The organism is Pseudomonas sp. 300, from assembly GCF_055803035.1.
This window is the reverse complement of the sequence record NZ_JAVLRV010000002.1, coordinates 1178688-1231054: the sequence shown is the minus strand read 5'-3', so window position 1 is coordinate 1231054 and position 52367 is coordinate 1178688. Positions and strand designations below refer to the sequence as shown.

Annotated in this window: 64 protein-coding genes and 2 pseudogenes (2 of these 66 cut by a window edge); 34 read left to right on the top strand and 32 right to left on the bottom strand. The window is 59.2% G+C overall.

From position 1 onward, the window contains the following. The 5 genes in view from Q7W83_RS12215 to Q7W83_RS12195 are tightly spaced (at most 30 nt apart) and all read left to right on the top strand, a layout consistent with a single transcriptional unit that may run on beyond the window. Nucleotides 1-789, top strand: the 3' portion of a protein-coding gene (locus Q7W83_RS12215) for a branched-chain amino acid ABC transporter permease (protein WP_150632879.1). The gene continues 93 nt to the left of window position 1, outside the view; the window shows 789 of its 882 coding nt (coding positions 94-882); its start codon lies off the left edge, out of view; the stop codon is at nt 787-789. 4 nt (nt 790-793) lie between these two features. Next, a complete protein-coding gene (locus Q7W83_RS12210; protein ID WP_150632878.1) occupies nt 794-1843 on the top strand; it encodes a branched-chain amino acid ABC transporter permease in 1050 nt (349 codons plus the stop codon). Nucleotides 1844-1873: 30 nt separating this feature from the next. Beyond that, nucleotides 1874-3214 carry an ABC transporter substrate-binding protein gene (locus tag Q7W83_RS12205; RefSeq protein WP_458377539.1) on the top strand — a complete coding sequence of 447 codons (1341 nt, stop codon included), beginning with the start codon at nt 1874-1876 and terminating at the stop codon, nt 3212-3214. 3 nt (nt 3215-3217) lie between these two features. Further along, nucleotides 3218-3985: an ABC transporter ATP-binding protein gene (locus Q7W83_RS12200; protein ID WP_473656133.1), complete on the top strand. Its 768-nt coding sequence runs from the start codon at nt 3218-3220 to the stop codon at nt 3983-3985. 14 nt (nt 3986-3999) lie between these two features. Beyond that, the gene (locus Q7W83_RS12195) at nt 4000-5427 is read left to right on the top strand and encodes an FAD/NAD(P)-binding protein (protein ID WP_150632875.1); all 1428 of its coding nucleotides are present in this window, start codon (nt 4000-4002) and stop codon (nt 5425-5427) included. A gap of 93 nt (nt 5428-5520) precedes the next feature. On the opposite strand, the gene Q7W83_RS12190 is transcribed toward Q7W83_RS12195, so the two are convergent. From Q7W83_RS12190 to Q7W83_RS12175, 4 genes are all read right to left on the bottom strand, one after another. Then, nucleotides 5521-5745 (bottom strand): hypothetical protein, encoded by a 225-nt coding sequence (locus Q7W83_RS12190; RefSeq protein ID WP_150632874.1) that lies wholly within the window; start codon nt 5743-5745, stop codon nt 5521-5523. 110 nt (nt 5746-5855) lie between these two features. Continuing rightward, nucleotides 5856-6590: a substrate-binding periplasmic protein gene (locus Q7W83_RS12185; protein ID WP_473656132.1), complete on the bottom strand. Its 735-nt coding sequence runs from the start codon at nt 6588-6590 to the stop codon at nt 5856-5858. A gap of 178 nt (nt 6591-6768) precedes the next feature. Continuing rightward, nucleotides 6769-7116 carry a hypothetical protein gene (locus Q7W83_RS12180; protein ID WP_150632872.1) on the bottom strand — a complete coding sequence of 116 codons (348 nt, stop codon included), beginning with the start codon at nt 7114-7116 and terminating at the stop codon, nt 6769-6771. 199 nt (nt 7117-7315) lie between these two features. Then, nucleotides 7316-8056, bottom strand: a complete 741-nt coding sequence (locus Q7W83_RS12175) for a response regulator (RefSeq protein ID WP_150632871.1) — start codon at nt 8054-8056, stop codon at nt 7316-7318. 226 nt (nt 8057-8282) lie between these two features. Here Q7W83_RS12175 and Q7W83_RS12170 point away from each other — a divergent pair, with 226 nt between their 5' ends. Then, nucleotides 8283-8543, top strand: coding sequence for a DUF2790 domain-containing protein (locus tag Q7W83_RS12170; RefSeq protein WP_150636162.1), 261 nt, complete (start codon nt 8283-8285; stop codon nt 8541-8543). Between the two features lie 113 nt (nt 8544-8656). Beyond that, complete coding sequence (locus Q7W83_RS12165; RefSeq protein WP_150632869.1) at nt 8657-9721, top strand: alpha/beta fold hydrolase; 1065 nt, start codon at nt 8657-8659, stop codon at nt 9719-9721. Nucleotides 9722-9888: 167 nt separating this feature from the next. On the opposite strand, the gene ppnN is transcribed toward Q7W83_RS12165, so the two are convergent. Continuing rightward, nucleotides 9889-11262: a nucleotide 5'-monophosphate nucleosidase PpnN gene (gene ppnN, locus Q7W83_RS12160; RefSeq protein WP_150632868.1), complete on the bottom strand. Its 1374-nt coding sequence runs from the start codon at nt 11260-11262 to the stop codon at nt 9889-9891. Between the two features lie 212 nt (nt 11263-11474). Between ppnN and Q7W83_RS12155 the strand changes: the two genes are divergently transcribed. Both Q7W83_RS12155 and Q7W83_RS12150 read left to right on the top strand, forming a co-directional pair. Beyond that, nucleotides 11475-12002 carry a DUF3087 domain-containing protein gene (locus Q7W83_RS12155; RefSeq protein ID WP_150632867.1) on the top strand — a complete coding sequence of 176 codons (528 nt, stop codon included), beginning with the start codon at nt 11475-11477 and terminating at the stop codon, nt 12000-12002. Between the two features lie 78 nt (nt 12003-12080). After that, nucleotides 12081-13658, top strand: coding sequence for a sensor domain-containing diguanylate cyclase (locus tag Q7W83_RS12150; protein ID WP_150632866.1), 1578 nt, complete (start codon nt 12081-12083; stop codon nt 13656-13658). 2 nt (nt 13659-13660) lie between these two features. Here the strand turns inward: Q7W83_RS12150 and Q7W83_RS12145 are convergent, their stop codons facing one another. The 3 genes from Q7W83_RS12145 to dapA form a co-directional block, all read right to left on the bottom strand. Continuing rightward, a complete protein-coding gene (locus Q7W83_RS12145; RefSeq protein ID WP_150636170.1) occupies nt 13661-14578 on the bottom strand; it encodes a LysR family transcriptional regulator in 918 nt (305 codons plus the stop codon). 115 nt (nt 14579-14693) lie between these two features. Then, on the bottom strand, nt 14694-15095 hold the full coding sequence (locus Q7W83_RS12140) for a DUF2784 domain-containing protein (protein ID WP_150636172.1): 402 nt from the start codon (nt 15093-15095) through the stop codon (nt 14694-14696). Nucleotides 15096-15155: 60 nt separating this feature from the next. Continuing rightward, complete coding sequence (gene dapA, locus Q7W83_RS12135; protein WP_150636174.1) at nt 15156-16031, bottom strand: 4-hydroxy-tetrahydrodipicolinate synthase; 876 nt, start codon at nt 16029-16031, stop codon at nt 15156-15158. 379 nt (nt 16032-16410) lie between these two features. On the opposite strand from dapA, the gene Q7W83_RS12130 reads away from it, so the two are divergent. From Q7W83_RS12130 to Q7W83_RS12120, 3 genes are all read left to right on the top strand, one after another. Further along, on the top strand, nt 16411-17109 hold the full coding sequence (locus Q7W83_RS12130) for an AzlC family ABC transporter permease (RefSeq protein WP_473656131.1): 699 nt from the start codon (nt 16411-16413) through the stop codon (nt 17107-17109). Continuing rightward, on the top strand, nt 17109-17420 hold the full coding sequence (locus Q7W83_RS12125; RefSeq protein ID WP_462010208.1) for an AzlD domain-containing protein: 312 nt from the start codon (nt 17109-17111) through the stop codon (nt 17418-17420). The genes Q7W83_RS12130 and Q7W83_RS12125 overlap by 1 nt, the downstream gene beginning before the upstream one ends. A 65-nt stretch (nt 17421-17485) precedes the next feature. After that, nucleotides 17486-17635 carry a hypothetical protein gene (locus Q7W83_RS12120; protein ID WP_191623718.1) on the top strand — a complete coding sequence of 50 codons (150 nt, stop codon included), beginning with the start codon at nt 17486-17488 and terminating at the stop codon, nt 17633-17635. Nucleotides 17636-17703: 68 nt separating this feature from the next. Here the strand turns inward: Q7W83_RS12120 and Q7W83_RS12115 are convergent, their stop codons facing one another. The 4 genes and pseudogenes from Q7W83_RS12115 to Q7W83_RS12100 form a co-directional block, all read right to left on the bottom strand. Beyond that, complete coding sequence (locus Q7W83_RS12115) at nt 17704-17931, bottom strand: DUF6555 family protein (protein WP_150632860.1); 228 nt, start codon at nt 17929-17931, stop codon at nt 17704-17706. Between the two features lie 191 nt (nt 17932-18122). After that, a complete protein-coding gene (locus tag Q7W83_RS12110) occupies nt 18123-18395 on the bottom strand; it encodes a hypothetical protein (protein WP_150632859.1) in 273 nt (90 codons plus the stop codon). Nucleotides 18396-18667: 272 nt separating this feature from the next. Further along, on the bottom strand, nt 18668-19348 hold the full coding sequence (locus Q7W83_RS12105; protein WP_150636176.1) for an SOS response-associated peptidase: 681 nt from the start codon (nt 19346-19348) through the stop codon (nt 18668-18670). Nucleotides 19349-19428: 80 nt separating this feature from the next. Beyond that, nucleotides 19429-19893: pseudogene (locus Q7W83_RS12100) on the bottom strand (ABC transporter ATP-binding protein); the annotation flags it as partial. Nucleotides 19894-20174: 281 nt separating this feature from the next. Between Q7W83_RS12100 and Q7W83_RS12095 the strand changes: the two are divergent. The 3 genes from Q7W83_RS12095 (at nt 20175) to Q7W83_RS12085 (ending at nt 22489) form a co-directional block, all read left to right on the top strand. Further along, nucleotides 20175-21065: an ABC transporter substrate-binding protein gene (locus Q7W83_RS12095; protein ID WP_473657616.1), complete on the top strand. Its 891-nt coding sequence runs from the start codon at nt 20175-20177 to the stop codon at nt 21063-21065. A 98-nt stretch (nt 21066-21163) separates the two neighbouring features. Further along, on the top strand, nt 21164-22063 hold the full coding sequence (locus Q7W83_RS12090; RefSeq protein WP_150632856.1) for a polysaccharide deacetylase family protein: 900 nt from the start codon (nt 21164-21166) through the stop codon (nt 22061-22063). A 183-nt stretch (nt 22064-22246) separates the two neighbouring features. Continuing rightward, on the top strand, nt 22247-22489 hold the full coding sequence (locus Q7W83_RS12085; protein ID WP_150632855.1) for a DUF1652 domain-containing protein: 243 nt from the start codon (nt 22247-22249) through the stop codon (nt 22487-22489). Between the two features lie 59 nt (nt 22490-22548). Here the strand turns inward: Q7W83_RS12085 and Q7W83_RS12080 are convergent, their stop codons facing one another. Next, complete coding sequence (locus Q7W83_RS12080; protein ID WP_150632854.1) at nt 22549-23445, bottom strand: LysR family transcriptional regulator; 897 nt, start codon at nt 23443-23445, stop codon at nt 22549-22551. A gap of 124 nt (nt 23446-23569) precedes the next feature. On the opposite strand from Q7W83_RS12080, the gene Q7W83_RS12075 reads away from it, so the two are divergent. The 4 genes from Q7W83_RS12075 to Q7W83_RS12060 all read left to right on the top strand — a co-directional run bounded on the left by Q7W83_RS12075 (nt 23570) and on the right by Q7W83_RS12060 (nt 27153). After that, nucleotides 23570-24718 carry a muconate cycloisomerase family protein gene (locus Q7W83_RS12075; RefSeq protein ID WP_150636186.1) on the top strand — a complete coding sequence of 383 codons (1149 nt, stop codon included), beginning with the start codon at nt 23570-23572 and terminating at the stop codon, nt 24716-24718. 10 nt (nt 24719-24728) lie between these two features. After that, nucleotides 24729-25019, top strand: a complete 291-nt coding sequence (gene catC / locus Q7W83_RS12070; protein ID WP_008029082.1) for a muconolactone Delta-isomerase — start codon at nt 24729-24731, stop codon at nt 25017-25019. Between the two features lie 54 nt (nt 25020-25073). Continuing rightward, a complete protein-coding gene (gene catA / locus Q7W83_RS12065) occupies nt 25074-26003 on the top strand; it encodes a catechol 1,2-dioxygenase (protein ID WP_150632852.1) in 930 nt (309 codons plus the stop codon). Between the two features lie 190 nt (nt 26004-26193). Further along, a complete protein-coding gene (locus Q7W83_RS12060; protein WP_150632851.1) occupies nt 26194-27153 on the top strand; it encodes an AraC family transcriptional regulator in 960 nt (319 codons plus the stop codon). Between the two features lie 88 nt (nt 27154-27241). On the opposite strand, the gene Q7W83_RS12055 is transcribed toward Q7W83_RS12060, so the two are convergent. From Q7W83_RS12055 to Q7W83_RS12045, 3 genes are read right to left on the bottom strand one after another with little or no spacing between them, the layout of a single operon-like run. Beyond that, nucleotides 27242-27628 carry a hypothetical protein gene (locus tag Q7W83_RS12055; RefSeq protein WP_150632850.1) on the bottom strand — a complete coding sequence of 129 codons (387 nt, stop codon included), beginning with the start codon at nt 27626-27628 and terminating at the stop codon, nt 27242-27244. After that, entirely contained in the window at nt 27625-29097 is a 1473-nt protein-coding gene (locus Q7W83_RS12050) for a hypothetical protein (RefSeq protein WP_150632849.1), read from the bottom strand. Before Q7W83_RS12050 ends, Q7W83_RS12055 begins: the two co-directional genes overlap by 4 nt. Beyond that, entirely contained in the window at nt 29094-29579 is a 486-nt protein-coding gene (locus Q7W83_RS12045) for an Hcp family type VI secretion system effector (protein ID WP_150632848.1), read from the bottom strand. Before Q7W83_RS12045 ends, Q7W83_RS12050 begins: the two co-directional genes overlap by 4 nt. A gap of 181 nt (nt 29580-29760) precedes the next feature. Between Q7W83_RS12045 and benA the strand changes: the two genes are divergently transcribed. From benA to Q7W83_RS12025, 4 genes are all read left to right on the top strand, one after another. Then, nucleotides 29761-31125 (top strand): benzoate 1,2-dioxygenase large subunit, encoded by a 1365-nt coding sequence (benA, locus tag Q7W83_RS12040; protein ID WP_150632847.1) that lies wholly within the window; start codon nt 29761-29763, stop codon nt 31123-31125. Beyond that, nucleotides 31122-31610, top strand: coding sequence for a benzoate 1,2-dioxygenase small subunit (gene benB, locus Q7W83_RS12035; RefSeq protein WP_150632846.1), 489 nt, complete (start codon nt 31122-31124; stop codon nt 31608-31610). Before benA ends, benB begins: the two co-directional genes overlap by 4 nt. Nucleotides 31611-31620: 10 nt before the next feature. Further along, the gene (gene benC / locus Q7W83_RS12030; protein ID WP_150653250.1) at nt 31621-32634 is read left to right on the top strand and encodes a benzoate 1,2-dioxygenase electron transfer component BenC; all 1014 of its coding nucleotides are present in this window, start codon (nt 31621-31623) and stop codon (nt 32632-32634) included. Nucleotides 32635-32714: 80 nt separating this feature from the next. Continuing rightward, nucleotides 32715-33488, top strand: coding sequence for a 1,6-dihydroxycyclohexa-2,4-diene-1-carboxylate dehydrogenase (locus Q7W83_RS12025; RefSeq protein ID WP_150632844.1), 774 nt, complete (start codon nt 32715-32717; stop codon nt 33486-33488). A 12-nt stretch (nt 33489-33500) separates the two neighbouring features. Here the strand turns inward: Q7W83_RS12025 and Q7W83_RS12020 are convergent, their stop codons facing one another. Beyond that, nucleotides 33501-33863 (bottom strand): NUDIX hydrolase, encoded by a 363-nt coding sequence (locus Q7W83_RS12020; protein ID WP_150632843.1) that lies wholly within the window; start codon nt 33861-33863, stop codon nt 33501-33503. Nucleotides 33864-34086: 223 nt separating this feature from the next. On the opposite strand from Q7W83_RS12020, the gene Q7W83_RS12015 reads away from it, so the two are divergent. Beyond that, nucleotides 34087-34290 (top strand): DUF2188 domain-containing protein, encoded by a 204-nt coding sequence (locus tag Q7W83_RS12015; RefSeq protein WP_150632842.1) that lies wholly within the window; start codon nt 34087-34089, stop codon nt 34288-34290. A 36-nt stretch (nt 34291-34326) separates the two neighbouring features. Here Q7W83_RS12015 and osmE read toward each other — a convergent pair whose 3' ends face one another. Continuing rightward, the gene (osmE, locus tag Q7W83_RS12010; protein ID WP_150632841.1) at nt 34327-34683 is read right to left on the bottom strand and encodes an osmotically-inducible lipoprotein OsmE; all 357 of its coding nucleotides are present in this window, start codon (nt 34681-34683) and stop codon (nt 34327-34329) included. Between the two features lie 14 nt (nt 34684-34697). After that, entirely contained in the window at nt 34698-34937 is a 240-nt protein-coding gene (locus tag Q7W83_RS12005) for a hypothetical protein (RefSeq protein ID WP_008029106.1), read from the bottom strand. 171 nt (nt 34938-35108) lie between these two features. On the opposite strand from Q7W83_RS12005, the gene Q7W83_RS12000 reads away from it, so the two are divergent. The 5 genes from Q7W83_RS12000 to Q7W83_RS11980 all read left to right on the top strand — a co-directional run bounded on the left by Q7W83_RS12000 (nt 35109) and on the right by Q7W83_RS11980 (nt 39268). Next, the gene (locus Q7W83_RS12000) at nt 35109-35327 is read left to right on the top strand and encodes a hypothetical protein (protein WP_150636206.1); all 219 of its coding nucleotides are present in this window, start codon (nt 35109-35111) and stop codon (nt 35325-35327) included. Between the two features lie 70 nt (nt 35328-35397). Then, nucleotides 35398-35733: a hypothetical protein gene (locus Q7W83_RS11995; protein WP_150632839.1), complete on the top strand. Its 336-nt coding sequence runs from the start codon at nt 35398-35400 to the stop codon at nt 35731-35733. A 295-nt stretch (nt 35734-36028) separates the two neighbouring features. Then, nucleotides 36029-37318, top strand: coding sequence for an NAD(P)/FAD-dependent oxidoreductase (locus tag Q7W83_RS11990; protein ID WP_473656130.1), 1290 nt, complete (start codon nt 36029-36031; stop codon nt 37316-37318). Nucleotides 37319-37344: 26 nt separating this feature from the next. Beyond that, nucleotides 37345-37899 carry a helix-turn-helix domain-containing protein gene (locus tag Q7W83_RS11985; RefSeq protein ID WP_150632837.1) on the top strand — a complete coding sequence of 185 codons (555 nt, stop codon included), beginning with the start codon at nt 37345-37347 and terminating at the stop codon, nt 37897-37899. Nucleotides 37900-37921: 22 nt separating this feature from the next. Next, nucleotides 37922-39268, top strand: a complete 1347-nt coding sequence (locus Q7W83_RS11980; RefSeq protein WP_473657614.1) for a glutamine synthetase family protein — start codon at nt 37922-37924, stop codon at nt 39266-39268. Between the two features lie 429 nt (nt 39269-39697). Here Q7W83_RS11980 and Q7W83_RS11975 read toward each other — a convergent pair whose 3' ends face one another. From Q7W83_RS11975 to Q7W83_RS11960, 4 genes are read right to left on the bottom strand one after another with little or no spacing between them, the layout of a single operon-like run. Beyond that, entirely contained in the window at nt 39698-40396 is a 699-nt protein-coding gene (locus Q7W83_RS11975; RefSeq protein ID WP_473656129.1) for a dienelactone hydrolase family protein, read from the bottom strand. Between the two features lie 37 nt (nt 40397-40433). Continuing rightward, entirely contained in the window at nt 40434-40772 is a 339-nt protein-coding gene (locus tag Q7W83_RS11970; RefSeq protein WP_473656128.1) for a hypothetical protein, read from the bottom strand. Nucleotides 40773-40810: 38 nt separating this feature from the next. Next, nucleotides 40811-41326 carry an HvfX family Cu-binding RiPP maturation protein gene (locus Q7W83_RS11965; RefSeq protein ID WP_150632834.1) on the bottom strand — a complete coding sequence of 172 codons (516 nt, stop codon included), beginning with the start codon at nt 41324-41326 and terminating at the stop codon, nt 40811-40813. Between the two features lie 53 nt (nt 41327-41379). Beyond that, nucleotides 41380-41583, bottom strand: coding sequence for an HvfA family oxazolone/thioamide-modified RiPP metallophore (locus Q7W83_RS11960; RefSeq protein WP_150632833.1), 204 nt, complete (start codon nt 41581-41583; stop codon nt 41380-41382). Nucleotides 41584-41871: 288 nt separating this feature from the next. On the opposite strand from Q7W83_RS11960, the gene glsB reads away from it, so the two are divergent. From glsB to Q7W83_RS11945, 3 genes are all read left to right on the top strand, one after another. Further along, nucleotides 41872-42780 (top strand): glutaminase B, encoded by a 909-nt coding sequence (glsB, locus tag Q7W83_RS11955; protein ID WP_150636210.1) that lies wholly within the window; start codon nt 41872-41874, stop codon nt 42778-42780. A gap of 166 nt (nt 42781-42946) precedes the next feature. Further along, a complete protein-coding gene (locus tag Q7W83_RS11950; protein ID WP_150632831.1) occupies nt 42947-44449 on the top strand; it encodes an aldehyde dehydrogenase family protein in 1503 nt (500 codons plus the stop codon). 73 nt (nt 44450-44522) lie between these two features. Next, nucleotides 44523-44873: a BON domain-containing protein gene (locus tag Q7W83_RS11945; protein WP_150632830.1), complete on the top strand. Its 351-nt coding sequence runs from the start codon at nt 44523-44525 to the stop codon at nt 44871-44873. A gap of 119 nt (nt 44874-44992) precedes the next feature. On the opposite strand, the gene Q7W83_RS11940 is transcribed toward Q7W83_RS11945, so the two are convergent. From Q7W83_RS11940 to cynS, 3 genes are all read right to left on the bottom strand, one after another. Further along, the gene (locus Q7W83_RS11940; protein ID WP_473656127.1) at nt 44993-45652 is read right to left on the bottom strand and encodes a carbonic anhydrase; all 660 of its coding nucleotides are present in this window, start codon (nt 45650-45652) and stop codon (nt 44993-44995) included. 27 nt (nt 45653-45679) lie between these two features. After that, nucleotides 45680-45916, bottom strand: coding sequence for a DUF2790 domain-containing protein (locus tag Q7W83_RS11935; RefSeq protein WP_150632828.1), 237 nt, complete (start codon nt 45914-45916; stop codon nt 45680-45682). An 86-nt stretch (nt 45917-46002) separates the two neighbouring features. Continuing rightward, on the bottom strand, nt 46003-46470 hold the full coding sequence (gene cynS / locus Q7W83_RS11930) for a cyanase (protein WP_473656126.1): 468 nt from the start codon (nt 46468-46470) through the stop codon (nt 46003-46005). Nucleotides 46471-46591: 121 nt separating this feature from the next. Here cynS and cynR point away from each other — a divergent pair, with 121 nt between their 5' ends. Then, a complete protein-coding gene (gene cynR, locus Q7W83_RS11925; RefSeq protein ID WP_458377529.1) occupies nt 46592-47491 on the top strand; it encodes a transcriptional regulator CynR in 900 nt (299 codons plus the stop codon). On the opposite strand, the gene Q7W83_RS11920 is transcribed toward cynR, so the two are convergent. From Q7W83_RS11920 to Q7W83_RS11895, 6 genes are all read right to left on the bottom strand, one after another. After that, nucleotides 47477-47779, bottom strand: coding sequence for a hypothetical protein (locus Q7W83_RS11920; protein WP_473656125.1), 303 nt, complete (start codon nt 47777-47779; stop codon nt 47477-47479). The genes cynR and Q7W83_RS11920 overlap by 15 nt on opposite strands. Nucleotides 47780-47900: 121 nt before the next feature. Next, complete coding sequence (locus Q7W83_RS11915; protein ID WP_150632824.1) at nt 47901-48230, bottom strand: hypothetical protein; 330 nt, start codon at nt 48228-48230, stop codon at nt 47901-47903. Nucleotides 48231-48452: 222 nt separating this feature from the next. Next, nucleotides 48453-48605 carry a hypothetical protein gene (locus Q7W83_RS11910; protein ID WP_191623717.1) on the bottom strand — a complete coding sequence of 51 codons (153 nt, stop codon included), beginning with the start codon at nt 48603-48605 and terminating at the stop codon, nt 48453-48455. 145 nt (nt 48606-48750) lie between these two features. Continuing rightward, entirely contained in the window at nt 48751-49254 is a 504-nt protein-coding gene (locus Q7W83_RS11905; RefSeq protein ID WP_473656124.1) for a GNAT family N-acetyltransferase, read from the bottom strand. A gap of 31 nt (nt 49255-49285) precedes the next feature. Then, complete coding sequence (locus tag Q7W83_RS11900) at nt 49286-49915, bottom strand: glutathione S-transferase family protein (protein WP_150632821.1); 630 nt, start codon at nt 49913-49915, stop codon at nt 49286-49288. Nucleotides 49916-49993: 78 nt separating this feature from the next. After that, nucleotides 49994-51943: a DNA topoisomerase III gene (locus Q7W83_RS11895; protein WP_473656123.1), complete on the bottom strand. Its 1950-nt coding sequence runs from the start codon at nt 51941-51943 to the stop codon at nt 49994-49996. A 169-nt stretch (nt 51944-52112) separates the two neighbouring features. On the opposite strand from Q7W83_RS11895, the pseudogene Q7W83_RS11890 reads away from it, so the two are divergent. Continuing rightward, a pseudogene (locus Q7W83_RS11890) lies at nt 52113-52367 on the top strand (SDR family NAD(P)-dependent oxidoreductase); its annotated part runs 172 nt beyond the window's last position; the annotation flags it as partial.

Genomic DNA, 52367 nt, shown 5'->3' with positions numbered 1-52367 from the left:
AGCGGCGTGTTCAATTTTGCCCAGGGCGCGATGCTGTTGTTCGCCGCGCTGACCTTCGTCAGCCTGCACGATCAGGGCGTGCCGTTCGCTTTGGCGCTGTTGCTGACCGTAGTAGTGATGATCATCGGCGCGTTGCTGATCGAACGGCTGGTGCTGCGGCCACTGGTCAATCGCTCGCAGATCACCCTGTTCATGGCCACGCTTGGGCTGTCCTTCATCATCGAAGGCCTGGCTCAAGGCTTGATGGGCTCGCAAGTGCGGGCGTTGGACCTGGGCATCGACGATGTGCCGATTTTCATTGGCGCGATGATGGTCAGCCAGTTCGACCTGATTGCTGCCGCTGTCGCCATCGTCCTGGTGACGGTGTTGGCGTTGTTGTTCAACAAGACCCGCATCGGCGTGTCGTTGCGTGCGGTGGCGGATGACACCACTGCCGCGTTGTCGATCGGCATCAACCTCAACCGCATCTGGCAGATCGTCTGGGCCGTGGCCGGGGTTGTCGGGCTGGTGGCGGGATTGCTCTGGGGCGCGCGCCAAGGGGTGCAGTTTTCGCTGTCGCTGGTGGTGCTCAAAGCCTTGCCGGTGCTGATCATTGGCGGCTTCACTTCGATTGGCGGGGCGATTGTCGGCGGGCTGATTGTCGGCGCGGCGGAGAACCTCGCCGAGGTCTACATCGGTCCGTTGATTGGCGGCGGCATCACGCCGTGGTTCGCCTACGTCCTGGCCTTGGCCTTTCTGTACATCCGTCCCGCCGGCCTGTTCGGCGAGCGCGCCATCGAGCGAGTCTGAACCCATGTCGATATCCCTTACCCACGAAACCGCGCCGTCGGTGTTGATCCAGCGCCGCGTTCCGTTCGGACTGCTCGCCTTGTTGTTGATCGCCTTCGTGGTCGTGCCGCTGACCGGCAACGACTATTGGCTGAACGCGATTCTGATCCCGTTTCTGGTGCTGTCACTGGCCGGCCTCGGCCTGAATTTGCTCACCGGCTACACCGGCCAGACCTCGGTCGGTGCGGCCGGGTTCATGGCGGTCGGTGCATTTGCCACCTATGGGTTTTTGTTGCGTTTGCCTGAGCTGGGCTTGCCCGTCGCGCTGCTCGGCGGCGGATTGATCAGTGCGGTGGTGGGCTTCGTCTTCGGCCTGCCGAGTTCGCGGATCAAGGGCTTTTACCTGATGGTCACCACGCTGGCAGCGCAGTTTTTCCTGGAGTGGCTGTTCGTCAAATTTCCCTGGTTCTATAACTACGGATCGTCCGGGACCATTTCTGCGCCGAAACTGGCGCTGTTCGGCCATGACCTGAACACGCCGCTCGGTCGCTATCTGCTGACCCTGAGCACCGTGCTGTTGCTGACCTGGGTGGCGGTGAACCTGGTAAAAAGCCAGATCGGTCGCAACTGGATGGCGATCCGCGACATGGACACCGCCGCCGCCGTGATCGGCATTCCGGTGGTGCGCTACAAACACCTGGCGTTCGCCGTCAGCTCGTTCTACCTCGGCATCGCCGGGGCGCTGTGGGCCTTTGCCTATCTGGGCACCGCCAGCGCCAGCAGCTTCGATATCAATCGGTCGTTCCAGATCCTGTTCATCATCATTATCGGCGGCATGGGCAGCATCGCCGGCAACTTTGTCGGCGCGGCGTTTATCAGCCTGTTGCCGATCCTGCTCAGCCACGCCGGACAAGCCTTGTTCGGTGGTTCAGTGGATGCCGGGCAACTGCAGAACCTGCAAAAAATCATCTTCGGCGCGCTGATCATCCTGTTCCTGATCAAGGAACCGGAAGGTCTGATCCGCCTGCTGGGCAACCTTCGTGAACGGCTGAGTCACTGGCCGCTGCGCTTCTGAATCCTTTCCATTATTAGATAGAGAGACAACATGCGTGCATCCTTGAAACGTTCGTTGGTCGGCGCCGCTTTGACGCTGGCCGTTTTCAGCAGTGCAGTGCCGGTGGTTCAAGCCTCGCCGGACCAGCAATTCTTCCCGTTGGCCACCTATCGCGTCGGCGCCTATGCCTCCAGCGGCGTACAGGTATGGGCCGGGATGCTCGATTACCTCAACTACATCAACGATGTGGAAGGCGGAATCAACGGCGTCAAACTGGTCTGGCAGGAATGCGAAACCGAGTGGACGGCGGAGAAGGGCATCGAGTGCTACGAGCGCTTCAAGAAAGGGCTGGATGGCGCGCCGGTGGCGATCTATTCACCCAACGGTGCGCCGGCGGCCTATGCGCTGAGCGAGCGCGCGGAAGTCGACAAGATCCCATTGATCACCCTGGGCTACGGGCGCACCGAAGCCACAGACGGCACGGTGTTTCCGTACAACTTCCCGGTGATGCTGACCTTCTACAGCGAGGCATCGAGCCTGATCAATTACATCGCCCAGCGCGAGGGCGGTTTCGACAAACTCAAGGGCAAAAAGATTGCCACGGTCTACCACGACTCCGCTTATGGCCGGGAAACCCTCGGGCCGCTGAAGTTACTGGCAGAAAAGTACGGCTTTGAGAACATTCAGATTCCAGTGGCCGATCCGGGTAACGAGCAATCGGCGCAGTGGCGGCAGATTCGCCAGGTCAACCCGGACTGGGTGTTCCTGCGTACCTGGGGTGTGTCGACGCCGGTCGCAGTGAAAACCGCCGCGCGTTTCGGCTTCCCGGTGGACCACATCGTCGGCGACATCTGGGCCAGTTCCAGCGAAGACGTGTTGCCTGCCGGCGCGGCTGCCAAAGGCTATCTGGCACTGACGCCATACCCGGCCGGCAGTGATTTCGAGATCCACAAACGCCTCAAGCAATTCATCCTCGACAAGGGCAAAAGCGACCTCAAGGACCTGAAAAACTTCGGCAGCGTCTACTACAACTCCGGGCTGGTGAACGCTGCGGTGATGGTGGAAGCGATCCGCACCGCCCAAGGCAAATTCGGCAAACGTCCGTTGAATGGCGAAGAAGGCCGCTGGGGCCTGGAACACCTGAACATCGACGATGCGCGGCTCAAGGACATGGGCTATTTCGGCCTGATGCAGAATCTCAAGTTGTCGTGCAAGGACCACGAGGGTGGCGGTTCGGCACGGGTTCAGCAGTGGGACGGCGCGAACTGGACGCTGATCAGCGACTGGATCGCCGCCGACCGCGCTTTGCTGCGACCCTTGATTGATGAAAAATCCGCGGCGTTCGCCAAGGAAAAAGGCCTGACGCCACGCACCTGCACCGGGGATGAATAAACCATGAGCCAAGCCGCCAGCGACATAGCCGCCAACGATCTGTTGCGGGTCAACGACATCGAGGTGATCTACGACGGCGCGATTCTGGCCGTGGCCGGGGTTTCGCTGACGGTGCCCAAGGGCGGCATCGTCGCGTTGCTCGGTGCCAACGGCGCGGGTAAAAGCACCACGCTCAAGGCGATTTCCGGATTGGTGCGGGCCGAGCGGGCGGAGGTCAGTCGCGGCACAATCGAGTTTCTCGGTCGCGATACGGCGGGTGTCGATCCCAGTCTGCGGGTGCGTCAGGGGATGGTGCATGTGCTGGAAGGTCGGCACGTATTCGCGCAACTGACGGTCGAGGACAACCTGCGCAGTGGCGGTTTTGTACGGGGGTTGAGCCGCCAGGACATGGTCCGGGACCTGGAGCGGGTTTACGCCTGGTTCCCGCGTCTGAAAACCAAGCGCAAGACCCAGGCCGGGCTGACGTCCGGTGGCGAGCAGCAGATGGTCGCCATCGGTCGGGCGCTGATGACGCGTCCTACTTTGGTACTGCTTGATGAACCTTCCATGGGTTTGGCGCCTATTATCGTTCAGGAGATTTTCGAGATCGTCGCCCAGCTCAATCGCGACGAGCAGGTGAGCTTCCTGATCGCCGAGCAAAACATTATTGTGGCGCTCAAATACGCCTCGACGGCTTACGTGCTCGACACCGGCCGTGTGGTGTTGTCCGGCAGCAGCGAGGCGCTGTTGGCGCGGGGCGATCTGCATGACTTTTATTTAGGTAAACACTGAGCAGTGAGAGCGCCATGACTGAAACCCAAAGCGGACAGGCGACCGACGCCATCCGCCACGCGGACATCCTGATCGTCGGCGGCGGCCTCAGCGGTGCGATGCTGGCGGCGCAGTTGTTGCGCTTGCCCGGCAAGCGCTCGTTGCTGGTAATCGAACCCCGAGCGGAACTCGGTCGGGGCGAGGCGTACAGCGCGGTCGAGCTGGGCCATACGCTGAATGGCAACGCGGCGCGTATGAGTGTCGACCCGGACAACGCGGATGACCTGACTCAGTGGCTGACCGAGTACATCGCCGCCGGTGGCTGGCCGGAGTCCGATGAGCAGCATGTACCGGTCAGCGAACTATTTCCGCCCCGGGGGATTTTCGGGTTGTACGTGCAGCAACGGTTGGCCGAAGCGCAAGCGCTGGGCGCGTTGAACGGCTCGACCGTCGAGCATGTGCGGGCCGAGGTGGTTGACCTGGAAACGTTGAGCGATTCGGTGCGGCTGAGCTTGAGTGACGGGAAGCGATTGCAGGGCGCTTATGCGGTCCTGGCCACGGGAATGTTCCCCGCTGCACGCACGCCGCAGACCGAGTCCAGCGGCTTGAACGCCGCAGCGCTCGATCCTTGGGATGTGGCAGCCATGCGTCAGCTCGACCCGCAATCGACGGTGCTGATCATCGGTTCTGGCCTGACCATGGTCGATGCTGTGGTGTCGCTGGAACAGGCCGGGCATCGTGGGCCCATCGAAGTATTTTCACGGCATGGGCTGCTGCCGCATGTGCGGCGGCAACCACCGGCCTGGGCGGATTTTCTGGCCGAGGATCACAGCATTCGTACGCCGCGACAGTTGGTGCGTGAGTTGCGCCGGCATTGTCGAGATGCCATTGCGCAGGGCATCGACTGGCAGGCGCCGCTGGACACAGTGCGGGCGCACATCGGCCGGTTGTGGAATCAGGCGACGGACGTGCAGCGTCGGCAGTTTGTGCGGCATGTGCGGCCGTGGTGGGAAAGTCATCATCACCGGTCGCCGCCGTTGAGTGCGCAGTTGGTGGAGCGGCTTCACGGGGAAGGGCGGTTGCGGATTCAGGCGGCTTCGTTCAAAGGGCTGGAGCCGGCTTCGGGCGGTGTCAGTATCCGCATTCGTCGACGGGGTGAAGCGCAAACGGTTGTCGTCAGTGGCGCAGCGTTGATCAATTCCAGTGGCATCGAGTACGACTGGCGACGTGTGGCGCGACCGCTGCCGCAGCAGCTGTTGGCCCGTGGACTGGTGCGGCCCGGGCCGTTGGCGTTGGGGATTGCGGCGGCGGTCGATGGCGCGGTGCAGGGGAGTGATGGGCAGGTGGCCCGTCGACTGTTTGCCATGGGACCGCCGTTGCGGGGGATGTGGTGGGAGAGTACGGCGGTGACGGATGTGGCGAGTCAGGCCAAGGCTTTGGCTGTTCGCTTGGCTGGGTTCTAGATTGGGGGCATACGCTCCCATCAAAAACCAGGAAACCCCGGAAAGATCAAATCCTCCCGGGGTTCCCTGTTCACAGCCACACAAACCAGCCAATCAATAACGCTGATACTTCGAACCAAACTCAGGACGGTTATCAGCCACGTAGAGTTTGCTCGCCTGAGTGTCTTTACGATCAACGCCAACCGTATTCACATTCAACGTAGCCGGCTGACTGACTTTCGCCGCCGCCACCACGGGCAACGTGGCATGCGGGGCAGCCATGGCGGATGTAGCGCCAAGAACCGAAAGGGCGAAACCAAGACCGATGATGCTTTTCATGAGGTTGCTCCAGAACTGTGGGAAGAAGATGTGGCCACTGTAGTGCTGGAGTCTGGCGATGAAAAAACACCCTGAGGCATAGTCGTTATCGAGAACGTTGATCCACGCCGTCAGCGTGGTGTGCGGTCCACCAGCCAGCGCTGCTTGAGCTGTTCCAGGCGACCATCCAGGCGCATCGCGTCCAGCGCCTGTTGCCAGCGTGCGATCTGACTCGGATCGGTCAACGGCGAAAAGGCGATGTAGGTGGCTTCCTTCATCAGCGGTATCTGGTAGTGCAACTGCTCGGGTGGCAAGCCTTCTTCGCGGGCCATGGTGGCGACGGAAAGGGTGTCGGCCACGACGAATTCCGCGCGCCCCAGGCGGGCCAGACGCATCATTTGTTCGGGCGTTTCCACACCGTACAGACTGCTCACATCCTGTTTCTGCAAGTAGCTGTAGACCAGCCATTTTCGCGGAACGACAATGCGCCCCTGATGACTGGCCTCCATTAGACTGCGCACCGGTTGCCGAGTGTTTTCAGTGGAATACAGAGCGATTTCCACCTCCATCAGCGGACCGACCCACTGGTACTGGCGATCACGTTCGGCGGTGCGCAACACCGTGAACACCCCGGTGGCGGGTTCGGTGCTGGCCACGTGCAAGGCGCGCGGCAGCGGGACTTGTTGAAAATGCACCTGGTCGCCAGCCATGTCAGCCAGCGCCTGCACGACATCCACACCAAAACCCACCAGCTGATCACCCTGCCGGAAGTGCAGGGGTGGATGGTTGTCTGTCAGCATGTTCAGGTCTGCCGCGACCGCAGTGAGCGTCAATAGCGACAGCAGACAAACGGCAATACGTTTCATGAATCTTCCTTGATCGAATGAGCCGCAAAGCTTAGTACGAGCACACGGTCACTGTCCCGAGGAATTGAGCGGGCTTTTGCGTCAGACCTGAGGATTTATGGGTATCACCGGGCGCTGTTGGCCACACAGCAAAAAGCCCGGGGAACCGGGCTTTTGGGTGTTTCAGGAGACCGCTGGATCAATACCGTTGATATTTCGAACCGAACTCTGCGCGGTTATCCGCCACGATCACGCCGCCGCGTACTGCATTGTCCGGGCTGATCAGGGCGACACGTTCACGCAGTTCCTGCAGGCGATCGGCGCCACCTTCGGCGACACGTTCGCGCAGCTCTTGCAAACGCTCTGCACCGCCTTCAGCCACACGATTCTGTTGCAGCCGATCCGAACCACCTTCCACCAGCAACTGCTGGATCTGGCCGGCAGACACTGCGCTCACGGTGCTGGCCGAGGCCAGATTCGACAGGCCGAGGCCACCTATCAGTGCCAGGCCGAGTGCCAGGGACGAAACTTTCGAGAAGTTGAACATGGTGATTCTCCGTGCGTTTAGTTTGAGTGAGTCGGTAGCGGTTGCTATCCGGTGATCACAGTTAAACGTCCGGGTGTATCGCTGATGTGTGTTTGAACACAGCGAATTCGCTGCCTGCGTATCTGTCGCGGGTTCTTATACAGACGGATACAAAACCTTTCGCAGGTGAAGGGCGCACGTGGTCATCGCCAGGCACATTTCATGATTCCGCGCCGAGCATTTCCACCGGGTAGGAGAACACATAGCCTTCGCTACGCACGGTCTTGATGTAGGTCGACTCGCGCGAGTCATCCATCAGGCGTTGGCGCAAACGGCTCACCAGCAAATCGATTGAGCGATCGAACAGGTCGGCGTCGCGACCCTGGGTCAGGTTGAGCAACTGGTCGCGGCTGAGTACCCGTTGCGGGTGATCGAGGAACACGCGCAACAAACGGTATTCGGCACCACTGAGGGCGACCATCGTGCCGTCTTCGTCGAGCAGATGGCGGGCGGTCGTGTCGAGGCGCCAGCGGCCAAAGCCCAGCAGTCGGCCCGTTTCGGTGATCAGCAGGTTGGGCGGCAGCATTCGCGTACGGCGCAATACCGCGTTGATCCGTGCCAGCAACTCGCGGGCGGCGAAGGGTTTGGTCAGGTAGTCGTCGGCGCCCATTTCAAGGCCGAGGATTCGATCGGTTTCGTCATCGCGTGCGGTGAGCATCAGGATCGGCGTGGCTTTATGTTTGCCCGAGCGCAATTCGCGGCACAGCAGCAGGCCGTCATCGCCGGGCATCATGATGTCCAGCACGATCAGGTCCACCTGATTGGCTTCGAGAAAGCTGCGCATCTGCCGACCGTCGGCAACCACCGTGGTGCGCAGGCCGTTCTTCTTCAGGTAATTGCCGACCAGCTCGCGAATCTCCCGGTCGTCGTCGACGATCAGGATGTGGTTTACATGTTCCATTGCCCAACCCTCTTTTTATTCGCACGTTGCGCATTCTAGGCAGCCACGGTGCAACTGCCCATAGGCTTTGTATCTCAGTGTATCTGCCGCCCTGTCTGACACCTTACGCCTTAATACCCGTGGTTCTACGACACATGGCAGATACCTCGGGCCGGTTAAATGGGTTCCATCGAGACAACACAACTGCCTCGCAACCATTGCCCATTGCAACCCTGAGGAAATCACCATGAACTGGAACAAATTGATTGCCGCCAGCTTCTTCGCGGTCCTGAACGTTGCGGCATTTTCGGCCCATGCCGATGTTCAAGTCCCGGCGCAGAGCACGGCGTACGGCACCCATCTGGATATCAAGAAAGTCGTGTCCATCGTCGACAACGGCGGCGCCTGCGGCATTGTCGATGCCCGGCTGACCTACCTCGATTCCAGTGGCATGCAGAAAGTCGCCGGTTACAAAAAATTCGCAGAGTGCGCCAATCAGGGCGGCTGATCTTTCCACTACGCTCATCGTTGTCGATGTCGAGCGCTCAGTCTGCTCAGCGAGCCGCGATGGCTGATTCATTTCGTCCAAACACCAGATCAATGACCAGCAGGAAAATCATCATGAAGATCAATGTGTTGAGTAGTCCATCCGCCTCGCGTCGTCGCCGTTTCCTTGGCCCTTCGGTCCTCGCGTTCGCGCTGATGCAGCTCGGTGCTCTCGGGGCTGCGAATGCGCAAGCCGCGACCGCGGAGCCGGTGGTGGCCGCTGCCGCGACCCTCAAAGCCGACACGTTCGGCCCGCTCAAGCATGTCAATGCCGGGTTGCTGAGTGTGGCTTATGCCGAAGTCGGCCCCGCCGATGGGCCGGTGGTGATTCTCCTGCACGGCTGGCCTTACGACATTCACAGCTACAGCGAAGTCGCGCCGCTGTTGGCGGCCAAGGGCTACCGGGTGCTGATCCCTTACGCACGCGGCTATGGCGACACGCATTTCCTGTCCGACAAGACTGTTCGCAACGGCCAGCCTGCGGCGTTGGCCAGTGACGTCATCGATTTCATGGATGCGCTGAAGATCAAGAAGGCGGTGCTGGGCGGCTACGACTGGGGTGCGCGCTCGGCGGACATCGTTGCCGCGCTTTGGCCGGAGCGGGTCGAGGCACTGGTCGCCGTCAGCGGCTACCTGATCGGCAATCAGGCCGCGGGCAAGAACCCTTTGCCGCCCAAGGCCGAGTTGCAATGGTGGTATCAGTTTTACTTCGCAACCGAGCGTGGCCAGGCCGGCTACGAAAAAAATCGCCACGACTTCGCCAAGTTGATCTGGGAGCTGGCATCGCCGAAATGGCGCTTTGACGACGCGACGTTCGACCGCAGCGCGGCGGCGCTGGACAACCCGGATCACGTTGCCATCACGATTTTCAACTATCGCTGGCGGTTGGGCATGGTTCAGGGCGAACCTCAATACGAAGCGCTGGAGCAGCGGCTGGCCAAGGCACCGGTCATTACGGTGCCGACCATCACCATGGAAGGCGACGCCAACGGGGCGCCACATCCGGCCGCCGAGGATTACGCCAAGCGCTTCACCGGCAAATACGAATACCGACTCATCAGCGGCGGCATCGGCCACAACTTGCCGCAGGAAGACCCGCAGGCCTTTGCCAAGGCTGTGATCGATGCGGATCACCTCTGAGAGCGACGCAGGGCTCTAGAGCCTCATCACCGGCAAGTCGGCTCTTACGGGAATGGCAGGTGTCCTTAGACCTTCACACAACGCCGAACCTGTAGAAGCTGGCTTGCCAGCGATGGCGCCCGGATGAGCAATGCACGGCTCGCGACTTGACCTCTTCTGAGGTCTTGTTACGCAACCACCCGATAACACGGCACATACGCCGCGCCGCCCGGCAGTTTCATCCGGTGCTGGGCCACGAAAGCCTTGAGCAACTGATCCAGCGGCTGCATCACCGCCGCATCGCCGCGGATCTGGTACGGCCCGTGTTCTTCGATCAGCCGGATGCCGTTGTCCTTGACGTTGCCGGCGACGATGCCGGAGAACGCGCGACGCAGGTTGGCCGCCAGTTCATGGGCCGGCAGGCTGCGGCTCAGTTTCAGGTTGGCCATGTTTTCGTGGGTCGGGTCGAACGGGCGCTGGAAGCCTTCGTCGATTTTCAGCAGCCAGTTGAAATGGAACGCGTCATTGCGCTCGCGGCGGAACTGTTTCACTGCTTTCAGGCCGGCAGTCATCTGCCGCGCGACTTCAGCCGGGTCGTCGATGATGATTTCGTAGTGCTGTTTCGCCGCTTCACCCAGGGTGGCGCCGACGAACGCATCCAGTTGTTCCAGATACGGCGCCGCGTGTTTCGGCCCGGTGAGGATGACGGGGAAGGGCAGGCCCTTGTTGTCCGGGTGCATCAGGATGCCGAGCAGGTACAGGAATTCTTCGGCCGTGCCCGCGCCGCCGGGGAAAATGATGATCCCGTGACCGACGCGTACGAACGCTTCCAGACGTTTTTCGATGTCCGGCAGGATCACCAGCTCATTGACGATCGGGTTCGGCGCTTCGGCGGCGATGATGCCGGGTTCGGTCAGGCCGAGGTAACGACCGCCGTGGATGCGCTGCTTGGCATGGGCGATGGTCGCGCCTTTCATCGGGCCTTTCATCACGCCAGGACCGCAACCGGTGCAGATGTCGAGGCTGCGCAGGCCCAGTTCGTGGCCGACTTTCTTGGTGTATTTGTATTCTTCGGTGTTGATCGAATGGCCACCCCAGCACACCACGATCTTCGGCTCGACGCCGGGACGCAGGGTGCGGGCGTTGCGCAGCAGGTGGAACACGTAGTCGCTGATGCCCTGGGAAGTGCTCAGGTCGATGCGCTGGGCGTCGAGTTCGTTTTCGGTGTAGACGATGTCGCGCAGGGCGCTGAACAGCATTTCCCGGGTGCTGGCGATCATTTCGCCATCAACGAAGGCGTCGGCCGGGGCGTTCAGCAATTCCAGGCGCACGCCGCGATCCTGCTGGTGGATGCGGATTTCGAAGTCCTTGTAGGCTTCGAGGATGGTCTTGGCGTTATCGACATGGGCGCCGGTATTGAGGATGGCCAGGGCGCACTGGCGGAAGAGGGTGTAGGTGCTGCCGGATCCGGCTTCGCTCAGTTGTTGCACTTCACGTTGAGAGAGGGTTTCCAGGCTGCCTTTCGGGCTGACCGAAGCGTTGATTACTTGACGTTGGGACATTCAATGATCCTTAAAACGATGTCACCCGCCGGGGACGCATGACATCCGAATAGTATGTATCCATAAAAGAAGATGGCACGAACTGCGCAGTATCGCCATGTTCCCCTTTGACGATGAAAAGATGAAAAGGAGCCCCAGCATAGCTAAATCCCCCGCAGAGGCGATAATGCCTCGCAGTCTTTTTGCCCACCCCTCCGAGGAAACCCGTCGCGATGTTCGAAATCCAGCCGCAGAATCCCGAAATCTATCGAAGCCAGACGCGCCGCAGCACGATCATCATCGCCCTGATTTTCCTCGCCCTGGCGATGGTTTTGTCCACTGCGGCAGTGGCGATGTTCGGCGAACCGGGGGGTGACAATCTACGCTTCAACGTGGGCGGCGTGTTTGTCGCGGTGCTGTTGATGGCGGCGCTGATGCGCGGCACGTTCTGGACCCAGGCGTGGATGGCGCCGGCGGTCTACGGCTGGCAGCTCAAACGCAGCCTGATGAGCATCACCAACGTCATGCACCAGGTGACGGCGGCGGTGGATGCGGGGGATCCGAGCGCCATGAAGCTGCTGCGCTTCTATCACCTGGGGTTGAGCCAGATGCACCAACTGGACGGCAACTCCAGTGATCACAGCCAATTGATACGTGAAATGGACCTGCACAAGGCACGAATGGAAGCGCTGGGCATCGAGACCGAACAGACACAATTGAACCCGGCGTGGCTTGACGCTGTGAAACAGACGCCACGCTAACCGGTGTGGGGTTAAGGCACATTGATAATTAAAAGGCGAACGGGATCAGTCGCCATTCAGCAGGAGTCAGGGAGCGTCATGGGTAACCCGTCCGTCAAAGACCGAATTGAACAATTGCGCCACAGCGTGCCTTTGATCACCGAACAGGCCGGAGCCACGCTCAAGGTGCGCTCCGCGGTGGTGCTGCTCGTTGCGGTGTGCCTGTCCATGATTGTCATCGTGATCTGGGAAGCGTGGAATTCGCGCCAGTACAATCTGCATGACAAGGAAGTGGCGATGTCCAACCTTGCGCAGACCCTGGCCTCGCAAGCGCAGGCGACGATCAAGCAAGCCGATACGCTGCTGTTTACGCTGGTGGAACGCCTCGAAACCGAGGGCTTCAATCCGGCCGGGTTGCCACACCTGGAGCGCTTGCTCAGCGCCCAGCGCAGAGAGTTGAGCCAGTTGCACGGCCTGTTCGTGTATGACGAAACGGGGCGCTGGATTGCCAATTCCAACGGCGCCGCACTGACTGATGCCAACAATGCCGACCGGGAGTATTTCATCTTCCATCGTGATCATCCCGACCGTGGGCCTCACATCGGCCCGTCGATCAAAAGCCGTTCCAGCGGCGAATGGATCATGACGGTGTCGCGCCGGATCAATCATGCTGATGGAAGTTTTGCCGGTGTGGCGCTGGCGACGATTTACCTTAATCATTTTCTGTCCCTGTATGACAGCATCGACATGGGCCGAAACGGCGTGATCAACCTGATCGCCAACGACGCCACCATCATCGTTCGCCGGCCGTTCAACGAAGCGGAAATCAGCACCAGCCTCATTAACAGCCCGCTGTTCAAACAGTTGTTGCCCACGGCGGATTTTGGGACGGCAATGATCAAATCCATGATGGATGGCGTGGTGCGGGTGGTAGGGTATCGCCGGGTCGAGGGGTATCCGCTGGTCGTTTTCGCTGCGCTCGACAAGGACGAAGTCCTGGCTAGCTGGCGGAAAGAGTCCATGCTCAGTGCAGGTGTCGTCGCCCTGTTGCTGGGTTTTCTCGGCGTACTGGGTTATCGCCTGATCAATCTGATGAAGCAGCAGAACCGCGCTCAGAGCCAGTTGCTGGACGCTCAGGACAAACTGCTCGAGGTCAATCGCGGCCTGGAACTGCTGGCCCTGGAAGACGCGCTGACGGGGCTGTCCAACCGCCGTCAGTTTGATCTGTTCATCCACTCGGAAATGGGCCGCGCCCGGCGCAGCCAGAGCAGCCTCGCGCTGCTGCTGATCGATGTCGATCACTTCAAACCGTTCAACGACCACTACGGCCATGTGGCCGGCGATGAGTGTTTGCGCAAGATCAGCGCGATCATCACCGAAAATATCAATCGCCCCGGGGATCTGGCGGCGCGCTACGGCGGTGAAGAGTTTGCGGTGGTGCTGCCAGGCACTGACTATGTGGGGGCGTTCCTGGTCGCGGAAAAGATCCGTCGCGCCGTGTCGCAGGCCGGTATTTGCCACAGCGAAAGCGCGGAAGGCATGGTGACGGTCAGTATCGGCGTCGCCGCCTACGATCCGGCATCACAGGCCCAGCCGGACGACCTGGTTGGCGCTGCGGACAAGGCGCTTTACGTGGCCAAGGCCAGCGGCCGGAACATGAGCGTCATTGCCAACTGAATTCAAGCAAACCCACCACTGCCCTGCACCAGTTTGGTCGCCAGATACGATTGCTTGAGTTTTTCCAGCCACCAGCCCAGGGCGCGACCGTCATGGTCGCCGCGCCAGCCGGCATACAGGATGTTCGGCTCGCGTGGATCGGCCATTTGCTTTGCCACCAGTGTGCCGTTTTTCAGTAACGAACCGACCCGGTGTTTTGGCAGCCACCCTACGCCCAAGCCGTCGCACTGGGCGAGTATTTTGGCGCGCATGGTCGGTACGGCGAGCACCGGTTGTCCGCCGGTGACGCCATAAGTGCTGCCCTCGGTGGCTCTGGACGAGTCGGCCACGACAATCGCCCGGTGCTGCGTCACCGTTGCCCGTGAGATCGGTTCCCTGGCCCTGGCCAGCGGGTGGCTGGGCGAGACCGCAAACACCCATTCCATTTCCCCCAGTTGCATCCAGCGCAAGGAAGGGATGGCCGGCGGTTCGTTGGTGGCGCCGATGATCAGGTCCGCCCGGCCTTCACGCAGGGCTTCCCAGACACCTTTGAGCACTTCCTGAGTGATGCGCAGCGGTACGCCGGATTCAAGCGCATCGAACTCATGAATCACCGGAATCAAGGTGTCGAACTCCAGCAGTTCGTCGGTGACGATCCACAGCCGACTCTCCCAGCCATTGGCCACTTGCTGCACCCGTTGGGTCAGGCGCGAAACGTCCTGCATCAGCCGCGCCGCCTCGTTTACCAACAATTCCCCGGCCGGGGTGAGCTGCAAGCGGTAGCGACGGCGATCGAAGAGCAAGGCATCGAAACGCTCTTCCAGTTGCCGCGCTGCATACGACACGGTCGATGGCGCCTTGCCCAAATGCACCGCCGCCCGCGACAGGCTGCCGGTTTCCCGAATGGCCTCCAGCAACGCCAGGTCTTCAATCGACAACATGTTCTGAATCCTCGAGCGAACGGCCTGGAAACAAATGTCCGGAACGACGAGAACCTTACAGGAACTGGCTTGCCGGCGATGAGTCCCTTGGACATTGCATTGAATTCAAGACCGCTTACAGGGATCGTGTGGAGTTTGAAAGGGTGGAAGTCCGGCGTGACTTGCGCTGCCGGAACACCCGCACGTAGACCAACATGTTGATCAGCAACACCACGCCGCCGAGCCCCAACTGGATACTCGGGGTCAACCCGGCCGGGTAAATCACCGGCCACACATAATGTTCGATGAAACCACCGCCATAGCCGACTTGCCCGGCCGCGTTGCGCATGAGGTTTTCCCACTGTGTCAGCGGGCAGGTCAGGTGGAACACCTCGACCGCAACCCCCCACGCGGCGGCCGGCAGGTGCCACCAGGCCAGGTGGCGCCATTTGAGCACCAGCAACCCGCCGAACAGCACGAACAGAATGAACAACAGGTGAAACAGCACCAGCCCATCGGCGGCAATTCGGTAAAGCATGTCGACTCCCTGACGCGTGATGCGAATCGCTCCATGTTACTCGGGCGGGGCGTCGTCACTCTATCGATTGTTGCTGCCAAGCCCGGCGAGCACGGCCTTCAAACGCAGCACCATGGCCTCGCTGCTGCGTTGCATCGGCGCGCGCAGTTCGTCGCCGATCAAGCCTTCGAGGGCCAGTGCGGTTTTCACCGGGGCTGGATTGGGTTCGATGAACAGGCTGTGAATCAACGGCAGCAACCGGAAAAACGTGGTCCGGCCTTCCGCCAACCGCTGGTCGCGGATCTGTTGATACAGCGCCACGAACAACTCTGGATGCACATGGGCCGAGGCGGCAATCGCCCCTTTGGCGCCGAGGCACAGGGCGCTGAAAATCTGATTGTCTTCGCCGCACAACACGTCGACCTTGCCGCTGTTCAGCAGCGCCAGGGTGTTGGCTTGATTGCCGCCGCAATCCTTGATCGCGACGATTCGCTCGTGGGCGACAATGTTGAGCAACGTTGCCTGTTCGAAGGCGATGCCGGTGCGATACGGGATGTCGTACAGAATGATCGGCACCGTGGACGCATCGGCAACCGTTTTGAAAAACGCTTCAAGGCCTGCTTGGGACGGGCGGATATAATACGGCGGCGGCACCAGCAACCCGGCCAGTGGCCGCTTGAGGATTTCGCTCTGCCATTGCAGCAGTTCCGTCAGGTTATTACCGGCCAGCCCCATGACCACCCGATCTGCAGGCACTGACTCCAGCACGGCATCCAACACTGCCAATTGTTCATGTTTACTCAGCGCCGCCGCTTCAGCGGTAGTGCCGCACACCACCAGGCCATCGACGCCTTTTTCCAGCAGATGGCTGACGAGCCGGCGCAACCCGACGAAATCGATTGCTCCGTGTTGAAACGGCGTCACGAGCGGAACCCAGATACCTTGAAACGATGACATGCACTTACTCCTGAAAGTTGACCGATTTAGTCACCGTCAGCAGCGTAGAAGGAAGTAAGCAGGGGGAGGGTGCCCGTCGCGCTCAATGTCCTGTCAGCTCATCTGACGGGACAGCGCGCCCCGGTCACATGAGCGACTGTTTCTTCGATTTGAGGGCGTGCGCAACGCAACCTTGCGCCTTGGCAATCAAGCCAATGACGTCAATGTTGAGGTTGAAGGTTGCGGACATGTTTGCTTACACCCTAAATGAGGCGCTCAGTTTTAAAAGTCGGCGGGCCTTTTGTCAATCACGAAAAACGGCACAAGTGCGCAAGATTGTTCAAGCCATCGGGCGCGACTGCTGGCACAGTCAGGCGTCTTTTCCTGTTCGTAGAGCGTTATGACTCACTCACTCATGCCGCGCAGTGCCTTTCTTCGCGGCGCCGCGGCAATCATGCCATTGTCCCTGGCGACCGCGCCGTGGGGATTGCTGGCCGGCTCCATGGCCATCGAAGCCAACCTCACGCCGCTGCAAGGCCAGGGATTGTCGAGCATCGTATTTGCCGGGGCGGCGCAACTGGTGGCCATCGGCATGCTCAAGGGCGGTGCCGGGATCTTTTCGATTCTGCTGACCACGTTACTGCTGACGTCGCAGCATTTGCTCTATGGCATGAGCCTGCGCTCGGTGATTTCGCCGCTGCCAGGTCGCTGGCGTGCAGGGTTGGGCTTTTTGCTCACCGACGAGCTGTTTGCCCTGACCAGCCAGCATGACAAACAGCAGTTCAACCGCTGGTACGCACTGGGCGTCGGCCTGACGTTTTACATCGCCTGGAACCTCTTTACCCTTGCCGGCATTGTGCTCGGCAGCAGCATTCCGGGGCTGGAACATCTGGGCCTGGATTTCTCCATCGCCGCAACCTTCATTGCCCTGATCACCCCGGTGGTGCGCAACGTACCGACGGTGGTCTGTGTGGCGGTTTCGCTGTTTTGCTCGGTGTTGTTCAGCTACTGGCAATGGGGCTCGGCACTGGTGCTGTCGGGGCTGGCGGGCATGACCGCGGGCTTCATCTGCAACAAATTCTACGGTGGGCGCACATGATGGTCTGGGCAGTGATTGTCGGTATGGGGGTTCTGGTGTTCCTCAACCGTTATGTATTTCTCGAGCCACGGCTGCCACTGCGCCTGAGCAGCAATGCCCGGCAATTCCTTGGTTTTGCAGTGCCGGGCATGTTGACCGCGATCTGCGGCCCGATCGTGTTCATGCCGGACAAGCAACTGAACCTGCAATGGGACAACCCGTACCTGATCAGCTCGCTGGTGGCGGTGGGGCTGGTGCTGTACACCCGCAACACCCTGCTCAGTATGTTGTTGAGCATGGGGTTTTTCTTTTTGCTGCGCTGGTGGCTCTGAGCCGGGGCCCCGAAACTGTTCTACGCTTAAAGTTGATGACTGATCCCTTAGGAAGAGAGGTGAGCATGGCCACTGAACAAAAGCGTCCTGATCCGGATGAAGAAGACATGGATGAACCGACGGAAGAAGAGATCGAGCAACAGAAGCGTTCGACGCCTGACTGGAAGCACCCCGACGATGGGAAGGAACTGTCAGATCTGGATAAAAAATTTTAGTCGGAGCCCTGATAGAACTGCGCATACAACAAGCCCCGCAATGAGCGGGGCTATTTTTTGCCAGTCAATCAGATCGACACGTTCCAGCGAACCTGGGTAATGCCCAGTTGCTGTGCTTTGAGCCGTGCCGCTTCCAGGGTGGCGTGTTCGGCGATCTTACGGCCGGATTTCGGGTAAGCATGCGCGGACGCCGAATGAATCGCTTCGACATCGGTAAAATGTACGGCCAGTTTGAAAAAGTGTTGTCGCACGCCGTCGAACAAGTAATGCACTGCATAAGGAACGAGTTCGCTCATGTATTTCTCGTGAAGCCAGCCAAGTCATTTGGCTTAGTCGTAGAACAGGACATTCAGAGAGATCTGCGGTGCGAGTTCGTGCAGAAATGACAAGGCTGAAAAAGGATGAGGCTCAGCGAGCCTCAGCTGATCAGAGTCGTTCGACGACGGGTTCGTTCAGTTCTTATGCCAAACGGGTTCCCTGCGTCGTTTCAAACGTCGTCCAGTTGCAATACATCTGGGTGCAACGCCCGATAACCGAGGGTTTTGTCGATCCATGCGTTCACTTCGTTGACCATGACCGGCGGCTTGCCCGGATAGTGTTTGAGCGTTAAACGCAAGGTGCCGTCTATCCCCGGAACTGATCGCAGGTTACGGGTCTTTATGTACTGCTCGATAAAACAGTCCAGCCGATAGTGTTCTGTCGTCGAAAGATAAACGCACTCCAGACCAACGACTTGATTGATTGTAAAATCGTCGCGCATTTAATTCTCTGTAAGGCTTGTAGTAGTAGGGATTTCCTTATTTGTTGACTATTTGGTCAACTGGGCGATACCAATGGAAATGCGGCGCGCATGCTATCCGTAGTGATTGTAAATGTATGTACGACGATAGAGATGTCGGACAAGCGGTTGACACTGCCAAGCACCCCCTATCAACAAGTGTTTCTTGAGTGAAACAGTCTGTGTAACGTTTGAGTTATGGGTTTGCATTAATGACTATCATTAACGCTCGCGCTGCTGTCGGTATTGATAGTTCACGCACTCTCATCAATCAACGACGCGTCTTGATTCCTCACGTTACCTACCGCTCTGCTGACTTTGTACCACTCGAACGCTTCGCTGCTTTCCCCCTGAAACAAGGCCATTTGTTCGGCGCGCTCCATGGGGGTGGCGGGGTCGAGCCATTCCCGCGCCAGTTCCGGCGATAACACCACCGGCCGCCGGTCATGAATGTCGAGCATGCCGCCGGCGCTGTCCGCGGTGATAATCACGAAGCCGTCGCCGTCTCTTGCTGCCTCGCTGTCTGTGGGGAACCGGCCAATCGCCGCACAGAAAATCGGTGCGCGGTCCTGCCGACGGATGAGCCAAGGCTGTCTCGTTGCGTCTGGGGCATCGACCCATTCGAACCAGTTATCGATCGGCACAATCGCACGGTGCGGCCAGATGGCGCGGAAGAACGGGCCGTGTGCGACTTTTTCCACGCGTGCATTGATCGGCGCCGCCCGGTCCTTCGCCCAGTGCGGCCGCCATCCCCAGCGCACCTTGTCGGCCCGGAGCCCATTGCTTTCCCGATGAAACAACGCGAGTTGATTCGTCGGCGCGGCGTTGTATCGAGCCAAGGGTTCATCGCCAACATGGTTGATCAGTGCGTCGGGAATACTCAGCACCGCCACGAAGTCATGAATGCCCCGGTATTGCGAGAGTCTTCCGCACATCGACTGAATCCTCTGGCTGAAGCCTTCAGCTTAGACGCTTCGCCTGTAGGAGCCGCCCCCTACGGATCGTTTGGGGTGATTCAAATGACATGCGCCCGTTGCAACTCGTTCAACGACAAGGCCTTCAGTTGTGCCGCCAGTTCCTGGCGAATGCTGCTGGGGCGATTGTCCATGACCAGGACGCAATTGCTGAGGTACAGCGCTTCATCGACATCATGGGTCACCAGCAGCAGGGCGATGGCGTGACGCTCGGCCAGTTGCAGCAACAGGTCCTGCAGTTTCATCCGGGTGAACGCGTCCACCGCGCTAAAAGGTTCGTCGAGCAACAGCACGTCGGGTCGCGAGTAGAGGCCGCAAGCGATGGCGACCCGCTGCGCCATGCCGCCGGAGAGCGCCTTGGGCAAGGCTTGGGCGAACCCGGTGAGGCCGACTTCATCGATCAGTTGTGCGACCCAGGCCTTGTCGTAGCGGTTGTCGGCGCTGAAACCGATGTATTGCTCGACGGTCAGCCAGGGCATCAATCGAGGCTCCTGAAACACGAACGCCGGGAATATCGCAGGCTCTGTGCCATGTCGTGGAGATCACGTGTTTTAAAGGTTTCCATGCCAAAGACGTTGCAGATGGGTGTTGCAGTGAAAACAGTCTGTCGACTCACTGTTGTTGGCTGAACAGTGTTGGCGGACAGTCATGAGCTTATGCGTAAATCGAATTTAAAAAGCATCTTGTAAGAGCGTTATGGTCTATGACATTCACTCTCAAGGAGCCCCCGATGAACCTGTCCGAATTTGTTCGCAGTTTGCTGACCAGCGCTGTGTTTGCTGCACCAATGGCCTACGCCGCCGAGCCCGTTGTCCTGCACGTCGGTGATCAGAACTACTACAACGTGCGTGCCTCGGTGGAGGCTTCAGGTGTGCTGGAGGGGGCGCCGTATACCGTCGACTGGAAGCATTTCCAGGCCGCCGCGCCATTGGCCGAAGCGCTGAACACCGGTGCACTGGACCTGGGCTTTCTCGGCGATTCAGGCTTCCTGTTCCTCGCCGCCAAACAGGCACCGGTAAAACTGATCGGCGTCTCGCGGCAGAACCCGGAAACCATTGCGTTGCTGGTGCCCAAGGATTCACCGGTCAAAACCATCTCCGATCTCAAGGGTAAGAAAGTCGCGTACTGGCCTGGCGCCTGGAGTCAGCAACTGACCCTGCGCGCTCTGGAAAAAGCCGACCTGCCGGAAGACTACGTCGACTTCATCAAACTGATGCCGATTGATGCCGCCGCCGCGCTGCCTCAGGGCAGCATCGATGCGTTTCCGGTGTGGGAACCGTACATTTCCCAACAGATTCTGTTCTCTGGTGCGCGACCGATTCTCACCGCCAAGAACCTCATGCCAGGCCTCAGTGCCATCGCTGCCTCGACACCGTCGATCGACAGCAAGCGCGAAGCCATCGCCGACTTCCTGGTCCGCCTGAAAAAGGCGCGGGCCTGGGTCGACAACCACAGCGACGAATATGCCGATCTGTGGGCGAAGAAGGCCAATCTCGATCAAAACGTTTCGCGTCACTGGTTGCGCCAGGCCCACATGACCGTGGGGCCGGTGGATGCACAGGCCGCGAAAGACCTGCAAAGCACGGCGGATTTCCTGTTCAAGGTCAAGGCGCTGCCGGCTGAATTGGCGACCGCACCGATTATCGACACCTCGTTCCAGCAGGCTTTTAACCAGTAACCGACGACGCCGTGCAGCGTCGGAACCAAACACTGTGTACCTTATCCAACCTGCGCCCGCAGCCATGTGCGGGCGCAACGGTCTGGCCAAGGCAAATCATGAAACAGTTGTTCAAGGTTCTCTGTGCAATGGCCGTCGCTCTCGGGCTGGCGGGTTGCATTGCTTCTCCAATCGAAATGACGCCGCAGACCGAACAGCGTCTGCGCGCGCAACCTCCGATCCGCTTCCTGCTGACTTTTGACGATGGGCCCAGTGCGTCGAGTTTCTGGAATCCGACGATGACGATTCTCGACAGCCTCGCCATCAATCCGGTGCAACCGAACCTCAAAGCGGTGTTCTTTGTGCAGACCGGCGCGCCACGGGCGGGCGACAGCGAGATCGGCCGCGAGGTCATGCGCCGTGAGCACGCGGACGGGCAGATTCTGGGTTTCCACACCGGCACCCACTGGCACACCAATCACCGCTCACTGAGCCCGGAAGAGCTGGAGCAGTCGCTGACCAAAGGCAGTGCCGATATCGCCACGATCACCGGTGCGCCACCGACCCTCGTACGTCCACCCTTCTGGAACTACGACAAACGGGTCTTCGCCGCTTATCAAAAACACGGCATGCATGTGCTGCTGACCGACCTGAGCGCCAACGACGGCAAGATTTGGGGCTTCAACGCCAGCCCCCGCCGCCGGGCCAACATGCTGCGCCAGTTATCGGAAGTCCGCGAGCGTATTGCCTTGGGGGAGCTGCCGACGGTGGATGGGGTGATTCCGGTGGTTGTGACCTTCCACGATCTCAATCGCTACACCGCCCGGCATGCCCGGGAGTACCTGCAAATTCTGCTCGACAGTGCGCAGGCCACTGGCGTGAAAACGGCGCAGAAGCCGTTTTACGATGATCAGGCCGAACTGCAGAGGGCGGCGATGGCGCGCACTGTTCGCGACAGTTCGCAACCGGTGACATTACCGGGGATCTGGAACTGGATATGGGGAGCGGATGCGAAGTGATTAAAAACACCCGGCTCGCGGGCGCTTGGCCCGCCAGTGGAGTGATGACAAAAAGCATCAGTGTGTGATCTCTGAATTGGGACACAGATAACACTTCCCCTCATGTTCGCTGGCGCAGAACCGCAAAAGCGTAGCTATCCTCAATGGGTCGAATCCGATCAACCGTCACGGAAGCGCCCATTCATGGTTTCAGTTCCAGAACTTTGCCGCATTATGGAATCCGGTTTCCAGCCGCTTTCCTGCGCCTGCACGGTGAACCCGGACGGGTCGCTAAGGATCAAGGTTTTCGAGCGCTCCACCGGCAGGATTGATCTGCTGATCACCGGCGTGTCACCCGCGCAACTGACCAGCGTCCGTGCCATCTCCAACCTGATCGGCGAATTGCGTACCGAAATGCGCGCCGGTCGCCGGGCGTTTGCCGGCTGACGAATAACCGCAAAATCCAGCAGGAATCGGCTTGCTGGCGATGGCGATCTCGCGCACGCCTACACAGAGGTCAGCGGTTGCGGCAGTAATTCATCAATCATCTGCAAACAATGATTCAACCCTGGCGAGACATCGCCCACTCGCCTGCTGAGAATAATCGGCGAGGTCGCATTATCTTCCAGCAGTGCCGTGAAACCGATGTCGTCGCGGTGCAGTAATTGCACCGAGGCCGGTACCAGGGTGACCCCGATTCCTGCACCTACCAGGCCAATCGCCGTTTGCAGCTCGTTGGTCCATTGCGCCACATGGATGCTCACTCCATAGGATTCGAACAACGCGATCACATGATCGGCGTAGCTCGGGCGCGGGTTGCCGGGATACAACACAAAAGGCTCGTTCGCCAGTTCGCGAAGGCTGATCGGCCCGCCCAGCAAGGGGTGACCAGCGGGCAGGGCGGCGACCAGCCGGTCTTCGGTCAACACCGTCTGAATGATGGCCGGGTCGTCGATGCGGATGCGGCCAAAACCGATATCGATCCGTCCGGCCTTGAGCGCCTGCACCTGTTGCAGCGTGGTCATTTCCGAGAGCCCCAGCTCAAGCTCCAGAGGTTCGCCGCTGCGCAAACGGCGAATCAGTTCCGGGAGCACACCGTAAAGGGTCGACGGCGCAAAACCGATGCCCAACCAGGTTTTTTCACCCAGCCCGATGCGTCGCGTGTTGTCGCAGACCTTGCCCAGTTGCTCGAGCAGGGCCGTGCTGTGCTCATGGAAAAACCGCCCGGCATCGGTCAGCTTGAGCGGCCGCCCGCGTTCCAGCAACAGCACCCCGAGTTCATCTTCAAGTTGCTGAATCTGTCGGCTCAGCGGCGGTTGGGCGATGTGCAGCAATTCGGCGGCGCGGGTGAAGTTGAGGTGTTGAGCCAACACCTGAAAATACCGCAGGTGACGCAGTTCCATGAGGCCTCCGCAAAGCAGTTTGCATACCTTAAAGGTATGAAGTCAGACCAATTCTATATTGGCTTCCCGAAAAAAGCCGTACCAGAATCAGTTCCAGAACTTTAAGAACCTGACGGGTATCGCCATGCTTGCAACTGCCATTGAATCGATCGAGACGATCATCGTCGATCTGCCGACCATCCGCCCGCACAAGCTGGCGATGCACACTATGCAGAACCAGACGCTGGTGATCATTCGCGTTCGCTGCGCCGATGGCATTGAAGGCATTGGCGAATCCACCACCATCGGTGGCCTGGCGTATGGCAATGAAAGCCCGGACAGCATCAAGACCAACATCGACAGACACTTCGCGCCGCTGCTGCTCGGTCAGGACAGCGCCAACGTCAACGCTGCAATGTTGCGCCTGGAGCGCAGTATCCGCGGCAACACCTTCGCCAAGTCAGGTATCGAAACCGCGTTGCTCGATGCCCAGGGCAAACGCCTTGGCCTGCCGGTCAGCGAACTGCTCGGCGGCCGGGTTCGGGATGCGCTGCCAGTGGCCTGGACCCTGGCCAGCGGTGACACCGACAAGGACATTGCCGAAGCGGAAAAAATGCTCGACCTGCGCCGCCACCGCATTTTCAAACTGAAAATCGGTGCCGGCGAAGTCAACCGCGATCTGGCCCACGTCATCGCGATCAAGAAAGCCCTCGGCGATCGCGCCAGCGTGCGGGTCGACGTCAATCAGGCCTGGGACGAAGCCGTCGCATTGCGCGCCTGCCGGATTCTCGGCAGCAACGGCATCGACCTGATCGAGCAACCAATCTCGCGCAATAACCGCTCGGGCATGGCGCGGCTCAACGCCGTGAGCCCGGCGCCGATCATGGCCGATGAATCCATCGAGTGCGTGGAAGATGCATTCAACCTCGCCCGTGAAGGCGCGGCGTCGGTGTTTGCCCTGAAGATCGCCAAGAACGGCGGCCCGCGCGCCGTTCTGCGAACCGCCGCAATCGCCGAAGCAGCCGGCATCGCCCTGTATGGCGGCACCATGCTTGAAGGTGGCCTGGGCACCATGGCGTCGGCCCATGCCTTTATCACCCTGAACAAACTGGCGTGGGACACCGAGTTGTTCGGCCCGCTGCTGCTGACCGAAGACATTCTCAGCGAACCGCTGGTTTATCGCGATTTCGAGCTGCATGTACCGAAAACACCGGGTCTGGGCGTGACCCTGGATGAAGAACGCCTGGCGTTTTTCCGTCGCGACAAGACATCCACTGCCATTCATTCAGCCTGAGGAGAGCATTATGCTGTTCCACGTAAAGATGACCGTGAATTTGCCGGTCGACATGAACCCCGAACGCGCCGCGCAGCTCAAGGCCGACGAAAAAGCCCTGGCCCAGCGCCTGCAGGATCAAGGCAAGTGGCGTCACTTGTGGCGCATCGCCGGGCTCTACGCCAATTACAGCGTGTTCGATGTCGACAGCGTCCAGGAACTGCACGACCTGCTCATGCAATTGCCGTTGTATCCGTACATGGCGATCGAAGTCACCGCGATGTGCCGGCATCCTTCGTCCATCCGCGAGGATGACCGCTGAACCCAGCCTGTTCAGTTCGCCACGCTAATAATTACAAGATGAGGAACCCAGAAAATGAACGTAAAAATTTCCCACACTGCCAGCGCCCAGAAGTTTCTCGAAGAGGCCAGCGGCCTGCACAACGACGCCGGCGATCCACGCACCAAAGCCCTGGTCTACCGCATCCTGCGTGACTCGGTGAACATCATCGAAGACCTCGCCGTGACCCCGGAAGAGTTCTGGAAAGCCGTCAACTACCTCAACGTGCTGGGTGCGCGTCAGGAAGCGGGTCTGGTGGTGGCCGGGCTCGGTCTGGAACATTACCTGGACCTGCTGATGGACGCCGAAGACGAGCAGGCCGGCAAGGCTGGCGGCACGCCGCGGACTATCGAAGGGCCGCTGTACGTGGCGGGTGCACCGTTGTCCCAGGGCGAAGCGCGTCTGGATGATGGCGTCGACCCGGGTGTGACGCTGTTCATGCAGGGCCGCGTGTTCAACACCGCGGGCGAACCGTTGGCCGGCGCGATTGTGGATGTCTGGCACGCCAATACCGGCGGCACTTATTCGTACTTCGATACCACCCAATCGGAATTCAACCTGCGTCGCCGTATCGTCACCGACGCCGAAGGTCGCTACCGCTTCCGCAGCATCGTGCCGTCGGGCTACGGCTGCCCACCGGACGGTCCGACCCAACAACTGCTCGATCAACTGGGCCGTCACGGCCAGCGCCCGGCGCACGTGCACTTCTTCATTTCGGCGCCGGATCATCGCCACCTGACCACCCAGATCAACCTTGATGGCGACCAATACCTGCACGACGATTTCGCCTACGCCACCCGTGACGAGCTGATCGCGAAAATCACTTTCAGCGATGATCAGACGCGTGCGGCGGCTTATGGTGTGAGCGGGCGTTTTGCTGAAATCGAGTTCGATTTCACCTTGCAGTCGTCTGCCCAGCCTGAAGAGCAGCAGCGCCTCGAGCGGGTTCGCGCACTGGAGGACTGATCCCCTCGACAGCCAAACCTGGTGGGAGCCAGCGTGCTCGCGAAAGCGGAGTGTCAGTCAACATTGATGTTGAAGCTGATGGCCTTTTCGCGAGCAGGCTCGCTCCCACTAGTCGCTCAGATGACACATCGGTGCAGGCTGTGCCCTAGAATGGCCCGACGCAACTTATAACAACAACGAGAGTGACCCGATGATGCAAGCGCAACTGTTGAGTCAGCGCAGCTCCGTATTCGACCATGCCGACCCCTACGCGGTGTCGGGCTACGTCAATCAGCATGTCGGTAATCATTGCATCCTGATGCCCCGAGCCGGGCATCCGCTGGCCAGTCTCAATCACCGCAAATTTGCCAGTCTCGACCTGTGCCGTATCAGCTACGGCGGCAGCGTTCGCGTCACCTCCGGCGCACTGGAAACCATCTATCACCTGCAAGTGCTGCTGCGCGGCAATTGCCTGTGGCGCGGTCACGGTCAGGAGCACTATTTTGCCCCCGGCGAGTTGCTGCTGATCAACCCCGACGATCCGGTAGACCTGACGTACTCCGACGATTGCGAAAAATTCATCCTCAAAGTCCCGACGTCATTGCTGGAATCGGTTTGCAACGAGCAGCGCTGGCGGTATCCGGCGCAGGGCGTGCGGTTCCTGGAGAACCGTTATCAGCTCAATGAACTGGAAGGGTTTGTCGGCCTGCTGGCGATGATTTGCCAGGAAGCCGAAGCCACCGAGCAAATTCCCAAGGTGCAGGAGCACTACGCACAAATCATCGTCAGCAAAATGCTCAGCCTGATGCAGACCAACGTCAGCCGCATTAGCCTCGGTTCACAGACGGCTACGTTCGAGGTGATTGCCGACTACATCGCGCGCAACCTCAAGCAGGACATCGACAGCGAAGAACTGGCGCGCCAGGCGCGGATGAGCCTGCGTTCGTTGTATGGCTTGTTCGAACGCAACGCCGGCACTACGCCGAAAAACTACATTCGGCAGAAACGCCTGGAACGCATTAATGCATGCCTGATCGATCCCACCTGCAATGTGCGGAACGTCACTGAGGTGGCGATGGATTATGGGTTTCTGCATTTGGGACGATTTTCGGATAATTATCGCAAGCAGTTTGGGGAGTTGCCGTCGGATACGTTGAAGCGGCGGGTTTGAAGTGCTGACGGTCTTCGGGGACCTTTCGAAGTTAGTCAATCAATCGGTTGTCCAAACTCATTCACCTGCAAAAGGCATAAACGATTTTTCAGACTAGTTCGAGCTCAGAAACTGCGACAAGGCCACACATTACGAGTAAAAGTCCCCAGCCGGTCCACTGTAAAACAATCAGCTTTCGTTTAAGGTCGACAGGAAAGTTCTTCAGGTCCTCAGCACATGCACCCCCATCGCGAAGATAGAGCCGAGGAGTGGTCATTACGCCCATTATGGCGCCCAGTAAAAACATATTCCCCCAAGGCCCGCCGTTTCTGAACGGTGCTCGAATCATAACCGCCGGGCAGTTTTGCAGGTGATTCAGCATCACATCCATTTTTGTATAGGCGAGGTGAAGTGATATACCAATTATTATGAATATGCCTCCAAAGTCGATTAAACCTACACAAAGAAATATTTTGTCAGCGGTGCTTATGCTCATTTAATGACCTCGTAGATTCTCTCAGCCATAACTTCTCCGCCCTTTCCTAGAGCTTGCCCTGCTGCCATAGAACTCGCGCCGACTACTAGTAACCCGCATGCAAAGGTGCCCACCCCACCAGTAGGCACTCCAAGCGCTGCACAAATAACGCCGGCAGTAGGGCCGCCCAGCAGCGCACCAGCAACAATGCCGCCCGACAGCCCTCCTAAAAAACTTCCAGTTTCAGTAAATTTCACTTTTTCACAGGCCTCCACGTCCCCTTCCGCACAAACACCCTGAACTTTGATCACTGAAGCCCCACCACCCACCGCAGTACCAATCCAACCGCCATATTTCACATACTTCGCTGCTTTAGAAACGCCCTCAATATGCGTGGCATAACCGGGAATCTGTCCAATGGCACCCGCTTTTCTCCAGCGATGAACAAGACTTTTAGTCGATATGCCCAACACGTTTTTCAGATTGGGATGATCCGGAAAGCCAATGCTCTTTTTGGTCAGTTCGGTGAGTTGGGTATCCAACTGAGCCAGCAGGCGTTTGCGCTCGGCGTAGAACTCGGCGGACTTCAGGTGTCCATTGGCTTGAAAGGTCCGGGTATGCAAACTCTCGATGTCACGCAGAATGACCTTCACGTCGTCCAGGTTCTTCGCGAACATAGACAGTCCAAAACTGGCACCCAGTGAACCCTTGGAAAGAAAGAAGGCTATTTCGTCATAGTGCCGCGCCATGAAATCGGCTTCTTCTGAACTGAGAGGCTCCAAGGCTCTGTTTACGTTTCCCGCCGCCTGCATCAACAACGCTTCTTCAAAAGTACATTGCTGATTGTTCGGGTCGCTGAGAACAATCATCGTCCCGGCTTTGACTTGGTCCAGATTCGGATTCAGGGCCTTGAATTTTGCGATGACGGCGGGGGAGGCTGAGGTGAAAAGCTGAGCTTCGAGTTTGTCAGCCGTCGTGCTTCTGGGAACGATGTAGAAACCGGGGTCTTCTTGCGGGACTTCCGCTGGCCATCGTTCTCGAGGAAAAAACTTTAAATCCGCCACCGGATGCGGCGAAGAGGCGGCCTTCAATGCATCGGGCGAATTCGCGGTAGTCGACTTTAAGTTTTGCGCATGGACAAAGCGCAACAAGCGTTCAGGGTCAGGTTTTAATACTGGCTGAGTCAGCGTCGAGGTCGGTGTTCTTTTAAGCCGTGCGGTCATCGCGCCCTGAGCATTTCGCGCGACGGCTTGCGATTGGATAAGCAGGTCGCGTTGTTCTTGCAGAAGCGCCTGTATGCCTTGCTTCGGCGTTTTGTTTCCTTGCGCGACATCATCGGCAATACGCTTCGCGTAATAGGCAACTTCCCGATTGAACTGTACCCGCGCCGAACCGTGGGCAAGATATCGAGCGCTGACAGTATGGGCTTGCCCGACCAGTTTCCCGGCAACGCTGTTGACGTCCGCAAGGTCGTGACGGCTGGAATTCACCCTTCTTCCCCCCAAGAACCGTAACCGGCGGTTTTAGCCAGATGGTGGGTCCACGCGATGTCGCGGTAACGAATCGCCACCTGCTCTTGTGGCTCGGCGTCGTTTTGAAAAATGGCGTGAGGGACTTCAAGTGTCAGGTCGACAATGACGCCTCCATTGATCGACACGGTGTAGAACTTTTCCTGTATGCCGAAGGAGGACACACGGTAAAAACTGATCGTGCAGTTGATTTCCTCTCTGTTTGAAAGCGCTTGGGCGAGTAGCGGCGATGATTTGTCCACCGCTTTTGTGATGATGATCGGGCTGTGCGTCGCGCTGTTGATGTTGCCGACGTTGGTCATGTTGTGGCTGTAGGACAGCACCATGATTTCGTTCGTGTGCGCAGCCTGATATTTGTTGCCGATAGAGTCCTGGGTTGAGCAGCCCGCTGAAATCAATCCTTGAGCTTTTCCATTTATGGTCATGTAACCGTGATTAGCCATAGAACCACTCCTTGTAGTCAGGCGGGCAGTCTATGGCAGAAGTTGTAAGCAGTTATGTAGTCCGATTCCGAAAATACGTTCTGCACTAAATGGATACAGATCTGCACCCAGTGGATAGTCCACCCCATTGCCCCATCCTAGCATGAGCCTTGCCTGAACAATAACAATGGAGGCGGCGGCCATGACCCTGCGACCCGAATATCTTCACTCCCTGCTTGAGGACGATCCAGAACAAGGAATCTATCGCTGCAAGCGCGAGATGTTCACCGACCCGCGGCTGTTCGATCTCGAGATGGAACACATCTTCGAAGGCAACTGGCTGTACCTGGCGCACGAAAGCCAGATCCCCAACAAAAACGACTTCTACACCACTACCATGGGGCGCCAGTCGATCTTCATCGCGCGCAACAAGGACGGTGAGCTCAATGCCTTTATCAATGCCTGCAGTCACCGTGGCGCGATGCTCTGCCGACACAAATCCGGCAACAAGAGCTCGTACACCTGCCCGTTCCACGGCTGGACCTTCAACAACTCCGGCAAACTGTTGAAGGTCAAAGACCCGGCAGCGGCTGGCTACCCGGCGAGCTTCAATTGCGAAGGCTCCCACGACCTGACCAAAGTCGCCCGATTCGAATCCTATCGCGGCTTCCTGTTCGGCAGCCTCAAGGCCGATGTCGTGCCGCTGGTTGAGCACTTGGGCGAGTCGGCGAAGATCATCGACATGATCGTCGACCAGTCCGCCGATGGCCTGGAAGTGCTGCGCGGTTCGTCCAGCTACATCTACGAAGGCAACTGGAAACTCACGGCCGAAAACGGCGCCGACGGCTATCACGTCAGCTCGGTGCACTGGAACTACGCCGCCACCCAGAACCAGCGCAAACAGCGCGAGGCCGGCGACACCAATCCGACCATGAGTGCCGGCAGCTGGGCCAAGCAGGGCGGCGGTTTCTATTCCTTCGACAAAGGCCACATGTTGCTCTGGACCCGTTGGGCCAACCCGGAAGATCGCCCGCTGTATGAACGCCGCGATGAACTGGCCCAGGACTTCGGCAAGGCCCGCGCCGACTGGATGATCGAGAACTCGCGCAACCTGTGCCTGTACCCGAACGTGTACCTGATGGACCAGTTCAGCTCGCAGATCCGCATCGCCCGGCCGATCTCGGTCAACCGCACGGAAATCACCATTTACTGCATCGCCCCCAAAGGCGAAAGCGATCACGCCCGTTCGAGCCGGATTCGTCAGTACGAGGATTTCTTCAACGTCAGCGGCATGGCCACCCCGGACGATCTGGAAGAGTTTCGCTCCTGCCAGACCGGTTATCAGGGCAGCGTGACCGCCTGGAACGACATGTCCCGTGGCGCCGAGCACTGGGTCGAAGGTGCCGATGATGCGGCGAAGGAAATCGACTTGCATCCGTTGCTCAGCGGCGTGCGCACCGAGGACGAAGGCCTGTTCGTGCTGCAGCACAAATACTGGCAGCAGACCATGCTCAAGGCTCTGGCCGCCGAGCAATCGAAGCTGATTGCCCTGGAGACCGTGCAATGACCCTCACCTATGAAACCGTGCGCGATTTTCTCTACCGCGAAGCGCGCTACCTCGATGATCGGCAATGGGATGAATGGCTGGAGTTGTACGCCCCGGATGCGACGTTCTGGATGCCGTCCTGGGACGACAACGACGAACTGACTGAAGATCCGCAGCGGGAAATCTCGCTGATCTGGTACGGCAACCGCACCGGTCTTGAAGACCGCGTCTTCCGCATCAAGACCGAGCGTTCCAGCGCCACCGTGCCGGACACCCGCACCTCGCACAACATCAGCAACATCGAGCTGCTGGAACAGGCTGACGGCCTCTGCAAGGTGCGCTTCAACTGGCACACGTTGAGCTTCCGCTACAAGACCGTTGACAGCTATTTCGGCAGCAGTTTCTACACCCTGGATGTGCGCGGCGAAAACCCGCTGATCAAGGCCAAGAAAGTGATCCTGAAGAACGACTACGTTCGCCAGGTCATCGATGTTTACCACCTGTGAGGCGGCCGTCATGACTCATTCCATCGCATTCAATTTTGAAGACGGCGTCACCCGTTTCATCGACGCCAACGTTGGCGAAACCGTGGCCGATGCCGCGTACCGCCAAGGCATCAACATTCCGCTGGATTGCCGCGACGGCGCCTGCGGCACTTGCAAGTGTTTCGCCGAGGCCGGTCGCTACGACCTCGGTGAGGAGTACATCGAAGACGCCCTCACGGCGGACGAAGCCGAGCAAGGTTTTGTCCTGACGTGTCAGATGCGCGCCCAGAGCGATTGTGTGGTGCGCGTGCCGGCTTCCTCGGAGGTCTGTCGCACGCAACAGGCCAGTTTTGAGGCCACCATCAGCGCCGTGCGCCAGTTGTCCGACAGCACCATCGCGTTGTCGATCAAAGGTGAGGCACTGAGCAAACTGGCGTTCCTGCCGGGGCAATACGTGAACCTCGGGATTCCCGGCAGCGAGCAGACCCGCGCCTATTCGTTCAGCTCGTTGCAGCGTGACGGTGAGGTCAGTTTCCTGATTCGTAACGTGCCCGGTGGCTTGATGAGCAGTTTCCTCACCGGCATGGCCAAGGCTGGCGACAGCATGAGCCTGGCCGGGCCGCTGGGCAGTTTCTACCTGCGCGACATCCGTCGGCCGTTGTTGCTGCTGGCCGGCGGTACGGGGCTGGCGCCGTTCACCGCGATGCTGGAAAAAATAGCCGAACAGGGCAGTGAGCACCCGTTGCATCTGATCTACGGCGTGACCAACGATTTCGATCTGGTGGAAATGGATCGGCTGGAAGCCTTCGCTGCGCGCATCCCGAATTTCAGCTTCAGCGCCTGCGTGGCCAGCCCCGACAGTCAGCATCCGCTCAAGGGCTACGTGACCCAGCACATCGAGCCCAGACATTTGAACGAGGGCGATGTCGATGTCTACCTGTGCGGCCCGCCACCCATGGTCGAAGCGGTCAGCCAGTACATTCGCGAACAAGGCATTGCGCCGGTGAATTTCTACTACGAAAAATTCGCCGCCAGCGCGGCATAAAAATGTGTGGCGACGCCGTTCTGTAGGCGCTGGCTTGCCAGTTCCTACAGATCGAGAGCGATTTTCGATTCGAGGCACGTATGAACAGATTTCACGAAAAAGTTGCGTTGATCACCGGTGCCGCCCAAGGCATCGGTCGGCGCGTTGCCGAACGTATGGCGGAGGAGGGGGCTCGGTTGATTCTGGTCGACCGCTCCGAGCTGGTGTTCGAAGTGCAACAGCAATTGGGGACGGGCAGCCAGGTGCTCGCGCTGACCGCGGACCTTGAGCAGTACGGCGAATGCAGCCGCGTGATGCAAACCGCCGTCGAGCGCTTCGGTCGTCTCGACATCCTCATCAACAATGTCGGCGGGACGATCTGGGCCAAACCGTTCGAACATTACGAAGCCGACCAGATCGAGGCCGAAGTCCGTCGTTCGCTGTTCCCCACGTTATGGTGCTGCCATGCCGCGCTGCCGTTCATGCTGGAGCAGGGCAGCGGCGCCATCGTCAACGTATCCTCCATCGCCACGCGCAGCATCAACCGTGTGCCGTACGGTGCGGCGAAGGGCGGGGTGAATGCGCTGACCGCGTGCCTGGCGTTTGAAACTGCCGGTCGTGGCGTGCGAGTCAACGCCACGGCACCCGGTGGCACTGAAGCGCCGCCGCGGGTGATTCCGCGCAACAGCGCCGAACAAAGCGCCGAGGAAAAAGTGTGGTACCAGCAGATCGTCGATCAGACGCTCGACAGCAGTTTGATGAAACGCTATGGCACGCTGGATGAGCAGGCAGGCGCCATTCTGTTTCTGGCCAGTGACGAAGCGTCCTACATCACTGGCATGATCATGCCGGTGGGTGGTGGCGACCAGGGCTGACACCGTTGAACGCTACAGGCGACGCTGAAAAGCTCTGACAATTCTGAGCGTGGCGTCGCTGGTGTTCAGGTTCTGTACCGCGTCCAGCGGAAACCACAGGCAGTCAAAGATTTCATTTTGCGGTCGGGCCTCCGACGAGTTGAGCACCGATGCCTCATACACGTGATGGCGGGTGCCGCCCGTTTCCAGTTCCATCAGGTACAGCAAGCCGTCGATCCCGAGCCCGGTCTCTTCCTGAAGCTCGCGCATGGCGGCGCCTGCCGTGGTTTCGCCAGGCTCGACCTTTCCGCCGGGCAACGTCCAGCGAGACCTTGGCTTGCGCACCAGGAGAATGTGCCGGTCCTGCTCGCAAATGACGGTTGCGCGTACTTTCATGTGTTACCTGATTGCCCGTTGTCATAAATCGGTAATAAAAATGCAATATTCAGGCCGCCCACGTTTACTCGGACCTCTTGGTCTGGTTGGAGGTGCCACAAGGACTGAAAGTGCAATCGAATGACGGAATCCTGTCGCGACGTCTGGTCGGCACCCCGGCGAAACGTGGGTGTAAGGTAGGCAGGGTCAATCCTGGAATCAGTACCGAAAATGGAGGTAACTTATGAGCGTTCCGATGCTGAATAAGATGCACATGAACGGTTATGACGTACTCAGCGTGAACAACGGCCCATGGCGGGTGTGCACCCAAGGTGATCGGCTGGGCGCTTTTGCCAGCCGGGAAGAGGCGTTGGCCTTTGCCGCGGCGCTTCCCGGTTACAAATCCCGGGCCAAACGGCCGGCAAGCAACCAGACGACGCTTAAGTAAAACGCTTGTAGCCCCGGTTTTTTCCGGGGCTTTTTCTCAATAACCGCCGCCCCCGCCGGAGCTGTGGGAAGGTTCCCTGGCTTTTGTTTGCAGGCGGCTCCATTCCGCGCAGGTGATAAAGCTGGTGTGATCGACCTTGCCCCGATCATCGAAACTGACGTTGTACGCCTGTTGATGGCCGGCTTTCGTCAGCTTGTAGTCAAAGCACGTGCCGGGCACCGCCGTGCGCTCGGTGATGGTGTGAGGCGGTCCGCCGATTTGCTCGACCTGATCCTTGCTCATTCCCGTCTCGACTTTGGCGACCAATGGCAGGTCGCCATAGAGGCGCGATTCAGTGCTGCAGCCCGCTAACGCTGACAGTCCGAAAACCAGCGCGAATAGAGGCTTGTTCATGACCGCGCTCCTGTTTAGTGCGCTTTGTTACGACTGATGGCCTTGGCTTTGACTTCTTCGGCGTAGCCGGCCAAGCGCTGTTCGTCGCCCTGGAACAGGTCGCACAGCCGCAGCACCGCCTGCGCATCGACATCATTGCCAGATAGCTTTAATTGATCTGCCAGGCGTAGAAGCTCCACCGCCGACCATCTCAGATCCGACGCAACGCTTTGCAGGTCACGTCGAAGTTCGTTTTCAGATTCGTTGAGCCACATGACGACCTCCTGAACATTGTCCGCTACGAAATTTTAGTCTCTATTCCTGACGCAGGACGTTTTGTTCGTCCGAACACCCGCAATAACCTTTGGTCGGGAAGATGCGTGCGAACGAACAGATCTGCTGTCGTAGTGATGTGGCGAATTTTCGCAGGGGAGAGGCAACTTCAAATGACGACGACCGATGACTTCAGGTTTCACGCGCATGAGCTGATCGTCGATCTGGACGCGGCGACCACAGAGATGATGACGCTCATTTCTGCTCATCAGCTCAGCGGCCCGGAATGGGAGCGTGTGACTCAATGGCAGCACGAAGCGTATGAGCGGTGGATGACTTACCTGAACGAGCGGTCCTATCCGGACCCCGGCCAGACCACCGACAAACAATGAGAAATACCCAATGAATGGATGTCCGTATGACGGCGCGCTACATTTCCTTTTTTCCGAATAAGGGTGCGTCATGCGGACGTTGATTGCAGGAGTCGTAGTGGTGCTACTGGCAGGCTGTTCCTTGCCCGCGTCACTGGTCCCAGGTGAGCCGAATTTCAGCAAATACAGCGAGAAGGCGCCTAAGGAGTATGCCGCCTGTGTATTGCCGGCGTGGCAGACACAGATTTCCAATACGACTCAAACGCCGATTTCCAATGGCTACCGGATCAAGGCGCCGAGCATTATCACGGCCGACGAGATTCTGGATATCGTGAAATCGAAAGAGGGCAGCCGGGTCTCGCTGTATCAAGGGCCGCCATGGGCCAAGTCAGGCGCACTGCGTCAGGCGGTTCGGGATTGTTTGTAGGGCTTGGCCGCGAGTCGTGGCGGCATTTGATAGACCGTCTTCGCCAAACACATTTCAAATGTTGGTGACCTCACTGGTCTGCTCGCCAGCAGCCAGGGCCGCGCTTCACTTGTCCCTGCGATCACTTATCCCGTTATCAACATGAGCCGTGAGCTCCGTGGGAGCCTTCCGCGAACTGGAAACCACCTGGATCCCTGTAGGAACGAACATGCTCGCTCCTGCAGGTTCTTGCGTGCGTGAAATAAAGTGTGTATTTTTTCATGAAATTTAAATAATAAAATTTCATGAGGCCCGCATGTTCCAGCAATCCACACGCCACGTTGCCAGTTACTACGCCCACACGTGCGCAGATCGACTGGTGGATCGTGTGGCGTTGGAGGGCGAGCAGGACACCGAAGTGTTGATCATCGGCGCCGGCTTCAGTGGCTTGCACACGGCGTTGCGACTGGCGCTGGCGGGCAAGCGCGTGACGCTGCTGGAAGCCAGTCGGGTGGCCTGGGCCGCGTCGGGGCGCAATGGCGGTCAGGCCATTCTCGGTTGGTCGTGCGATATGCCGCCGCTGGAGGCCGCGCTGGGTTATGAGCGCGCGCGGCGGTTGTGGGACAGCATGCGCTGGGCCGCTCAGGAGTTGCGCGCGCTGCCCGGCCGACATGATTTCGACTGTGATTACCGGCCCGGCCACCTCTGGACGTCGGTGATGCCGCGCCGGGTGAGCCTGCTGACCGAGTGGCAACACGAAGCGAGCCACAAATGGGGCCACGATGGTTTGCAATTCATTCCCCGTGAAGCGTTGCCGCAGTGGGTCGCCAGTGAGCGCTATCAGGCAGGTCTGTTTGATCCTGAAGGCGGGCACCTGAACCCGTTGAAACTGGCGCTCGGCCTGGCGGCGGCTATCGAGTGCGCCGGGGGGCGCATTCATGAGCAAAGCAAGGCACTGAATTACCGCGAGGAGGGTGGCCGGTACGTGGTCACCACTGAGCGCGGGCGCATCCGGGCCGATGTGCTGGTGCTGGCTTGCAATGCCTACCTGGATCGGCTCGATCCGCAACTGTCGAGTTGTGTGTTGCCGGTCGGCACCTATCAGGTCGCCACCGCGCCGCTTTCTCAGGCGCAGGCGACCGCGCTGCTGCCGAGCAATGTCTGCGTCACCGACAATCAATTCGTCCTCGATTATTTCCGTCGTACGCCGGAAAACCGCTTGCTGTTCGGCGGTGGCTGCACCTACCTGGGTGGCATGCCGAAGGACATTGCTGCCGCGACCCGGCCGTTCCTGCAACGGGTGTTTCCCCAGCTCAAGGGCGTCGAACTGGAATTCGCTTGGGGCGGGCATATCGACCTCACACTCAAGCGCACGCCTGACATTGGCCGACGCGGCGATCTCTATTGGCTGCAGGGTTATTCTGGCCACGGTGTACTGCCGACCCTGGCCGGGGCCCGCGCTGTGTCCGACGCGATACTCGGTCAGGCAGATGAGCTGGCCTTGTATCAGGGCCTGGTCAACAGCCGTTTCCCCGGCGGCAAATACATGGCGGCGCCGCTGGAAGCTATCGGCAAGGCCTGGTATCGGTTGCGCGACAGCCTTTGAACCGCACATTTTCTGGAAGCTTTCAGATGGACATGCAAGAAGAGATTTCGGCGCTGGCGATCCTGATTCAGGACCTGCGCAAACACAAAAAATACACGCTCAAGGAACTGGCGGACAAAATCGGTCGCTCCGTCGGATTCCTCTCGCAAGTCGAGCGTGGATTGTCACGTCCGACCGTGGCGGATTTGACCGCCATCAGCGAAACCCTTGGCGTGCCGACCACCTATTTCTACAGCCTGCCCAAACCCATGGCCTTGCCATGGGTGACCCGGCCGGATGAGCGCCGCACGCTGTATTACGCCGACGGCATCACCGACATCCTGGTCTCGCCGAAAATGCGCGCCTCGTTCTCGATGCTCGAAAGCCGGCTCGAACCCGGCGCCAGCAGCGGTGACCGGCACATGAACGACAGCTCGGAGCAGGGCGGTTATGTCCTGGAAGGGCAACTGACGCTTTGGCTGGGTGACGATCAACCGGTCACCCTGGGGGCCGGAGACAGCTTTCAGCTCGCCAGCCATGCCCATTGCCGCTACGGCAATCTCACCGATCAGCTCACCCGGGTGCTCTGGGTTTACACCTGATAAAACAACAAGGAACAACATGATGGATGCTGTCTGCTCTGATCTGGTTGCTGAAGTTCGCGCGTTTCGCCAGCGCTTCCCGGATGTGCGCTACGTGGACCTGATTGCCCTGGACATTCCCGGGCATTTCTACGGCAAGCGCTATCCAATCGAGATGCTCGAAAAGGTCGCCGCCGGCAGTGCGCTCAAGCTGCCGCAGAATTGTGTATTGCTTGGAACTCAAGGTGGACTGTTCAAAATCGGCGACTACTGTTTCAACGACGGCGACCCGGATGCGCCCCGTCGGTTGGTGCCAGGCACGCTGAAAATCGTCGACTGGGAAAAACAGCCGATGGGGCAGATGTTGATCACCTCCAGCGGCACTGAAAAACCCATCGTCTTCGAACCACGGGAAGTACTGGCGCAGGTTCTTGACCGCCTCGCTCGCAAAGGGATTTTTCCGGTGGTGGCCTTCGAGCTGGAGTTCTATCTGTTCGATCGCCAGTTACGTGACGGCTTGCCACAGTTTGCGCGCGATCCGTTGACCGACGATGCGGACGATCAGCCGAACATGCACATCGAGCGGCTGTCGCGGTTTGCGCCGGTGCTCGATGACATGGTCGAGACGGCACGGGCGCAAGGCATCGACACCACAGTGATCACTGCCGAGCTGGGACCGGGTCAGTTCGAGATCAACTTCGGTCACCTGGATGACGGCCTGCGGGCAGCCGACTGGGCGGCGCTGTTCTGCCGCAGCACACGCGGCGTGGCGCTCAAGCACAACTACCGCGCCAGTTTCATGGCCAAGCCTTACTTGCAACATCCCGGCAGCGGCATGCATGTTCATGTGAGCCTGTACGACGAGGCGGGCAACAATCTGTTGGCAGCCAATGACCAACAACCGCTGCGCCATGCCGTGGCCGGTTGCCTGGAATTGTTGCCGCATTGCATGCCGATCTTCGCGCCGAATCACAACGCGCTGCGTCGCTTGAGCGGCACCGTGAATGTCGCGACGCGTGCCAGTTGGGGCTTCGAAGATCGGGACGCCTGCCTGCGGGTTCCTGAGTCGGACGCCAGGAATCTGCGCATCGAACATCGCCTCGCCGGCGCCGATGCCAACCCTTATCTGGTGTTGGCGGCGATTCTGGTCGGGTTGGAACAAGGACTCGAAGCCGGTCGTCAACCGATCGCGCCGCTCAATGAAGACCGCAGCAGTGGCATCAACTTCCCGTTGGAGATGCTGGAGGCCGTTCAGTCCATGCAACACAACCCGCCGTTGCGCGAAGGATTGGGTGCGGAGTTTGTAAACGTGTACTGCGAAAACAAGCGTCAGGACCATTTGGCATTTATGCAGGACATCAACGCGCGTGAATATCGCTGGTACCTGTAGTTGACCGCTTATCGTCACTCGACCATAAAAAAAGTGTGGATATTTAAGGACTTGGAAGTATTAGTAACCGGATAGTGAGTCAAAATATCTTGTTACACGATGAAATATTCCGTAATATCCGCCCCGCGTTCACCACCACGGTTTATGCATTTTTAAATCCCGGGCGTCCATCAGCTGCCTGGGATTTTTTTTGCCTTGAATAAGCGGTGCTGCAAAAATCATTCACTGGAAATAGACGTTCCATCGACCTCGCTGAACGGCTGCACCGGCTGATCCTTCGCGATAGCCATTAAAAAGCCCGGCCAATGCAGATTGACTGGGCTTGATGAGAGGGTCAGCCGCGCGGTGCGGCGATCCGACTTGCTGGCAATGGCGTATTCGAGGACACCCTCGCCAGCAAGCCTGGCTCCTGCGAAACGCGTGCCGGCCTTAGAGTTCCATACCCAAAAAGATCAAGGTATTGCCATGGGCTTCAACGGCTGCGCGCTGGTTGTAGCTGTCGCGATGCGAGCAGTTGAAGCCGTGCTCGGCTTCCGGGTAAACCACGATTTCCACGTTATCGTTAGTGTCGAAACGCTCGGCGATTTTCTCCACGTCGTCCAGCGAAATGTGGCTGTCCTGTTCGCCGAAGTGCATCAGCAGCGGCACTTCTATTTCGTCGGCGCGGTCCAGTTGGTTCTGGATGCCGCCGCCGTAATAGGCGATCGCCACGTCCACCAGCCCATTGGCGGCGGTGTGGTACGAGAGCAAGCCGCCGAAGCAGTAACCGATGGAGGCAATGCCGCCATCCAGACCCGGCTGTGCTTTCAGGGCGTCGATGGCCAGTTCGATGTCTTTCTGTGCTTTGCCGACATCGGTGGCATTCATCAATTCGACGGCGCGTTTCCAGCCGGCTTCGTCGTAGGTCAGTTCGATGCGCGGGCCGCTGCGCCAGAACAGGTCCGGTGCAATGACCAGGTAGCCGTCGGCGGCGTATTGCTCGGCGACCGAGCGGATGTGTTCATTCACACCGAAGATCTCCTGGATCAGCACGATCCCCGGGCCTTTCTGGGTATGCGGAATCGCCAGGTAAGCGCCGAATTTACCTTCAGCGCTGTCGATTTCGATCCATTGGGTGGTCACGCTCATGGTGGCTCCTGTCTTCGCAAGTGAGTTGGAGGGTAGCTTACTGCGGCTGTGTGGCTTTAAAGCTTCTGAGCGCCTGCATCCGTTTCCACCAGCTGTTGAAGCCGTCCACGGCAAATACCTGAGGCGCATCCGGGGTCATCGCGATGTAGGCGCAACCCGGTGCCAGGTAAAAGTCGCCGATGCTCGGTTCGAGGCCGGCGATGTCCGGATCGGTGCCTTTGATCTTCATCAGTTCGCACAGCACTCGTTTCGAGTTCTCGATGCCTTGGCGGCGCGAATCCTCATTCTGCCCGCCAATGAAGTCGGGAAACAGATGGTAGCCGAACACCGAGACCAGTGCGCCATAACCGTAGAAATCATAAATGCCCTGGGCCATGTGGGTGCGGGCGCGGTCGTTATCGAAACGCCGGCGCCTCAGCGGTGGTTGCGACGCCAGAAGAATCGAGCCAGCAACGTATCGAGACTGAGCTTGCCGGGACCCGAGAGCAACAGCGGCAGCAGGGCGGCGAGGTAGATCAGCGGCAGCTTGAAGTTGCCGTAGCCCTTGTTGCTGATGGAGTAGCCTTGAGCAAGCTCACTCAATGTAGACCAATCGGCCGGCCAGTGAACGGCAGCCGTCGCGACGATGGTCACCACGATCAGCACGACGGCCGAAATCCGCGTACCAAGCCCGACGAGGATGGCGAGGGCGCAAATCAGTTCGGCCCACATCGACAGTTCCCAGTTCAGCGTGGCCGGCACTTGGTCGAAGGGAAACGGGAAACGATCCTGGATATCAGCGAACCAGTTTTCGCCGTTCCATTTTTCCAGGCCGGACTCGAAAAATTCCCAGGCGATGAACAGCCGTAAGGTCAGAGGAGCGAGCCAGCTACCGGCACGGTCGAGATTCAGGTGCAGGCCTTTCACAGCCGACGAGATTGCAGAGTTCATGGACGTGGTCTCCGTTCAGTCAGGGATGCGGGGCTCGTGGCCCCGCGCAAGGGTTACTCGCCAGCGCCGCACTTACCTTCGCCGCATTTGCCTTCAGCCGGTTTTTCCGCGGTGTCGGCCTGAACCTGGCTGTAGCCGTGGGCCAGTTGCTTCATGCTGAACGCTTCGGACTCGGAGGCCGATGCGACGTTGGACAGGGCCAAGCCGCCCGCAATGATCAGGCCGAGGGTCAGGGAAGCAGTCGAGAGCTTGAACATGGTGATACTCCGTTGCATTGAGTGAGTTGAGCGCTTTGATCGGCTGAGCCAATCGACAGGCACATTTCATCAATCGGGTGTATCTGCGATGTGTCGTCGGGGTGGGGTTTTATGGCCGGGGTGTTTCAAGGGCGGCTCTGTATACATGCTGATACACAGGCACCGTCGCTCCCACAGGGGGCGTGGAGTTTATAAGATTGTGCTCAGGCATCTGTGATTCGCTGCCGACCGACAGCGTCTAGCGTCAGTGTCCCCGCAATCCCATGGGGCGAGACTTCGGAACCCGGCATGCAAGCGCTGTTGAACGAGATCCTTGACGCAGTCCGGCCCCTGATCGGTCAGGGCAAGGTGGCTGATTACATTCCCGCCCTCGGCACCGTGCCGGCCAATCAACTGGGCATCGCCGTGTATGGCAATGACGGCGAATTGTTTTGCGCCGGCGACGCCCACACGCCGTTCTCGGTGCAAAGTATTTCCAAGGTGTTCAGCCTGGTGCAGGCCATTGAGCATTCCGGTGAAGCCATCTGGCAGCGCCTGGGGCACGAACCTTCCGGCCAGCCGTTCAACTCGCTGGTGCAGCTGGAATTCGAGCGCGGGCGCCCGCGAAATCCGTTCATCAACGCCGGCGCGCTGGTGATCTGCGACATCAACCAGTCGCGCTTTGCCGCCCCGGCGTTGTCGATGCGTGATTTCGTCCGGCGTCTGTCGGGCAATCCGCAGGTGATGGTAGACGGCAAGGTCGCCGAGTCCGAATACCAGCACCGTGCGCGCAACGCCGCCATGGCGTACCTGATGCAATCCTTCGGCAACTTTCACAACGATGTCGAAGCGGTGCTGCGCAGCTACTTCAGCCACTGCGCCTTGCGCATGAGCTGCGTGGACCTGGCCCGGGCGTTCTGCTTTCTGGCCAACGACGGCTTCTGCAAGCACAGCGGCGAACAGATCCTTAGCGCCCGCCAGACCCAGCAAGTCAACTCGATCATGGCCACCAGCGGGCTCTATGACGAGGCGGGCAACTTCGCCTATCGCGTCGGTTTGCCCGGCAAGAGCGGCGTGGGCGGCGGGATCGTCGCGGTGGTGCCGGGGCAGTTCACGGTGTGCGTCTGGTCGCCGGAACTGAACGCGGCCGGCAACTCGCTTGCGGGCATGGCCGCCCTGGAGTTGCTGAGTCAGCGGATTGGCTGGTCGGTGTTCTGACCGCTGGTCCGGGAGTTATTCGCGAGCAGGTTCGCTCCCACAGGAGGCGCGGTGTACTGCCTTTGCTGTTCGTGGTCAGAAAGGAGCCGGATGCCCACCGGTTAATGACGCTCCTGGAAATTTGCTATACATTTTCCGACCGCCCACTGCATGGTGAAACCGCTTCATGTCTCTTGCGCTCGAACGTCTAGTCGCTGGCACGCCAATCCCTTTCGCTGGTAACCGCGTCACTGTGGTCAGCCCCGAACTGGCCTTGCGGTTTCAGCCCGGGGACCACCTGTTGGTGGAGCAGCTCAGCGGCGAGTTGCTGCTGATTCCCGTGGCAGACCAGAAAGCGGCGGCGGTCGCGATCGAACGGGCCGAAGCAGCGTTTACGGCGATGTCCGTTGTTTCCGACCAAGCGATCAGCGCGTTTTTCGACCTGTTTGCCCTGCGCCTGGAAAACCAGGACTGCTGGGATTTGATTGAGGCTGCTAACCGCGCCGACATCGAATGGGCCAAGTCACGTGGGCGCTCAACCACACGGTTGCTGGCCGATGAACGCATGCGCCGCGACATGATCGCTGGCCTCAGGGCCTGGCGCGATGCCTCTGCTACGCGCGGTAAAGTGATCAGTTGCGTCGAGCATGACGGCTGGAAAGTCGAGCAGGTGGTTTCGCCGTTGGGCATCGTCGCCTTCGTGTTCGAGGGCCGGCCGAATGTCTTCGCCGATGCCGCCGGCGTGTTGCGCACCGGCAACACCGCGGTGCTGCGCATTGGCAGCGATGCCTTGGGCACGGCGCAAGCCATCGTCACCCACGCGTTGAATCCGGCATTGAGTGAAGCCGGTTTGCCGGTGGGCGCGGTGTCGCTGGTGGAAAGCGTCAATCACGCCGCCGGCTGGGCGATGTTCGCCGACCGGCGCCTGTCACTGGCGGTCGCCCGGGGTTCGGGGCGCGCGGTCAGTCAGTTGGGCAGCATCGCGCAACAGGTCGGCACTGCCGTCAGCCTGCATGGCACCGGCGGCGCCTGGCTGGTCGCCGACAAGGACGCCGACGCCAAGCGTTTTGCCGCCGTCGTGCGCAATTCCCTGGACCGTAAAGTCTGCAACACCCTGAACGTCTGCCTGATCCACCGCGATCGTGCCGCCGAACTGGTGCCGCTGTTTCTGGACGCCCTGCAAAAAGCCGGCACCGCCCGGGAAGAGGGCTGCAAATTGCACATCGTCGAGGGCAGCGAAGCGTATTTGCCGAGCCATTGGCGGACCGCAACCGTCGAGGTCTATCGCGCCGACGGCTACCAGACCGAAGCGTTGGCCGAGCCACTGCCCGAAGACCAATTGGGACGCGAGTGGGAGTGGGAAGAAACCCCGGAAGTCAGCCTCAAGATCGTCGACGACCTGAGCCAGGCCATCACCTTGTTCAATCGCTATAGCCCGCAATTCACCGTGTCGCTGATCAGTGAAAATGCCGAGGCCCATGAACGCTTCTACAACGCGGTCAACGCGCCTTTTGTCGGCAACGGGATTACCCGCTGGGTCGACGGGCAGTACGCGCTGAATAAACCGGAACTGGGTCTTTCGAACTGGGAGAGCGGGCGTCTGTTTGCCCGCAGCGCGATTCTCTCGGGTGATGGCGTGTTCACGATCCGCAGCCGCATGACCCAGATCGATCTGTCGGTCAAACGCTGAGTTCCCGACCTCAAGCGCGGACCGCACTATAATTAAGGGTGTCTGTGACTGCGTCTTGAGACAGGGGTACGCCATGAAACTTCAATCCTTTGAGCACTACTCTCATCAACTGGAAATGGCCGCGCACGACGCGTGGCTGACTGCCCGGGTGAAGTCGGCCATGGCGTTGGCCGATCCGGGCCTTGGCCTGCAAGTCCACGTCAAAACCCTCGCCGGAACGGTGATATTGAGTGGTCGCGTCAACACTCATAAGCAATGTGAACAGGCAGTTGCGCTGGCCCGCACGGTGAGTGGTGTCAATGAAATAGATGCCAGGGAATTGCTGACTCACGTGTTCACGCCTGGGAGCTTTCCAGCAGCGCCGAACGCCGAGGAAAGCCCGGAGATCCGGCCGTCATCGTCAGCCAAACCGGAAGACAAATGAAGCGGGGTGCAGCGTTCCCGTGAACCGGGCGCGCTGCATCTTCACCTCGCGGCTATTTAGCGCTGACGCTGATGTGCTGCGCGCTGCCGGCTGAGGGCGATGACCCTCAGGGGCACGGATCAAGCCGCTTCAGCCGCTTTGCCGTGAACGGCGCACGTGGTCGGATGTTCGATCAGCGACACGAACGTGCGGCTGTTGGCATCCAGTGCATCGATCGAACCGGTTTCGATGTCGTAGACCCAGCCATGCAGGTTCAGCAGGCCTTTTTCCTGAGCCAGCCGCACGCTCGGATGCGTCTGAATGTTAGCCAGTTGCGCGATCACGTTTTCCCGCACCATCGAACTCACTTTCGCCGCGTCGCTGGCGTGCGGCCGGGATTCGTTGATGACCTTCGCCGATTCCGCATGTTGCAACCAGCCGCTGACGGCGGGCAGGTGGTCCATGCATTTGCAACTGGCGACGGCCGTCATCGCGCCGCAATCGGAATGGCCGCAGATCACGATGTCGGTAACGCCCAGCACGGCCACCGCGTATTCGACCGTTGCCGAGACACCGCCTGGATGTGGGCTGTAGGAGGGCACAATATTGCCTGCGTTACGGATCACGAACAGTTCACCGGGTTCTTGCTGGGTCAGCAGTTCCGGCACCACACGACTGTCGGAGCAGGTGATGAACAGCGTACCGGGGTGTTGCGTGGTGGCCAGGTGCTTGAACAGGTCGGTCCGTTGCGGGAAGGCTTCTTTCTGGAACTTCAAAAAAACGTCGATGAGCGCTTTCATGGGGCATTTCCTTTCAAGTGATGGGGGTCAGTTCGAGCAGCCGGTGCCAAACACGCTGTAATCCAGAATGTGAGTGACGCCTTTGGAGTCCTGGTACGTCATTTCCACGGGGACAACCCCGCATTCATTGGCAATCGGCGAGATGCTCACGACATGCGCGATATCCAGTTTCATGCCGTACTCGTACGTAGCCGCCGCTTCTTGGGCCTGAACCTGGGCAGACACGCCCGCTAACAACGACAGCACCAACAGAATTTTTTTCATGGGGCATCCTCCAGACCAATGTGGTGAGCAAACAAGCAATTCGGGTTCAGGATCGGGCCCGCATCGGAGTGCGGGCCGGGTTCAACTCAGAAAGGACGCAATGGCAGGAACTTGCCATCGAGGGTGATCACGGCGCGGGAGCCGCCTTCCGGGTCTTCGACTTTCTTCATGTCGAGTTTGAAGTTGATCGCGCTGATGATGCCGTCGCCGAATTGTTCATGGACCAGCGCTTTCAGGGTGGTGCCGTAGATCTGGATCATTTCGTAGAAGCGGTAGATGGTCGGGTCGGTCGGCACACCCGAGAGGCTGCCGCGCAGCGGAATGATTTGCAGGCGGGCCACGGCGTCGGCGTCCAGATCGAGTTTCTCGCCAATCACTTTGGCGGCGCTTTCCGGCAGCGGGTGTTGACCGAGCAGGGCGGCGGTGACGTAAGCCAGACCGAGGCCGGTGCCATCGGTCAGGTCCTGCCAGGACAGGTTTTTACGCGTCTTGGCATCAAGGATCGAGGTGGTCAAGGTCAGGCTCGGGTCGTTGTAAGCGTGGGACTGTTGCATGGTGGTTTTCCTATCGGGTGGGCTATTGCTTGGGTGTGAAGCCATCTTCTGCCGATTGATTCATAGCGTCCAAGATCGATATACAATGCTTCGCATAAGCCCTGCCTATAGGTTGAACCTGATGTTGCTCCGACATTTGCGCTACTTGCTCGCGGTCGCCGACCACGGCGGCTTCACCCGTGCTGCCGAGGCATTGCACGTGTCCCAGCCGACTTTGTCGCAACAGATCCGCCAACTGGAGGAAACCCTCGGCGTGAGCCTGTTCGACCGCACCTCGCGCACAGTCAAGCCGACCGATGCGGGTGAGGCCTACATCGAGTGCGCCCGGCGGGTGCTGGTGGAACTGGAGGCGGGCAAGCGGGCGCTGCATGACGTGAAGGACTTGTCCCGCGGGACGTTGCGATTGGCGATGACGCCGACGTTCATGGCGTATCTGGTCGGGCCGTTGGTGCGCGACTACGTGGTGCGTTACCCGAATATTCACCTGGAGATTTTCGAGTTGTCGATGGCCGACATCGAGGCCGGGCTGCTGGAGGACTCACTGGACATCGCCATTGCGTTTAATGAGGTCAGAAATGCCGACATTGAATCGATCCCGGCCTTTACCGAAACCCTGGGGGTGATGGTGGGGCGGGATCATCCGTTGTACCAAAGCCAGGCCGCGCTATCCGCTGAGGCGGTGGCGCAGCTGGAATTTGCCTTGTTGGCCACGGATTTCGTCACCCGAACCCGAATCGATGAGTATTTTGCTGATCAGCGGATCACGCCCAAAGTGGCCATCGAGGTGAACTCGGTCAGCACCTTGCTAGAAGTCATCCGTCACACGGCTATCGCCACCATCCTTCCGGAACCCATCGCCACTCAGGACCGCGCGTTGCGCAGGATTCCATTGCTGGGGGAGGCGCCCAAACGCGGGGCCGCGCTGCTGCGGCGTAAAAACAACTACCACAGTGCGGCGTCGGTGGCGTTTATGGAGCTGGTGTCGGGAATGGCCGAGTCATCGAGCTCAGTCATCCACTGACTGGCACACTCCGTTGGTGGCCTTGCCGGTGGAGGTCACGGCCACCGAGTCATCATCGGCGAGGACGATGGACAGGGTGATGCCGGCGCCTTTGGCTTCGAAGTGGCGATCATTGATGACTTTGGTGTCGGCTTCCTTGCTGTTGATCATTACCGGTCCATCCTGATCCGCCTGGACGAGAAACTTGCCGGGGCACTCGACCGCGAACGAGGGGACACCGGCGACGCTGTTTGCCTGAACAGCACTCGTCAAAACCATCAATAGTGGAAATATCAGCTTGTTTTTCATCGCAAGTCTCCAGGGACCAACAGCGGATACGCTTAACAATAGCTTTGTTTGGCAAACTGGAGACAAACAAAAAGGCCCCGCTCGTTTATTCGAGCGGGGCCTTTTTTGTTGCGATGGTTTATCAGTAGAACCGATCAATCACCCGAACTTCATTCTGGTTCTGCATCGAGGCCCAGGCCTGCTTCAGCGTTTGCAGAACACTACCAATGAAGTCCTTGTCGGCTGCGGCTTTCTTGCCGACATAACCCTGGCCGCGACGGTACATTTTCAGTCGGGCCAACAGGTTCTGGTTGTTTTGGTCGAACTCGGCTTCATGGGCGTGCGGCGACAGGCAATCCATATGAACCTGGCCCGATTTGCTGATCCACAGAATGTGGCTGTCGTGGCTGTCTTTTTGCGCAGCGAACATACGAGCCAGTTCATCGATAGTAGGTTGATTGTTCAGATTCATAATATGCCCCTTGACCATTTGGTGATCTTTCAAAGTTGATTCGCTAATACAGGTAGCCCATCGGTTAGTTGATCCCTGGCACCGAAACCAGGACGTCAGCGGTCGGCCGTCGAGATTGACGGGGTCCCGCGTCTGTTGCATGTAGTCGTGTTGAATAACTGCTACGCAATAGCGTCACAACGAAGAGAAGCAGCGAAAACCTTCAGGCCACTGCCGACGTTTTCAGGGTCGGCCACAAGCTTCATGAGGATTGATCGCCAGCGCTTCTCGTCCTTGTTCTGGACGTTCGGGCCAGGTCAGCTTCTTCAATCTGCCTTGTGAGCAGCGTGTATCCGGGAAAAACAGCTCGGCGGTCAGACGAGCTTGCTCAAACATGTTGCTGTACTCCCGATCGGGGAGATGTCTGCATCATGCAAGGGCAAATCGGAGGCGTCAACGGTTTTGTAGTGATTATTTTCAGTCACTACATATTGTCGGACAAAGCGGTTTGGAATTAGAAAGCCGCAGGGGAAAGCGCCAATCAGGACGATGGCGGCGTGCTTTGGAAGCGGTAAAAGGTGCAGGGATAACCGTCTACCGGCTGCTGATGCCGGGAGAACGCGCCCCCCGTGAGATCAGGTATCACACGGCCCCAGAACAGCCGCGCAGGCGGGTTGGCGTCGATGTGGAAAATCTGCCATTGACCGGGCAGTTGGCTCAAGAGGGTAGAAACGACAAACGTCGCGACGCCTTGGCCACGAAAGCGTCGGCTGACAAAAAAGTAGCCGACGTTGTACTGGGCCCCAGGCAGATGGGTATTGCCATCTACGGTCACGAAACCGGCCAGTTCCCCGTCGACGTGGATCAGGTACGGGCGGGTTGCGGGGTTGCGCCAGTAGTCCTGAAGCGGCTGGATGTGAAAGAAGCCGTGCCCCCCGAGTTTGAGCGGCAGCCACTCACTGAAGTCGTACATATAGAACTGCATGAGGTTTTCAAGCGTTTCCAGTTCGTCGCGCTGAGCGGCGTGCAGTTCTATCGAGGGCATGCGGACTGGCTCCTGTTCAGAGCGGGATCAATCAGTGGGGCGCGAAGTCGTATTTGCCGCCTTTCTTGAGTGCGGCTTGATAAGCCGGGCGCGCCTGAAAGCGCTCGATCCAGGCCGCTACATGAGGGTAGTCGCCGAGCTTGCCTTGGGCGCGGGCGATTTCGCCAATAAAACTCATCTGGATATCGGCGGCGCTGAACTCATTGCCCAACAGATAATCGGACTGGCTCAATGCCGTGTTCAGATAGCCGAGGTAGTTGGCGACTTCCGCGTTGATCCGCGGATGCAGCGGCGCACCGGCCTCACCGAGACGGCCGACGTACAGGTTCAACATCAGCGGCAACATGGCCGAGCCTTCGGCAAAATGCAGCCACTGCACGTATTCATCGTAGGCCGGGGTGGACGGGTCGGGTTGCAGGCGCCCCTCGCCATGGCGGCGAATCAGGTAGTCGATGATTGCGGCGGACTCAATCAGCTTTTGCGTGCCGTCTTCAATGACTGGCGATTTGCCCAGGGCGTTGATCGATTTCAGTTCCGGCGGAGCCAGGTTGGTCTTCGGGTCGCGTTGATAGAGTTTCAGTTCATAAGGGATGGCCAGTTCTTCCAGCAGCCATAGAATGCGCTGGGAGCGCGAGTTGTTCAGGTGATGCACGATAATCATGGTCGATGCCTTTTCAGGAAACAGGGCTGTAGCCGGGTTTGAAGAACACTAGACCATCAAGGTCCATTCGAAGTGCCATCAAGCTTTATTCGCCGGTTTTGCTGCACGTTTGGCGCCGGTAGACGGCTTGCGCTTGGCCGGTTTGCGTTTGTTTTTCCAGGGCGTGGCACCTCGCCCGGCCGGGCTTGCGGGCCCGCTGATGGTCAGGCTCAGGCCGGAGCAGCGGGCAACCTGCTTGCTCATCCACGCCGCTTGTTTTGTGACGAATTCCTCGAGACTCATTTCGCCGCTCTGCACCATGTCCAGTGCCTGCTCCCAGATCGCTGTGGTGCCGGGGTCGGCAATCGCGCGTGGCACGGCGTCGATCAGGCTGAACGCAGCCGGGGTGGCGGCCAGGGCCTTGCCGTTCTTGATGAGGTAACCACGGTCGAGCAAGCCCTGAATGATCGAGGCGCGGGTGGCCTCGGTGCCAATCCCGGTGGTGTCCTTGAGCTTTTGTTTAAGCAGTGGATCCTTCACCAGTTTGGCGACGTTTTTCATCGCCTTGATCAGATCACCCTCGGTGAACGGTTTGGGCGGTTGCGTCCAGAGGTCCTTGAGCTTCACCTCGGCCACGGCACAATCACGGCCTTCGCTCAACGTTGGCAGTGTTTGCGGCGCCGGTATTTCGCGGCCCTTGGCCGGAGCAAGGGCCTCGGGCAGGGCGCGTTTCCAGCCTGGTTCGACGATCTGCTTGCCGACTGCGCGCAAGGCTTCACCGGCACAGTCGAAGTCGGCTTGAGTCCGGTCGTATTCGTGATTGGGTAGAAACTGCGCCAGATAACGCGCACGGATCAGCGTGTAGACCGCTCGCTGCTTGCCCACCAGTCGATCGAGGTTTTTTGCCGCAGCCGTGGGGATGATGCCGTGGTGAGCGCTGACCTTGGCGTCGTTCCAGGCCCGTGAACGCCGTTGCGGTTCAAGGTAGTCCTGCAAGGCGTTCAGCGCCGGGTCTGCCTGGCGCAGGGCGGCAAGAATACCGGGCGCTTCACTGTGTTGACTCACCGGCAGGTAACCGCAGTCGCTACGAGGATAGGTGATGACTTTGTGGGTTTCGTAGAGTGCCTGGGCGATGTCGAGGGTTTCCTGAGCGCCGAGCCCGAGTTTCTTCGAACAGACTTCCTGCAAGGTGCCCAGATCGAACGGCAAGGGCGCCACTTCGCGCATGCGCTCGGTACGCAGTTTGATCACTCGGGCACTCGCTGCACTGCCAATCGCCGCCGCTGCCTGCTGTGCGAGCGCCTGATCGAGGCAGCGATCCTGATCGTCGCAAACGTCGGACGGCGCACGCCACTGTGCGGTAAACGCGGTGCCATCGTGCATCAACCGCACGTCGATGGCCCAGTAAGCCACGGGGACGAAATCGGCAATGCTGCGGTCGCGGTCCACCACCAGGCGCAGGGTCGGCGTTTGTACCCGACCGACCGGCAAGACGCCTTGATAACCGGACTGGCGCCCCAGCAGCGTGAACAATCGGCTCATGTTCATCCCGATCAGCCAGTCGGCCCGTGAGCGGCCCAATGCCGAATGATAAAGGCTGAAGGTCTCCGCTCCCGGTTTCAGCGCGGCCAATGCCTTGCGGATGGATGCATCGTCCAGCGCCGACAGCCACAACCGCTGGATCGGCCCACGGTACCGGCAATGCTCCACCAGTTCCCGGGCGATCATTTCGCCCTCACGGTCGGCATCTGTGGCAATCACCAGTTCATCGGCCTCGCCGAGCAGACGTTTGACGGCCTTGTACTGGCTGGCGGTGCGCGGTTTGACGGTCATTTTCCATTTATCCGGAATGATCGGCAGGTCCGCCAGCACCCAGCGTTTGTAGCGCGCGTCGTAGGCATCCGGCGGAGCGGTTTCCAGCAGATGGCCGATGCACCAGGTCACCGTGACGTCCGTTCCCAGCCAGCAGCCGTCGCCGCGCCGCCGGGCGCCGAGCACGGCCGCAATGTCTTTGGCCTGGGAAGGTTTTTCACAGAGGTACAACCGCATAACCACCATCGTTCATCAACTGCCGGGAGGTGCACAGAATGGCGGCTGATGAGCAATGGAGCAATCTTTATCTGTATGGATGTACAGTTCGTGCATTTCGATTCATTGGATGCAGGCGCCTGGTCTTGAGGTACTGCATCGGCGAGGTGTGGGTGACCGCTTTGAAATGACCCTGGGCGGTTTCATTACGATGCCTGGCATTGCCTGTTACTGCTGGAGCAAATTTGTACTGGAGGGGATTTCCGACACCTTGAGCAAGGAACTCAAGCCATTCGGCATCGCGGTCACGGCCGTTGCGCCGGGATCGTTTCGCACTGATTGGACCGGGCGCTCAATGCATCGGTCCGAACGCAGCATTGCCGAATACGATGCCACTTTCGACCCGATCCGTAGCGCGCGGCAGAACAAGAGCGGCAAACAGTTG

Bases quoted from the DNA above. Each gene is read 5' to 3' on its own strand.
- Q7W83_RS12210 (WP_150632878.1), top strand. From the start codon at position 794: ATGTCGATATCCCTTACCCACGAAACCGCGCCGTCGGTGTTGATCCAG.
- Q7W83_RS12205 (WP_458377539.1), top strand. From the start codon at position 1,874: ATGCGTGCATCCTTGAAACGTTCGTTGGTCGGCGCCGCTTTGACGCTG.
- Q7W83_RS12200 (WP_473656133.1), top strand. From the start codon at position 3,218: ATGAGCCAAGCCGCCAGCGACATAGCCGCCAACGATCTGTTGCGGGTC.
- Q7W83_RS12195 (WP_150632875.1), top strand. From the start codon at position 4,000: ATGACTGAAACCCAAAGCGGACAGGCGACCGACGCCATCCGCCACGCG.
- Q7W83_RS12190 (WP_150632874.1), bottom strand. From the start codon at position 5,745: ATGAAAAGCATCATCGGTCTTGGTTTCGCCCTTTCGGTTCTTGGCGCT.
- Q7W83_RS12185 (WP_473656132.1), bottom strand. From the start codon at position 6,590: ATGAAACGTATTGCCGTTTGTCTGCTGTCGCTATTGACGCTCACTGCG.
- Q7W83_RS12180 (WP_150632872.1), bottom strand. From the start codon at position 7,116: ATGTTCAACTTCTCGAAAGTTTCGTCCCTGGCACTCGGCCTGGCACTG.
- Q7W83_RS12175 (WP_150632871.1), bottom strand. From the start codon at position 8,056: ATGGAACATGTAAACCACATCCTGATCGTCGACGACGACCGGGAGATT.
- Q7W83_RS12170 (WP_150636162.1), top strand. From the start codon at position 8,283: ATGAACTGGAACAAATTGATTGCCGCCAGCTTCTTCGCGGTCCTGAAC.
- Q7W83_RS12165 (WP_150632869.1), top strand. From the start codon at position 8,657: ATGAAGATCAATGTGTTGAGTAGTCCATCCGCCTCGCGTCGTCGCCGT.
- ppnN (WP_150632868.1), bottom strand. From the start codon at position 11,262: ATGTCCCAACGTCAAGTAATCAACGCTTCGGTCAGCCCGAAAGGCAGC.
- Q7W83_RS12155 (WP_150632867.1), top strand. From the start codon at position 11,475: ATGTTCGAAATCCAGCCGCAGAATCCCGAAATCTATCGAAGCCAGACG.
- Q7W83_RS12150 (WP_150632866.1), top strand. From the start codon at position 12,081: ATGGGTAACCCGTCCGTCAAAGACCGAATTGAACAATTGCGCCACAGC.
- Q7W83_RS12145 (WP_150636170.1), bottom strand. From the start codon at position 14,578: ATGTTGTCGATTGAAGACCTGGCGTTGCTGGAGGCCATTCGGGAAACC.
- Q7W83_RS12140 (WP_150636172.1), bottom strand. From the start codon at position 15,095: ATGCTTTACCGAATTGCCGCCGATGGGCTGGTGCTGTTTCACCTGTTG.
- dapA (WP_150636174.1), bottom strand. From the start codon at position 16,031: ATGTCATCGTTTCAAGGTATCTGGGTTCCGCTCGTGACGCCGTTTCAA.
- Q7W83_RS12130 (WP_473656131.1), top strand. From the start codon at position 16,411: ATGACTCACTCACTCATGCCGCGCAGTGCCTTTCTTCGCGGCGCCGCG.
- Q7W83_RS12125 (WP_462010208.1), top strand. From the start codon at position 17,109: ATGGTCTGGGCAGTGATTGTCGGTATGGGGGTTCTGGTGTTCCTCAAC.
- Q7W83_RS12120 (WP_191623718.1), top strand. From the start codon at position 17,486: ATGGCCACTGAACAAAAGCGTCCTGATCCGGATGAAGAAGACATGGAT.
- Q7W83_RS12115 (WP_150632860.1), bottom strand. From the start codon at position 17,931: ATGAGCGAACTCGTTCCTTATGCAGTGCATTACTTGTTCGACGGCGTG.
- Q7W83_RS12110 (WP_150632859.1), bottom strand. From the start codon at position 18,395: ATGCGCGACGATTTTACAATCAATCAAGTCGTTGGTCTGGAGTGCGTT.
- Q7W83_RS12105 (WP_150636176.1), bottom strand. From the start codon at position 19,348: ATGTGCGGAAGACTCTCGCAATACCGGGGCATTCATGACTTCGTGGCG.
- Q7W83_RS12095 (WP_473657616.1), top strand. From the start codon at position 20,175: ATGGCCTACGCCGCCGAGCCCGTTGTCCTGCACGTCGGTGATCAGAAC.
- Q7W83_RS12090 (WP_150632856.1), top strand. From the start codon at position 21,164: ATGAAACAGTTGTTCAAGGTTCTCTGTGCAATGGCCGTCGCTCTCGGG.
- Q7W83_RS12085 (WP_150632855.1), top strand. From the start codon at position 22,247: ATGGTTTCAGTTCCAGAACTTTGCCGCATTATGGAATCCGGTTTCCAG.
- Q7W83_RS12080 (WP_150632854.1), bottom strand. From the start codon at position 23,445: ATGGAACTGCGTCACCTGCGGTATTTTCAGGTGTTGGCTCAACACCTC.
- Q7W83_RS12075 (WP_150636186.1), top strand. From the start codon at position 23,570: ATGCTTGCAACTGCCATTGAATCGATCGAGACGATCATCGTCGATCTG.
- catC (WP_008029082.1), top strand. From the start codon at position 24,729: ATGCTGTTCCACGTAAAGATGACCGTGAATTTGCCGGTCGACATGAAC.
- catA (WP_150632852.1), top strand. From the start codon at position 25,074: ATGAACGTAAAAATTTCCCACACTGCCAGCGCCCAGAAGTTTCTCGAA.
- Q7W83_RS12060 (WP_150632851.1), top strand. From the start codon at position 26,194: ATGATGCAAGCGCAACTGTTGAGTCAGCGCAGCTCCGTATTCGACCAT.
- Q7W83_RS12055 (WP_150632850.1), bottom strand. From the start codon at position 27,628: ATGAGCATAAGCACCGCTGACAAAATATTTCTTTGTGTAGGTTTAATC.
- Q7W83_RS12045 (WP_150632848.1), bottom strand. From the start codon at position 29,579: ATGGCTAATCACGGTTACATGACCATAAATGGAAAAGCTCAAGGATTG.
- benA (WP_150632847.1), top strand. From the start codon at position 29,761: ATGACCCTGCGACCCGAATATCTTCACTCCCTGCTTGAGGACGATCCA.
- benB (WP_150632846.1), top strand. From the start codon at position 31,122: ATGACCCTCACCTATGAAACCGTGCGCGATTTTCTCTACCGCGAAGCG.
- benC (WP_150653250.1), top strand. From the start codon at position 31,621: ATGACTCATTCCATCGCATTCAATTTTGAAGACGGCGTCACCCGTTTC.
- Q7W83_RS12025 (WP_150632844.1), top strand. From the start codon at position 32,715: ATGAACAGATTTCACGAAAAAGTTGCGTTGATCACCGGTGCCGCCCAA.
- Q7W83_RS12020 (WP_150632843.1), bottom strand. From the start codon at position 33,863: ATGAAAGTACGCGCAACCGTCATTTGCGAGCAGGACCGGCACATTCTC.
- Q7W83_RS12015 (WP_150632842.1), top strand. From the start codon at position 34,087: ATGAGCGTTCCGATGCTGAATAAGATGCACATGAACGGTTATGACGTA.
- osmE (WP_150632841.1), bottom strand. From the start codon at position 34,683: ATGAACAAGCCTCTATTCGCGCTGGTTTTCGGACTGTCAGCGTTAGCG.
- Q7W83_RS12005 (WP_008029106.1), bottom strand. From the start codon at position 34,937: ATGTGGCTCAACGAATCTGAAAACGAACTTCGACGTGACCTGCAAAGC.
- Q7W83_RS12000 (WP_150636206.1), top strand. From the start codon at position 35,109: ATGACGACGACCGATGACTTCAGGTTTCACGCGCATGAGCTGATCGTC.
- Q7W83_RS11995 (WP_150632839.1), top strand. From the start codon at position 35,398: ATGCGGACGTTGATTGCAGGAGTCGTAGTGGTGCTACTGGCAGGCTGT.
- Q7W83_RS11990 (WP_473656130.1), top strand. From the start codon at position 36,029: ATGTTCCAGCAATCCACACGCCACGTTGCCAGTTACTACGCCCACACG.
- Q7W83_RS11985 (WP_150632837.1), top strand. From the start codon at position 37,345: ATGGACATGCAAGAAGAGATTTCGGCGCTGGCGATCCTGATTCAGGAC.
- Q7W83_RS11980 (WP_473657614.1), top strand. From the start codon at position 37,922: ATGGATGCTGTCTGCTCTGATCTGGTTGCTGAAGTTCGCGCGTTTCGC.
- Q7W83_RS11975 (WP_473656129.1), bottom strand. From the start codon at position 40,396: ATGAGCGTGACCACCCAATGGATCGAAATCGACAGCGCTGAAGGTAAA.
- Q7W83_RS11970 (WP_473656128.1), bottom strand. From the start codon at position 40,772: ATGGCCCAGGGCATTTATGATTTCTACGGTTATGGCGCACTGGTCTCG.
- Q7W83_RS11965 (WP_150632834.1), bottom strand. From the start codon at position 41,326: ATGAACTCTGCAATCTCGTCGGCTGTGAAAGGCCTGCACCTGAATCTC.
- Q7W83_RS11960 (WP_150632833.1), bottom strand. From the start codon at position 41,583: ATGTTCAAGCTCTCGACTGCTTCCCTGACCCTCGGCCTGATCATTGCG.
- glsB (WP_150636210.1), top strand. From the start codon at position 41,872: ATGCAAGCGCTGTTGAACGAGATCCTTGACGCAGTCCGGCCCCTGATC.
- Q7W83_RS11950 (WP_150632831.1), top strand. From the start codon at position 42,947: ATGTCTCTTGCGCTCGAACGTCTAGTCGCTGGCACGCCAATCCCTTTC.
- Q7W83_RS11945 (WP_150632830.1), top strand. From the start codon at position 44,523: ATGAAACTTCAATCCTTTGAGCACTACTCTCATCAACTGGAAATGGCC.
- Q7W83_RS11940 (WP_473656127.1), bottom strand. From the start codon at position 45,652: ATGAAAGCGCTCATCGACGTTTTTTTGAAGTTCCAGAAAGAAGCCTTC.
- Q7W83_RS11935 (WP_150632828.1), bottom strand. From the start codon at position 45,916: ATGAAAAAAATTCTGTTGGTGCTGTCGTTGTTAGCGGGCGTGTCTGCC.
- cynS (WP_473656126.1), bottom strand. From the start codon at position 46,470: ATGCAACAGTCCCACGCTTACAACGACCCGAGCCTGACCTTGACCACC.
- cynR (WP_458377529.1), top strand. From the start codon at position 46,592: ATGTTGCTCCGACATTTGCGCTACTTGCTCGCGGTCGCCGACCACGGC.
- Q7W83_RS11920 (WP_473656125.1), bottom strand. From the start codon at position 47,779: ATGAAAAACAAGCTGATATTTCCACTATTGATGGTTTTGACGAGTGCT.
- Q7W83_RS11915 (WP_150632824.1), bottom strand. From the start codon at position 48,230: ATGAATCTGAACAATCAACCTACTATCGATGAACTGGCTCGTATGTTC.
- Q7W83_RS11910 (WP_191623717.1), bottom strand. From the start codon at position 48,605: ATGTTTGAGCAAGCTCGTCTGACCGCCGAGCTGTTTTTCCCGGATACA.
- Q7W83_RS11905 (WP_473656124.1), bottom strand. From the start codon at position 49,254: ATGCCCTCGATAGAACTGCACGCCGCTCAGCGCGACGAACTGGAAACG.
- Q7W83_RS11900 (WP_150632821.1), bottom strand. From the start codon at position 49,915: ATGATTATCGTGCATCACCTGAACAACTCGCGCTCCCAGCGCATTCTA.
- Q7W83_RS11895 (WP_473656123.1), bottom strand. From the start codon at position 51,943: ATGCGGTTGTACCTCTGTGAAAAACCTTCCCAGGCCAAAGACATTGCG.